Consider the following 57,671-nt stretch of genomic DNA (forward strand, 5'->3'; position numbering starts at 1 on the left):
TCCTCCCTCCGTTTCCCTCCGTCCTTCCGCGAATGTGCAGGAGCAGTGGCACGCTCGTCGTGTGCACGGGACCTCGTCGAGTGCACGGGGCCTGCACGCGAGCACGCCGTCCACTCGGCGACATCCCGTGCACACGACGAGCGTGCCACTGCTCCTGCACATTCGCGGAAGGACGGAGGGAAACGGAGGGAGGACGGGAAAGAAGGGGATCGAGGAGTGGGGAGAGGAACCATGGGGCATGCCGCACGCCTCGCCCGCCCTCGCCCAGCTCGTCCGGTCGCGGACAGACCTCCTCCAGCACGGGTGGACGGACCGGAGGATCACCGCTGCGGTGCGGGAGGGGGCGCTCTTCGCCTTCCGTCGCGGATGGTTCATTGCTTCGGCTGATCGGGAGAAACTGTGGCCGGAGCAGAGGCACCACGCGCATGTCATCGCGGTGGCGCGCGATGCACGGGGTCCGGCTGTCATGTCCCATGCCTCCGCCGCCGTGCTCTGGGGGCTGCCGCTCTACGCGATGCGGCTCGCCCGCGTGCACATGACCACGGCGACGCCGAGGCGCATCTCGAGTGCACCCGATGTGTTCCGTCATGTCGCTCCTCTTCCGAGCTCTGATGTCACGGTGCGCGGAGGCATCCGCTGCACGTCGTTGTCGCGAACGGTGTTCGATCTCATCCGTACGCTGCCGGTGCCCGCCGCCGTCGCGGCGACTGATGCGGCGGAACGGCAGATGGCGGATCGGCAGTGGGAGTGGGATCTGGATGCTGTCGTCGCGTGGCGTCGTGGACTCGGTGAGAGGCTGAGCGAGGCCGGAGGCGCCCGGGGAATCCGGCAGGCGCGGTGGGTGGCGGAGTTCGCCGATGGGCGCGCGCAGCTTCCCGGCGAGAGCGTGAGCCGACTGCAGTTGCGCAGACTCGGCTTTGCAGACCCCGAGCTGCAGGTGCCGGTCGACGGGCCGGACGGCAGGCAGTATTTCGTCGACTTCGGGCTCGCGGATGTCCGCAGCTTCGGCGAGTTCGACGGAAAGACGAAATACGTCGATGAGGCGCTGCGCTCCGAGCGCACACTCGAGCAGGTGCTGTTGGCGGAGAAGCAGCGGGAGGACTGGATCCGGGGTCGAACTCAATGGGGCTTCGCGCGGTGGGGGTCCGAGCACATCGCAACCCCCGCAACCTTGGCCACCCGCCTCGCGTCCTTCCACATCACCCCTCCCTGACCCTTCCCGCTCCCCGATCGCGCGTCCGGTGCACGGGATCTCGCCGAGTGCACGGCAACTTCGCGCCTGGAACCCGTGCACTCGTCGAGATCCCGTGCACTCGTCGGAGGGGGAGGGGAAGGGGAGAGGAGGGGAGCGGGAGAGGAGGGGCGAAGGATTTGGGGGACGGGTGTGGGTGAGGTAGAGTTACCTCGAACCGAAGACCGCTGGTCATCAGGCGTGCGCAAGCACGCAGGATCGAAGCTCTGCACAGCAGGGGCCCGCGCAGGACACGAACTTTCCAAAGCTCCGTGCGCTTGCGCCGGAGCTTTTCTCTTTGCAGGTGGTCCAGGTCGGCGCCCCACCACCGTGCGGCGCCTCGTACACACCAAGGAGTGACCATGGCGCAGAAGGATGCATCGGTCGCCGAGCTCACGAAGTCATTCGAGAACTCGACTGCCGTTCTGCTGACCGAGTACCGCGGTCTGACGGTTGCCCAGCTCAAGGAGCTGCGCAACAGCATCCGTCAGGACGCTGAGTACGCCGTGGTGAAGAACACGCTGACCAAGATCGCCGCCAACAAGGCTGGCATCTCCGCGCTGGACGACGACCTCAAGGGGCCGTCGGCTGTCGCGTTCGTGCACGGTGACTTCGTCGCCACCGCCAAGGCTCTGCGTGACTTCGCCAAGGCCAACCCGCTTCTCGTGATCAAGTCCGGCATCTTCGAGGGCAACGCCCTCACCGCGGACGAGGTCAACAAGTACGCCGCGCTGGAGAGCCGTGAGGTTCTGCTGGCGAAGGCTGCGGGCATGATGAAGGCGACGATGGGCAAGGCTGCCGCCACCATCGATGCTCTTCGCGAAAAGCTGGAGACCGCAGAGGCCGCGTAAGCGACCTGCGATCTCGTCTACAAACCCCATCTATCTAGGAGATACATCATGGCGAAGCTTTCCACCGAGGAACTGCTCGAGCAGTTCGCCGGCCTGACCCTCATCGAGCTCAACGAGTTCGTGAAGGCGTTCGAGGAGAAGTTCGAGGTCACCGCTGCTGCTCCCGTCGCCGTCGCCGGTGCTGCGGGTGGCGCAGGCGCTGCTGAGGCTGAGGAAGAGAAGGACTCCTTCGACGTCATCCTCGAGGCTGCTGGCGACAAGAAGATCCAGGTCATCAAGACCGTCCGCGAGCTCACCTCGCTGGGTCTCGGCGAGGCCAAGGCTGTCGTCGACGGTGCCCCGAAGGCCGTCCTTGAGGGCGCCAACAAGGAGACCGCCGAGAAGGCCAAGGCTGCTCTCGAAGAGGCAGGCGCAACGGTTACCCTCAAGTAATCGCGACGCTCACGCGTTTCACGACGAAGGCCCCGGGTTCGCCCGGGGCCTTCGTTCGTTCCCGGCACGTTCCAGGCAGCCCGTTCCCGGCCTTTTCCAGGCGTCGTGTTCCAGGCGTCGGGCTCCAGGCCTCCCGTTCCAGACCTCCTGTTCCAGGCGCCGTGTTCCAGGAAATCTGCCGGCTGTTCCTCGTCGCTGAGCATTCCGGCATGCTGCATGGTCAGCGTGGTGCGGCCGTCGAGCTGCGCACCACGAGGGCGGATGTCGCGGCGACGTGTTCGAGCGCAGCGTCGGGTTGTTCCATCCGCTGCGTCAGAAGGCGCACCGCTTCGTGCCCCTGCTCGCGGGGCGACTGCCCGATCGTCGTCAGGGCGAACATGTCGGCATGCTCGTGGTCGTCGATGCCCACGACGCTGAGTTCGGTCGGCACGGCGATGCCCAGGCGTCGAGCCGCGATGATCGCACCGATGGCGGCTTCGTCGCAGACACCCACGATGGCCGTCGGCCGGCGCCGTCGGTCGCCGAGCATGCCCGCCGCAGCCGCATAGCCGCCGGGCATCGTCGGGGTGGCGCCGGCGACACGGGCATGCGCGGCGAGGCCAGCGGCCCTCAGCGCGCCGTGATACCCGTCGAGGCGGCGGGCATCGCCGAAGCTCAGCTGTGTGGCATCCGTCGCCCCGCCGACGAAGGCGATCTCCCTGTGCCCGAGCTCGATCAGGTGCTCGGTGGCGATGCGTGCGGCTGCCGTGTCGTCGATCGACACCGAGCTCGAGCCCTCGCTGTAGGGTCCCACGCTCACGAGTGGGCGGCCTGTGCGCTGCAATCGTTCGAGCTCTTGCGCGCTCGGCTGGATGCCCACCGCGATGATCCCGTCGAAACGTCGCCCGGGGAGGACGTTCTCGAACAGCCGTTCTCTGGTCTGCGACCCCTCGGGGACGCCGTACAGCGACAGGTCGTAGTCGAGCGCGAACAGGGATTCCTGCACGCCGGCGAGCAGCTCTGCGAAGAACCAGCGGTCCACAGGGGGCATCACGACGCCGACGGTCTGGGTCCGTCCGGTCGCCAGACTCGTCGCCGACGAGTGCGCGACGTACGAGAGATCACGTGCGGCATCCGCGACGCGCTGCCGGGTCGCCTCCGACACGTATCCACGTCCACTCAGTGCCCGGCTCGCTGTGGCCTTCGATACACCGGCACGTGACGCGACGTCCGCGATCGTGCTCATCGGTCCTCCTCGACCTGATCACGCGGCTGCGTGGACCCGGCGCGGGGGGTGCGCGCCGGGTCACAGCGTAGTCGTTGCCGCAGAAAAAAGGAACCGGTTCCAGGTCGAGAGCGAGAGAGCGCTCCCACCTGGGGTGCACGGCGAGCGGGAAAGGTTGCGAGCTTGTGACCCTAACGTGTTGTGCGGGGATACCGATGGCCAGTAGGTTGGCCTGGAATCGGTTCCCTAACGATGCCCCGGGGTGGCGTCGCACGAGGCGGGAACCTGTACTCGAAGAGGAGAATTCACATGGCTCTGTCACAGCGTTCCCGGCGTTATGCGCCGATCGCCCTGCTGGGGGTCGCGGGTATCGCGCTCGCCGGATGCGGGGCCCCTGGCGGCGCACCGGAAGGCGGCGGTGGCGGTGGCGATGAGAACACCGTCACGATCTACGGCACGATCGTCGAGGGAGAAGCTGACCTCCTCGCGGAGTCCTGGGCGGATTTCGAGAAGGAGAACGACATCGAGATCAAGTACGAGGGCAGCCAGGACTTCGAGACGCAACTCGGCACCCGTGCACAGGGTGGCAATCCCCCGGACATCGCGATCTTCCCGCAGCCGGGTCTGTTCGCCGACTATGCGTCGCGTGATCTGCTGAAGCCGGCTCCGGAAGCGGTCAAGAAGAATGCCGAGGAGTACTGGACCCAGGGATGGGTCGACTTCGGCACGTACGACGGTACGTTCTACGGTGCGCCGCTGATGGCGAGCGTGAAGGGCTGGGTCTGGTACTCGCCGACGAAGTTCGACGAGTGGGGTGTCGAGGAGCCGACCAGTTGGGACGAGCTGCTGACGCTGACCCAGACCATCAAGGAGAAGAGCGGTGCGGCTCCGTGGTGTGCGGGCTTCGAGTCCGGCGTCGCGACCGGGTGGCCCGGGACCGACTGGATCGAGGACCTCGTGCTTCGCAACGCGGGTCCCGACGTCTACGACCAGTGGGTCAAGAACGAGATCCCGTTCACCGACCCGCAGATCAAGGCGGCGTTCGATGCGACCGGCGAGCTGCTTCTGAACCCGGAGTACGTCAACGCCGGCTTCGGCGACGTGCGCTCGATCAACTCCACCGCGTTCGGTGATGTGGCGCCTCAGGTGGCCAGCGGTGAGTGCGCGCTGACGCACCAGGCGTCGTTCCTCTCGGGATTCTTCCCCGACGACACGAACGTCGCTGAAGACGGTGACGTGTGGGCATTCCTGCTGCCGAGCAAGACCCCGGATGAGACTCTCATCACCGGTGGTGGCGAGATCGTCGGTGCGTTCAGCGACTCCGAGGCGACGCAGAAGGTGCTCGAGTACCTGTCCAGCCCCGAGTGGGCGAACAGCCGCCTCGCTCTCGGTGGCGTGACGTCGGCGAACAAGGGCGTCGACCTCGACGTGGTCGAAGACCCGATCCTGCAGGAGTCGATCAAGCTGCTCCAGGACGACTCGGTGACGTTCCGCTTCGACGGCTCCGACCAGATGCCCGGCGCTGTCGGCTCCGGCACCTTCTGGAAGGGCATGGTCGCATGGATCAACGGGACCTCCACCGATGATGTGCTGACGCAGATCCAGACCGGCTGGCCTTCGAGCTGATCAGAAGGAGGGCCGCCCCGGTGGGCGGCCCTCCTTCTCGCACCCGGTCGGCGCATCGGCGCGCCGATCGCTGATCAGCTCCGCATCATGAAGGGGATTCCATGAACGCGACTGTGTTCTTCACCTGGATCGGGTCACTTCCGCCGATCCTCCAGGCCGTCGCCGTGGTCATCGCATTCGCGGTGGTCGTGGCGGTGATCCTGTTTCTCGTCGATATCGCGCCCCGGAAGGGCGCCCTGTACACCGGCATCCGCCTTGCGATGTGCCTGCTCATCCCGCTCGCAGTGATGTGGTTCTTCAACTCGTACTACTGGGCGATGGGAGTCGCCGTCGTGGTCGGCGCGCTGTTCTTCTTCCTGGACTATCGGTCGCGCGACGGCGCAGGCTATCTCATCCAACTGGTCGCCTTCATGGCCCCGGCGATGCTACTGCTCCTGGCGGGCCTCATCCTCCCGTCGATCCAGACCGTGTACTCGTCATTCTGGAACTCGACGGGACGCGAGTTCGTCGGCCTTGCGAACTACCTCTGGATCTTCACCCAGTCGGACGGCGTCACGGCGGTGATCAACACGATCGTCTGGGTGCTGCTCGTCCCGACGCTCTCGACGATCATCGGTCTGGCCTACGCCGTGTTCATCGATCGGACCCGCGGCGAGAAGATCTACAAGCTGCTGGTCTTCATGCCGATGGCGATCTCGTTCGTGGGCGCAAGCATCATCTGGCGGTTCGTGTACGCCTATCGCGGCCCCGAGTTCGAGCAGATCGGTCTGCTCAACCAGATTCTCGTCTGGTTCGGGGGAGAGCCGCAGCAGTTCCTGTTGAACGAGCCGTGGAACAACTTCGCTCTCATCGTCGTGCTGATCTGGGTGCAGACCGGGTTCGCGATGGTCGTGCTTTCGGCATCGATCAAGGGCGTCCCGGCCGAGCTTCTCGAAGCCGCCGAGCTCGACGGAGCGAATGCCTGGGAGCGCTTCAAGTCGGTGACGATCCCGGCGATCCGTCCGGCCCTCATCGTCGTGCTGACGACGATCTCGATCGCTTCGCTGAAGGTCTTCGACATCGTCCGCACCATGACGGGTGGAAACTACGGAACGTCCGTGCTGGCGAACGAGATGTACACGCAGTTCTCGAAGTTCGAGGCCGGACGCAGTGCCGCGCTCTCGGTCATCCTGTTCATCCTGGTGCTGCCGATCGTCATCTACAACGCACGCCAGATCAAGAAGCAGCGGGAGATCCGATGACCGACACCGTGAAGTCAGACACCGGGGAAAGCACTCGCGCGATCACCACCGCGGGACGGTTCGAGGCCTCGGCGGGACGAGCGCGCAAGCGGCTCAGTCGGCCGTGGGCGTCCGTCGCCTCCATCGTCATCGCCGTCGTATGGACCATCCCGACACTCGGGCTATTCATCTCGTCGTTCCGGGAGAGGGACGCGATCGAGACGACCGGTTGGTGGACGGTCTTCACCGATCCCCAGCTGACGTTGGACAACTATGCAGCCGTGCTGCAGTCCGGCACCACCCAGCTGACGATCCTGGAGTCGTTCTTCAACTCGATCGTGATCACGATTCCGGCCACGATCATCCCCCTGATGATCGCGGCGATGGCGGCGTATGCGTTCTCGTGGATCGAGTTCAAGGGGCGCAACGCGCTGTTCATCTTCGTGTTCGCGCTGCAGATCGTTCCGATCCAGATGGCGCTGGTCCCGCTGCTGTCGTCGTTCTCACGAGGGATCAACCTGTTCGGCGTCCAGGTGACGCTGGGACTCGATGTCGCGGGCGGCTATGCCCAGGTGTGGATCGCGCACACGATGTTCGCGCTGCCGCTGGCGATCTACCTCCTGCACAACTTCATGTCGGAGATCCCGGGAGAGATCATCGAGGCTGCTCGCGTCGACGGAGCATCCCGCGGACAGATCTTCTTCCGCGTGGTGCTGCCTCTGACGATGCCGGCGATCGCGTCCGTCGCGATCTTCCAGTTCCTGTGGGTCTGGAACGACCTGCTCGTGGCGCTGGTGTTCGCCGACGGTGCTGCCTCGCCGATCACGAAGGTGCTCGCCGAGATCACCGGCCGTGGCGAAGGCTGGTACCTGCTGACCGCGGGCGCGTTCGTCTCGATCATCGTGCCGCTGATCGTGTTCTTCGCCCTGCAGCGCTACTTCGTGCGCGGACTGCTGGCCGGATCGACGAAGGGCTGAGCTTCGAGAGACACCGGGGGCCTTTCGAGAGGACGGATGCCGCGGTCGGGTGCAACACAGCCCCGGTCGCGGCATCCGCGCGTCTACCCTGAAGTCATGAAGTACGCAGACTCGATCGTCGACCTCGTCGGCGACACGCCCCTCGTGAAGCTCCAGCACGTCACCGAGGGCGTCGCGTGCACGGTGCTCGTGAAGCTCGAGTACCTGAACCCCGGTGGTTCGTCGAAGGACCGCATCGCCGCACGGATCATCGACGCCGCCGAGGCCTCGGGCGACCTGAAGCCGGGTGGCACGATCGTCGAACCCACCAGTGGTAACACCGGAGTGGGCCTGGCGCTGGTCGCCCAGCAGCGCGGCTACACCTGCGTATTCGTGCTGCCTGACAAGGTCGGCGAGGACAAGATCGACGTGCTGCGCGCCTACGGCGCCGAGGTCGTCGTGACCCCGACGTCGGTCGCGCCCGACAGCCCGGAGTCGTACTACAGCGTGAGCGATCGACTGGCCCGTGATATCCCCGGGGCGTTCAAGCCGAACCAGTACGAGAACCCGAACGGTCCGCGCAGCCACTACGAGACGACGGGCCCCGAGATCTGGCGCGACACCGACGGCGAGGTCACCCACTTCGTGGCCGGTGTCGGCACGGGCGGAACGATCACGGGCACGGGGCGGTATCTGCGCGAGATCTCCGCTGGCCGCGTACGCATCGTCGGCGTCGATCCCGAGGGCAGCGTCTACAGCGGGGGCACCGGGCGCCCGTACCTCGTCGAGGGCGTGGGGGAAGACATCTGGCCCGGTGCATACGACCCGACGGTGCCGCACGAGATCGTGGCGGTCGGCGACGCCGAATCTTTCGCGATGACCCGACGACTCGCTCGTGAGGAGGGCATCCTCGTGGGCGGATCGAGTGGCATGGCCGTCGTCGGCGCACTGCGGGTGGCTCGGGACCTGCCGGCGGATGCCGTGATGGTCGTGCTGCTTCCCGACGGCGGTCGCGGGTACCTCGGCAAGATCTTCAACGACGGATGGATGCGCTCGTACGGCTTCAGCGAAGTGGACGACGGCGAGACCGTCGCTGACGTGCTCGCGGCCCGTCCGTCCCGACAGGGGGCGGGAATCCCCGACCTCGTGCACGCTCACCCGACCGACACCGTGCTGGAGGCGATCGGCATGATGACCGAGTACGACGTCTCGCAACTGGTCGTGCTCAGCGCCGAGCCGCCCGTCATGATGGGCGAGGTCGTCGGCACGGTCGATGAGAAGGGCTTGCTCGACCTGTTGTTCCGCGGCGAGGCGAATGCGACCGATGCCGTGGGCGCGCACGTGGGGGAGAGGCTTCCGCTCGTCGGCATCCACACCTCCGTCGCCCAGGCCAAGGCGGCGCTCGCCGAGGCCGATGCGCTGCTGGTCACGGAGGACGGCAAACCGCACACGGTGCTGACCCGTCAGGATCTCCTGGCGTACCTGTCGCACTGAGGAGTGCCCTCGGGAAACCGGACCCCGGGCGTAACGGGAGGGCCGCTGCGTGAGTGGCGGACGTAGGCTGAGAGGCATGTCCGATCACGCTTTCGCCACCCGAGCCATCCACGCAGGGCAAGCGCCCGACCCGGTCACGGGGGCGATCATCCCGCCGATCTACCAGTCGTCGACGCACGTGCAGGACAGTGTCGGCGGCCTGCGTGCCGGATACGAGTACAACCGTGCCGGCAACCCGACGCGTTCCTCGCTCGAGACGCAGATCGCGGCCCTCGAAGGGGGAGCGGGCGCGCTCTCGTTCGCGTCGGGGCTCGCGGCGGAGGACGCGCTGCTGCGCGGCATCCTCAAGCCCGGGGACCACGTGCTGCTCGGCAACGACGTCTATGGCGGCACGTACCGGCTGCTCACCAAGGTGCTGGCGCCGTGGGGCATCGAAACGACGACCGTCGAACTCTCCGACGCCGACGTGCTCCGTGCGGCGATCCGTCCGGAGACGAAGATCGTGTGGTTGGAGACGCCGAGCAATCCGCTGCTGAAGATCGTCGACATCGCGCTGATCACCGAGATCGCGCACGCGGCCGGTGCGGTCGTGGTCGTGGACAACACCTTCGCCTCGCCCGCGCTGCAGCAGCCGCTCGCGCTCGGGGCCGACTTGGTCGTGCACTCCACGACCAAGTACCTGGGCGGGCACTCGGATGTGCTCGGCGGCGCGGTCGTGTTCGCAGACGACCGCTTCTTCGACCAGATCAAGTTCCAGCAGTTCGCGGTCGGCGCGGTCTCCGCGCCCCTCGACGCGTGGTTGACCACCCGCGGCATCAAGACCCTCGCCCTGCGGATGCGTCAGCACTCCGAGAACGCGCAGGCCATCGCCGAGTGGGCCTCCGCGCGCCCCGAATTCGCGCAGGTGTTCTTCCCCGGGCTCCCCTCGCACCCCGGACACGAGATCGCCGCGAAGCAGATGAGCGGCTTCGGAGGGATGCTGTCCTTCGGCCTCGCTGCGGGCGCCGATGCGGCACGGGCCTTCGTCGAGAGCACCTCGCTGTTCCAGCTCGCCGAGTCGCTGGGCGGAGTCGAGTCGCTCATCGGATACCCGCCGGACATGACGCATGCGTCGGTGCGCGGCACGGAGCTCGCCGTGCCGGAGAACATCGTGCGCCTCTCGGTCGGCATCGAGGACGTGAGCGACCTGATCGCCGACCTCGAACAGGGACTCGACCGCATCGCGGGCTGACCTCCACGACGCGGGATCCGACACGCACCTCCGGTCTGCTCCGGGGGTGCGTTTCCGGTCGCACGGCGGGACGGACGAGGGCAGGTCGGCGGTAGCATGGCCTCTTCCCCCGGCCGAATCGATTCGACCGCGCATCTCCCCGAACTCTGGAAGGACGTCGTGTCCGACGCTCCCCGCACTGACTCCATCCCCGTCGCGCCGCCGGAAGATCGTCCCATCGACGACGACGCCGCCGCGCCGCAGCCCGAACGCACCGCGACCGGCAGCATCCGCACCTCCACCGCGACCGGGGCGATCCGCACCCTCGGCGCGAACCCGGCGACCGCGCCGATCATGCTGCACCCGGGAGACGCCATCTCCCTCGGCCGCCGGACGCTCTACATCATCCTGCTCGGTGCGCTCACGGCCCTCGGCCCGTTCACGATCGACCTGTACCTCCCGGCCTTCCCGGTGCTGGAACAAGACTTCCAGACCACCGCCGCCGCGATCCAGTTGACCCTCACGGGCACGATGATCGGCTTCGCGCTCGGCCAGCTCGTGGTCGGACCGCTCAGTGACAAAGTCGGTCGTCGGGTGCCGCTGATCGTGGTCACGGCGCTGCACGTGCTCGCCAGCGTCGGCGCGGCCTTCGCGCCGGATCTCGCGCTGCTCAGCGTGGCTCGTGTCCTCATGGGTGTCGGGGCCGCAGCCGGTGGCGTCGTGGCCATGGCCATCGTGCGCGACCTGTTCGGCGGACGTCGGCTGGTCGTGATGCTCTCGCGGCTCGCGCTGGTGTCGGGTGTGGCTCCGGTGATCGCGCCCCTGATCGGCTCCTGGCTGCTGACGCTCATGCCCTGGCGCGGGATCTTCGGTGTCCTCGCGGCCTACGGCGTGGTGATGCTGCTGTCGACGGTCCTGTTCATCCCGGAGACGCTGCCTGTCGCCCGACGACAGGACCGCGGCGGAGCCACCATGCTGCAGCGCTACCGGTCGGTGCTGTCGGACCGCGTGTTCCTCGGCGTGCTCGTGATCGGCGGCATGACGTTCTCCGGGCTGTTCTCCTACCTCTCGGCGTCGCCCTTCCTGTTCCAGGTGACGCACGGACTGGACGCCCAGCAGTACGGCCTGCTGTTCGCGGTGAACTCGCTCGGCGTCGTCGTCGGCGTGCAGACCGCATCCCGGCTCGCCGCGCGCTTCGGGCCGCAGTGGGTCATGGCCTACTCGACTGCGGTCCTGCTGCTCGCCGGAGTGGCGATCATCGTCACCGACCAGCTCGGACTCGGGCTGTGGGGCACGGTCATCCCCCTGTTCGTCTTCATGACGGCGTGCGGGTTCACCTTCCCCAACGTGCAGGTGCTGGCGCTCGACCGCCACGGCAAGGCCGCCGGAACCGCGGCATCCATCATCGGCGCGACGAACTTCGGCGTCGCCGGACTCATCTCGCCGGTCGTCGGCTGGCTCTCCCATGACGCCGGCATCACGGCGACGACCATGGCGTCCGTCATGGTCGGCTGCGCTGCGATCGGCATCCTGTCGCTGTGGTTCGTGGTGCGCCCGCGCACGGTCGGGATGCTCACTCCCTGATCGTTCAGGACCGATCCGCCAGAATGGGACGATGAACAGGCGGATGCTGCTGTGGTGGGGGGTGGGCCTCCTCGCGCTCGCGACGGCGCTCGGTGCCGTGGTGGTGTTCGCCTCCCCGGAGACGCCCGGGTTCGACCACTGGTGGAATGAGACGATCGCCGGCGCTCGCGCCGACTGGATGGTCGACTTCGCCCTCGTGCTGAACTGGATCGGCGGCGGGTGGGTGGCCATCCTCGGAGTGCCGCTGCTGGCGATCCTCGCGCTCGTGATCGCGCGCCGGTGGCGTGGTGCGGTGTTCGCCGCACTCTGCTTCGCCGCCAGCGCGGGCGCTGTCCAGGTGCTCAAGCAGCTCTTCGGTCGCGCACGGCCGGACGACATGCTGGTGGTGAGCGACTACGGCTCCTTCCCCTCCGGGCACACCGCGAACGCGGCGACGATCGCCCTCGTGCTCTGGGTGCTCTTCCCGCGGGTGTGGGTCGCGATCGTCGGCGCCGCGTGGGTGCTCGCGATGGCGCTCTCGCGGACGTTCCTCTCGGTGCACTGGGCGAGCGATACGCTCGGGGGAGCACTCGTCGGCGCCGGTGTGGTCCTGGTGCTCGCGGCCTGGCTGCTCCCGTGGGTGCAGCGGACGACGTCCGCGGCTGACGCGCCGATAGGCTGACAAGACCTGTTCCCTCCCGAGGAGTCGTCGTGTCTCGCATCCGCCCGTACCGCCCCACCGACCGTGCCGCGCTGTACGACATCTGCGTGAAGACGGCGGATGCCGGAGCGGATGCGACGGGCATCCTCTCCGACGACTCGCTGTGGGGCGATCTGTTCGCGGTGCCCTACGCCGAGCGGCATCCGGATCTGGCGTGGGTCGTGGAGAGCGACGACGAGCGCACGATCGGCTACATCGTCGCGACCGATGACACCGACGCCTTCTACACGTGGTTCCGCGATGAGTGGTGGCCGACGCTCGAGGGGCGGTATCCGCGGCCGTCCGAGGTCATCAGCCGGGAGGACCGGATGATCGACTACGGCTACAGCCGCGCGCCCGGGATCGAGCCGAACACGGTCGGCCACCCCGCACATCTGCACATCGACCTGCTGGCGGAGACCCAGGGGCAGGGGCTCGGGCGTCAGCTCATGGGGACGCTGTTCGCCGAGCTGACCGGCCGCGGTGTGCGCGGACTGCACCTGGGCATCGACCCGGACAACGCGGGGGCCGCCGCCTTCTACGAGCGACTCGGCATGACGCGCCTCCCCGCCGCTCCCGGTGGACAGATCTACGGCGTGCGCTTCGACGGCTGACGTCGTCCTCGCCGCCCGATACGGCGATCGGTGTGGATGCTCCTCGTCGCGTGCTCGCCGCGGAATCCGGTCTGTGCGTCGCCGACATCATCTGGCAGACGCTGGATGCCGGTTCGTGGGGAGTGCTCCCGATCTGGCGGTGGCGGCGGGATTCCAGTGATCGCTGCGCTCGCTCCTCCCGGATCCCGTGCCCGACAACACGAGAAGAGCCTCCGCTGGTGCGGAGGCTCTTCTCGTGTTTGGCGGTGACGGCGGGATTCGAACCCGCGGTTGCTTGCACAACACACGCTTTCCAAGCGTGCTCCTTCGGCCGCTCGGACACGTCACCAAGGAACAACCTGTCCATCCTATCCGATCGACCGGGTGCGACGTGACAGGGGCTGTGAGAGGTGGGCATGCAAGGCATGTGTGGAATATTGCATGTCACATGTGACTCAGATAGCCTCATGTGAGGACGAAAAGCCTTCACTGGGGATGCGACGTCCTGAGGGGGAGCATGCGCGCGAACTCGGTCACGGCACCACGAAGCGACCACCGCACCACGACGGCATTCGAGCAGTACGTCAGCGGAAGACGCGCGATCCTCGAGGGCGCGGTGTTCTTCCTCGAGTCCGGGGAGCATGTCGCGGAGGTGCTGAGCCAGGCCGGACCCGGCGATGTCGTGTTCGCTCCGACGGGCTCGGCCCTGCATCGCGACCCGCGGGTCGTCGGATACGACGGGAGGTTTCGCGAGCCGGGTGACGAGATGATGCTCGGCGACAGACGCAGCTACGAATTGCAGGACTACGTCGCGGCGCCGTTCATCACGATCCTCGCGCCCACCGTCATCCGGCAGGGTCGCGCGGAGGGAGTGGCTGCGTTCCTCGGCGATGCCGACATGGCGAGGGACTCCGGTGTCTTCGTCGATCAGCTGCTGAGCAACGCCGTGCTCCTCGACTCGATCGCGTCGTTCCTCGGTGCCGACCCCGCGGGCGACTCGCTCGTACGCGTGCATATGACCCGGGACGGCGAGTACCGCGACGGGCCGGACGGCCTCCTCCTCGGCGTGACCGGCGATGAACGCGCGGATCTCGAAGCCCGTGCGCTCGAAGAGGCAGGGCGAGGGCGGGCGTTCGCGTGCATCGTCGACTGCGGGATGCTCGAGGCCGACCTCGACGACCGGCCGTGGCTCGCGAGGTACGTGGGTGCGCTCGATCTGCTGCGTCATTGGGACGGTGTCCCGAGCCGTCCCGCCATCTCGGGCTTCGGCGGGCACCTCGTTCGAGCACTCGAAGACCTTCCCGCGCTCGCGGGAGCCGTCTCCGCGGACGCGCCGTACCTCCTCACCGGTGACGGTGAGGAGTACGTCTTGATCGATGCGGCGCGCGGCAGACGCTTCCGGCTCGGAATCGACGCCGCACGCGCGGCCGAATGTCTCATCGCGACGGCGGACGAGGCTGCGGCATCGGCCCTGCTCGCTGCGGAGACCGGTCAGCGGGTCGGCAGCGTCGCCCCGGTGGTGCGCGAGCTCCAGGCGAGGTTCGCGGCGGCCGGCCTCCACCTCACCGCGAACCGACGGGATGGTGCCTGATGCAAGACGGGGGCGAGGGATCCGACCCGGAGGTCGTCGGCGCCCGGGCTCTCCGGGAATGGGTCACCGGAGAGCAGAACGAGTATTCGCGGGTGTTCCTCCTCGACAGCGGAGCCGCCGCCGACGGCATCACCGGCGCGGCCGGACCCGAAGACGCGGTTCTTCTGCCCGTGGGGAGCGGACCGTATGACGGCCCGGCTCGAGCCGTCCCCTACAGCGGCGGATTTCGTGAGATCGGAGACGAGCTCTTCTTCGGCGAACGCGGCGTCGAGCTCCAGGACTACATCGCCGCGTCGTTCGTGCAGATCGTCGGCCCCACAGCGGTGTGCCTCGTCGACGAGCCGAGCTGCCGGGCCTTCGTCGACGACGCGGAGCTCGCTCGCCGGACGGGCGTCTTTCCGTCGGCCCTGCTCGACCCCCGGGTCCTCCTCGCGAATCGCCGCGCTCTGGTGAATCCCGATGGTCTCGAGACCCCTCGCGCCATCAGGGTGGGTACGGACGGCGCGATCAGCCTCGGCGTGCAGGGGGAGGTCATCGGCGACGTCGACGACCTGCAGACGGTGCTCGCGGTCCCTCTCCCACGTGCCGCGGTGTGGGGATACCGAGCACCCGGAGATCTGCTCGCGGCCGACCACCGAGGTCGTGAGTGGATCGAGCGCTACCTCGACGCCACGGATCTGATGAAGATGCTCCGCCTTGCGAACGGTGCCGTCAAGATTTCCGGATTCGGCTGGTCCCTCACCGACGATGACCTCGCGGATGCCGAACCGGTCACCGCGGATCCGTTCCTGCTGGAGACCGCTGAAGGCTTCATGCTCGCCGACACGAGGACTCTGCGCCGCCAGTCGCTCTCGCCGGTGACCGCCGAAGTGGTCGCCGTGACACAGAGCTCCAGCACACCGGAGGTCGCTGCCGAGCGCCTGGCGCGGCGACTCGGCACGCGCAGGTCGGCAGCGGAGGCCCTGTGCCACGAAGCCGTCACCGTGCTCGACATCCACTTCGGCAGGCGGGTCTCAGCCTCGTGCCCGACGAATGGGGGCGGAAGGTGACCGTTCCACACGCGCTGTGGACCTCGATGCTCCCCGCGGACGCGACATTCCCGCCAGACCGAGTCGCCGTCGGCGCCACGGGAAACCGCATCGAGTTCGCCGATGGATCCACGCGTCTGTGTGCGACGAGCGGACTGTGGAACGTTCCTCTCGGCTTCGGCAATCCGGCGGTGACCGAGGCCGTGAACAGAGCGACGCACGATGCGTCCTACCTGACGCTCTTCCGAGCACCGCACCGGTATGCGGAGGTCGCGGCTGAAGCTCTCATCGAGCTCGCGAACCCGGCCACATACCGCAGAGTCATCTTCTCCACCTCGGGCGGGGCCGCGAACGACGCTGCGGTGAAGCTCGCCAGACAGTACTGGTCGCAGAAGGGAAGCGCGTCGCGTTCGCTCGCCGTCGGGCTGAGAGGCAGTTATCACGGCACCATGTACGGCAGCCATGCGCTGAGCGGAGACGACCTCCTGCAATCCGTCTACGGCGTCGACCGCAGGTCGGTGAGACATGTCGCTCACGACGATGACGGCGAAGAGCTGGAAACACTGCTGAAGCGGGAGGGGACCAGAGTGGCTTCGGTCGTCGTCGAACCCGTTCTCGGCAGTGGTGCGTACGCGCTGTCGGACGCGTTCATCTCTCGCCTCCTCGCCCTGCGCGAGGAGTACGGGTTCCTCGTCGTCGCCGATGAGGTGGCGACGGGCTTCGGCCGCACCGGAAAGATGTTCGCCACCGACGGATGGGCCTCTGCACCGGACATCCTCCTTCTCTCGAAAGCGCTGACGAATGGCGCGATGGGTGCCTCGGCACTCCTCGTCGGACCGCGTGTCGCCTCCGAGTTCGTGCGCGGCGGTTGGACCTTCGTCCATGGTGAGACGCAGGCGGGGACGCCGGCCTGCGCGGCGGCCATCGTCGCCGTCATCGAAGAACTGCGACGCATCGACGTGGAATCCACGACGCAGGCGCTGGCGATCGACCTGTCGCACCTGGTGAGGTCATGGGAGTCGGATGGTCTGATCACGGAGATCACGGGGAAGGGCTGCTTCCTGGGCCTGGGGCTTCGCAATCAGGACGGGAGTCCTCTCTCCGGTCCCGACGTGCTTCGAGTCGTCTCCGCCATCGCCGGCAACGGCGTCGTGGTGCAACCCGGCCCCAGCTCCATCGAACTGATTCCGGCATACGGTTTCACCCCGAGTGAGATTCTCGAGCTGGATACGGCTGTGCGCGCCGGTCTGGCTCAGGGACAGGCGGTGTCGGCGTGACCTCGGACTTCGCCGGGCGGGTCCCCACGCTCTGGCACGGCCAGGGCATCGCGCGACAGATGACGACGCGTCTCGCGGCGGGGCGCGAGACGCTCGTGATCGTGGATGCGGCGCTCACCGTCCCTGTCGTCGCCGGGTGCTCGGTGAAGACGATGAAGGTGCACGCGGCATCGGCCGATGTCTCGGTCGTGCGCACGATCGCGCGCGAGATCGTTCGTCGACCGCCGGAACTGATCGTGGCGGTCGGAGGAGGAAGTGTTCTCGACGCGAGCAAGATCGCCGCGCTCGCGCTGGTCCCCGGACGGGTGTTCGACTACGCCCTCGGACACGCCTCGAGGTCGGCGTTGACCCTCTTGCCCGATGCTCCGCCACCCGTGGACATCGTTGCCGTGCCGACGACACTCGGCACGTCATCGGAGACGAACAGCGTCGGAATCCTCAGGAACGAATGCGGCTACCGACTGATCGTCGGGCGTTCCCTGAGACCGCGCCATGCCCTCATCGATCCCTGCAACCTGGTCACTCTCTCGCGCGAGACCGCCCGGGAGGGAGCGCTGGAGGCGTTCCTCCGTCTCGCAGGCGCCTCGACGAGTTCTCGGAGGAGCGCCAGGAGCCGCCGGGATGCGATCGCCCTCGGCAAGGCTCTCCTGGAGGCCGGCACGCGCGATCACGGTTCGGCCGCGGGAAGGCTGCACCTCGCACGATTGAGCGCGGCCACCCAGCGGAGCGCGGCGCTCCGTGGCCCAGACCCCTACAGCGCCCGTCATTGGTATGTGGCGAACGAAGTCGCCTTCGTGCTGGGGATCCGCAAGATGAGTGCCACCGCGGCGGTCATCGCCGCGGTCTGGCGTCGGATCCGCTCCGGAGACACGCGATGGGGCGACGCAGCGAGCCTGGACGACTTCTGGGCGCGATCCACGGCCGGTTCGACATTGCCTCTCGATCCGCCCACCGGAGTCGCGGCGCTCATCGAACGCTGGGGGATTCCGTGTCCGCCGGCGCCGACCGCTCACGACATCGGCCTCATCGCCGCGGCGACGGAGAGCTCGTGGGGAAACCGCAAACCGATGCTCCCCGGTCTCGTCGCGGATGACTTCGGTGATGTGCTCCGCGATTCCTGCTGGAGCCCTCAGCCGGTCGGCGATGCGCGCCGACCTTCGATGATCGGCACGAAGGAGGTGAATTGAATGAACAACGCTGTGGAGACGCAGATCCACTTCCAGGAACTGGACGAGATGGAGGCCCCCAGTTGGGAGAGCTTCTACAGAGGTGTGGGAAGTGCTCTGGTCCTCATCGGGATCGGCGCGGCCGCTGCCACGTGATCGTCGGCGGGAAGAACCGAAATGAGAAGGGAGGGAAGCATGCAAGGCACGATGCCGAAGCTCGAGTTCACCGAACTCGAGGCCATGGAAGCGCTGAATGACGCCGATGACTACATGCGAGGATTCGCCGTTGGCGTGATCATCGGGATCCTCGCTCTGACGTAGGAATCGCATTCGCAGATTCGACCCAGGAGGTATGAATTGCAGACGAGAACGCTGGAGTTCCTCGAACTCGAACAGATCGACGCACCGCTCGAATGGTGGGAGCACGCGAGCTACATCATCGCCATCATCGGCGGTGCTGCCGCGATCGCGACCTGATCGAAGGGTGCGGGCGCGCCGGACGCGCCCGCACCCCCTTTGTCCCCTGCGGAGAGGCGATGTGTGAAATGCCTGACTTGATCACCGAAGCCCTTTCGGCGCGACTCGATGGTGTCGGCGCCGTGCCCCGGGAGCAGGACCTGTACGCGGGGACCGGCACCGACTTCTACGAGCGACTGGTCGGTCACGACCGTGCCGAGATCAGGGAGGTGCTGGCGCTCGCGAGACATGTCGAGGGTCCGATCCTCGATGTCGCCGCCGGGGGCGGGAGGTTGACGATTCCGTTGGTCCGGTCCGGCAGACGGGTGACCGCCATCGACCTCTCCGACGACATGCTCGCCCACCTGCGCCGTGCGGTGCCGGACCACTCGATGGTGGAGTGCGTCGTCGCGGACATGCGCGACTTCTCCCTGGGGCGGCGATACGAGCTCGTCATCGTCGGCGCGACGTCGATCACCCTGCTCGACCGCGCGGGGCGGTCGCGTCTCTACGCGAACGTGCATCGCCACCTCGCCGCGGGAGGCGTCTTCGCCTTCACGGTCGCGGCAGGTTCCTCGGCTGCGACCCTCACGGTGCCGAGAGAGGAGGAGATCGTGGTTCCCGGGCCCGACGGAGATGAGATCTACCTCTTCTCCCAGCAGATGGAAGAGGACGGCGCAGCACGTCTCGTGAATTGGGTGCGCGCCTCCGATCTGGTGGACGGCGGCGAAGTCACGGTGTTCACCAGCCGTCTGCGAGTGCTCACCCCCGAGGTCCTTTCGCGAGAGCTCGTCGATGCCGGTTTCGCCGAACCGGCGGTGTTCCCCGTTCGCACGGACAGCGGAGCGGAGATCCTCCTGCTGAAGACCTCGGCGGGACCCCGGAAAGCAGCGGATGACGATGCCGTGGAGTAGTTTCGCTCGTCGACGCGCCTCCCAAGCGACGCCTCCGCTCACGGCCGACATGTCCCCGCTCCTGGCTTCCGGCGTCACCTTCGAGGAAACGGCGGACGAAGCGGCATGGATCGCGATGCGGCACGGCGTGCCTTCATCGAGGGTCTCGACAACGGTCGTCGAACTGCTCACCGCGATGGACGGAGAAACCGCGCTTCGCGATCTGCACAGGCGGTTCGCGGCATCCGAATCCTCGGAGAGCTTCCTTCGACTCGTGCAGCGCTTCCGCGCCAGCGGACTCCTCGACGGCGACACGAAGCTCCCGCCGGGCCGGCTGACCTATCGGCCACCGTTCACCCTGCAGGTCGCGACGCTTCGTGCGCCGGGCATCTTCCGCCGACTGGACCGTCTGATCGTCCCGTTCTCACGTCGGGCGTCCCTGGTCTCGGGCGCTGTTCTGCTGTGCGCGGGGCTTCTGGCCGCCACGGTTCAGGCGAGGGATCTGCGCGACGTCCTCACCGTGCCCGTGCCCCTCGTGAGCCTCATCGGTCTCGTGGCAGCCCTCTCGCTCATCACGGTGCTCCACGAGAGCGCACACGGACTCACGCTCACGAGGTTCGGGGGCAGGCCTCGCCGCGCGGGCATCATGCTCTTCTACCTCACCCCCGCGTTCTTCGTCGACGTGACGGACGGTTGGCGTCTCCCGGACCGTCGGCAACGCGCGGCGGTCGCCTTGGCGGGACCCGCGGTGCACGCCGTCGTCGCTGCCCTCGCGCTCATCGTTGCGCTCGTCCTTCCGCTCCCGGAGATCCAGCACGCCCTGCTGCTCCTCGCCGTCTCCTGCGTCGCCATCGTGCTGATCAATCTGATTCCGTTCGTGCGGTTCGACGGGTACATCGCGCTGATGAGCGCGCTCGACGAGCCGAATCTCCGAGTGCGAACGATTCACGACGGCGGGACTTTTCTCACCCGATTCCTGTTCGGGGGACGGCGGATGAGCCGCAGCCTGGATGCTTGGTGGAGCGTGCCGTTCGGTCTGGCAAGCCTCATCGCTCCGGTGGTCTTGGTGTCGTTCGCCGTCGCCCGGGCGAATCGAGTGCTCGCCGGCGGCGGCCCGGTCCTCGGCCTCCTCGTGGTCGCGCTGGAATCCGTCGTCGTCCTCGTCGGCGTGGTGCTCCTCGCGAGGGCCCTGCACCGGGTGCTCCGATCGGGTGTCTCGCGGCTCCGATTCGTCGCCGTCAGCGCCGCAGTCGTCGCGAGCATCGCCGTGGCAGGAGCCGTCATCCCCGTACCGGTGACGGCGACGCTCGGCTTCGTCACGCGGGGTGACCGGGTTCTCCTCGTGCACGGGGGAGAGGGTGCCGAGGCCGACGTGCCAGGGGGAGCCCCCGTGGTCCTGCTGAGCAGCGGCATCCTCGCGAACGAGGAGGTCGGCGGAGGAACGGCCTGGCCTCAGCGACCGGAGCCGACGACGGTGCCTCTCGACGCGCTCTTCCCCGTGACGGCGGAGGGCGTGACCGTCCCCGCGGTGGCCGTCGCCGAGGTGGACGTCTCCCCGGAGAGCGGGAGTGTGCCGTCGACGGGGCAGGCGCGCATCGAGATCGGCGAGAGAAACCTGTGGCAGATGCTCTGGGCGACCGGAGTGACGCTGCCGTTGTCGACCCTTCAGAGCGAAGGGGAGGAAAGGGATGAGGATGAACGACCACGCCATTGAAGTCCGAGCACTCACGAAGAAGTACGGTCGTCGGACCGCGGTCGAGGAGCTGTCGTTCGTCGTGCCGCGTGGGTCGGTCGTCGGCCTCCTGGGCCCGAACGGCGCGGGGAAGTCGACGACGCTGCGAGCGCTCGTCGGCCTGCTCAAGCCGACGAGCGGCGAGTGCGTGATCGATGGCGAGCCGTTCTCCGCCTGGGATGACCCCGCATCGCATGTCGGCGTCCACATGGATGGATTCGGCTTCGAGGTGGGTATCTCGGCGAGGCGGCACCTGGAGATCTCTCGACTCGCGGCCGGCGCTCCCCGTGGGCGCGTCGACGAGGTGCTCGAGGAGGTGGGGCTCACGGCGGATGCCCGTCGCCGTGTGAAGACGTTCTCGACGGGGATGGCCCAGCGGCTCGGGTTGGCCGCAGCCCTCATCGGGTCACCGCGAACACTCATCCTGGACGAGCCGGCGAACGGGCTCGACCCCGATGGCATCCGCTGGCTTCGGACTTTCCTCCGCGGCTATGCCGAACGTGGTGGCACCGTGCTCGTCGCCAGCCATCAGCTCGCGGAGCTGGAACAGTTCGTGGACGAGGTCGTCGTGATCAAACGGCGTGTGCTCTTCGCCGGCCCGTTGAGCGACCTCGTCACGGGGGAAGCCGACTCGCTCGAGAGCAAGTACTTCGATCTCGTGGGAGGGGCGTCCGCATGAGGAACGCGATCCGCAGCGAGATGCTGCGTTCGGTGAGCGGGCTCTCGGTGCTGCCGGTATACCTCGTCGCCGTCCTCATGCCCGCCTTCGTGCTCTTCTCCGATGGCTCGCGCCTCGATCTCACCGGCGCCGACTCCGCCGCGGCCACCACCCGTCTTCTGGAGCCGCTCGCCTGGTCCGTCATCTCCGCGGCCTTCGTCGGCGCGTACGCCGTGACGCGCGAGTACTACTACGACTCGATGGAGAGGACGCTCACCGGAGTCGGCTTCCGTCGCGCGTTCTGGGGCAAGCTCGTCGCGGGAACAGCCATCTCCGTCGCGCTCACCGTCTGCGTCTCCGTGGTGTGGACGGCGGGCGTCTCCGTCTTCCTTCTCCAGGACGGCCTGGCGCTCGCTCTCACCGAGAGCGCGTGGAGCACCTATGCGGGCGCGCTCGCCGGCGCGGTTCTCGGCGCCCTCATCGGGGGAGCCATCGGCTGGATCACCCGAAACTACTACGCGACCGCGATCCTCGTTCTCGTCTTCCCGATGGTCGTGGAGTTCGGGTTGCTGCGCACAGCGCCGGAGGTGGCGAAGTTCTCGCCCGGATTGGCCATCGCGGCCCTGGGGGTTCCCGGATATCAGGATCGGCTGTTGGAGTTCCTACCTGCCGTCGGCGTCGGGTTGGCGTGGACCGTCGGGGTGGTTGCGATCGCGTGGGTCGGTGGGCATCGGAGGACCGGGTGATCCGTCGGGCCCTTCGCGCGCAGGCGCTGAGCTTCGTGGGCGACGTCGTCCTCCTCGGAGTGGCGGCGGCCGCGTTCGTGATGGCGCTCACTCTGGCGACGAGCATCCCGCCGCAGATCGCGGATGCGCCTGCCGGCATGCGAGACGAGCTGACCGCGCCGTTCGGTGCCGTGATCGCGACGTACGGCGCGGTCCTCGCGGCTGTCTACGGATCATTCCGCTATACGATCGACCGCCGGGATGGTGTCATCGCCCAGCGTCTGACGATGCAGCCTCGGCGGGCGGTCTTCCTCGCCAGGATCCCCGCGTCGGCCGTCGGCGGTGCGCTCGTCGCGCTCGCGGGAGTCGTCGGCGGGCACACGGCGCTGATGGTCACCCTGGGCGGTGTTCCGATGGAGTGGTCGGTGGTCGGATCCACGCTGGCGCTCGGCGCGGTTGCGGGCCTGTGGGGAATGGGGATCGGCGTCGTCGTCCAGGCTCATCTCGTGGCCCTGTTCGTCGCTTCGCTGTCCTTGGGAGCGGCGATGCTCGTGGCGCTGTTCTGGAAGGGCGGGGCCGTCTACCTCCCGCTCCTTGCGATGCTCGCGGCTCTCCGGTTCGACCTGACCGCCGTGGGGATCATGCCGAAAGACAGTCTGGACAGCACTCTGGCTGTGCTGGTGGCCGCCGGCTGGACGCTCGCCGCTCTTCTCACGGGAGGGGCCGTGTTCATGAATCGTGACGTGAAGTAGTGGCCTCGCGCCGCATCAGCGGGTGTTCAGGCGGGCGGGCGTGGACGACGTAGGATCCCTAGGTGGCAACACCCAAGATCGTCCTCTTCTATGCGTTCACGCCTCTCGCCGACCCCGAGGCCATCCGCGTCTGGCAACGCGACCTCGGCGAGGCGTTCGGTCTTCGTGGACGTCTGCTCATCTCGAAGGACGGCGTGAACGGCACGCTCGGCGGCGACATCGGGGTGCTGAAGAAGTGGCTGCGGTCCTTCCGCTCGTATGCCCCGTTCGCCGACGCCGACATCAAGTGGAGCGAGGGCACCGGGCTGGATGCCGACGGCCGGAGCGTCGACTTCCCGAAGCTGAGCGTCAAGGTGCGGGACGAGATCGTGTCGTTCGGCGCGCCGGGCGAGCTGCGCGTCGACGAGCACGGCGTCGTCGGTGGGGGCACGCGTCTGACCCCCGAAGCGCTGCACGGCCTGATCGACGAACGCGGCGACGAGGTGGTGTTCTTCGACGGCCGGAATGCCCTGGAGGCGCAGATCGGACGGTTCCGCGGCGCGGTCGTGCCCGACGCCGAGACGACCAGGGACTTCGTGCGGCTCCTCGACTCGGGTGCCTACGACGACCTCAAGGGCAAGCCCGTCGTCACCTACTGCACCGGGGGGATCCGCTGCGAGGTGCTATCGAGCCTGATGACGGCTCGCGGCTTCGGCGAGGTGTACCAGCTCGAGGGCGGCATCGTCCGCTACGGCGAGAAGTACGGCGACGACGGCCTGTGGGACGGCTCGCTGTACGTGTTCGACGGCCGTGGCTCCGTCGACTTCTCCGACCACGCCAGGGTCATCGGGGAATGCGTCGGATGCGGTGCGCCCACCAAGCGCACCGCGAACTGTCCTGATCTCTCCTGCCGATCGCAGTTCGTGGTGTGCGACGCCTGCGACGCCGTGCCCTGCACGGTGCACGCGACCTGAGACCGGACGGGGCCGCGCGGCCCCGGCGGGCCGCTCAGACCGTCACTCCGGGCTCGGCGGCCCGGGGCGCATACAGCGAACGCGGGAGCAGGGCCGCTCGCATCCTGGTCGGCCGATCGACGCTGTCGCGCAGCTGCGTGAGGACGGTGCGCAACGGCTCGGCGAGATCGGACGCGACCTCGCCCGATCGTGCATAGTTCGCCTGTTCGACGGCATCCGTCAGACGGCGCAGCGCCGCCGGATCCACGTTGTTCTCCCGCACCAGTCCCGACGCGCGCACACGGGGTGTGTCGGCATCGGTCACCGGCAACTGCAGATCGATGAGGGTGTCGCGGAGCTCGGCCCATGCGGCCGCCGGGTCCCCGCGCCGAGCTCGGCCCAGGCGGGTGCGGCGTTCGGCGAATCGGATGAGCGCGGGAAGCAGCAGCAGGAGCACGGCGCCGAGAGCAGTGAAGACGACGGGCGTGGGATCGAGGCGGCGCAGATCGTCCGCACCGGTCGGGCTGTTCGCGGCATCGCCGCGATCGACCTCGGGGCCGGACGTCTCCTCCGCCCGAGGGGCCGTCGTCGGGGCGGGCGTCGACGGGCTTCCCGGACCGCCGCTCTGCGTGACGCCGGCACGGAAGGCGGTGGGCACTCCCAGCGAGGCCGTGGGCTCGAACGGAACCCAGCCCACGCCGGGGAACAGCACCTCGGGCCACGAATGCAGCTGATCGCTGGTCACGGAGAAGACCGATTCGGTGCCACGCTTCTCGTCGGACAGCGAGCCGGGAAGGTAGCCGACGACGATGCGAACCTGCATGCCCAGGCTCTCGGCCATCAGCGCGAAGGCTCCGGCGAAGTGCACGCAGTATCCGGAGCGCGTCTCGAGGAACTGGGCCACGGCTTCGGCGCCGGTGCCGTCGAAGCCCTCTTCCACCGGGGTCTCCAACGAATACGCGAACTGCGCACGGAACCAGTTCTGCAGCGTCACGAGCCGGTCGTAGTCGGTGGTCTCGTCCGCGGTGACCTCGGCCGCGAGGTCGGCGATGATGGCGGGCAGCTCCACGGGCTCGGCATCGGGATCGACGGTCGGTTCCGCGGCATCGATGGCACGGATCTGCTCGAGCGTGGGGATGAGTCGCGTGGAGCTGACGGTGTAGTCGTTGCCGACCGCGTCGGCACTGCGGGAGAAGAGCGTGCGGTTGTCGGGAGAGACCCGCCACGATGCGCTCAGCCCCTGCACCGCCGTGGCGGGATAGGGGACCGGAAGCCATGAGCTCGACATCCGCAGGATGCGGATCGACGTGTTCTGCTCCTCCGTCGCGATGCCCTCGCCCCATTCCGGGGCGCCGAATCCGTCTTCCTGGGACTGCAGCTCACCGTCATCGGGCTGCCAGACACGGCCGTCGAAACGGCTGAGGGTGGTCAGACGCAGGTAGGGGGCGGTCTCCCCCTTCGCCGCGACCGTCAGAACCTCGACGGGGTTGGGCTGTCGCAGATCGTCGCCGAGTCGGAGTGACGCGTCGACCGTGACGCCGACTCCGGTGCCGGCGAGGTTGGTGGCGACGGGCAGGGCGGGGGCGATCGCCACCGTCGTGACCAGCGCCGCAGCTCCGACGGCGACGGCCAGCGAGGTCGAGGACCGGCGCGGAGACTCCGGATGCTGGAGTGCCGTGTACCGGAAGAGAACGAGGGCGAAGACTCCGAAGAGCACGAACCAGACGACGTTGGTATCACCCAGGGTGACGATCATCGGGACGGCTCCGACGACTCCGGTCACCACGATCGCGAGCACTGCCGATCGGTGCGCCACGAGGTGATCGAGGACGATCGCGACGACGGCGAAGCCGGCACCCATCGCGGCAGTCAGCCCGGGGGAGGCGTCGAGCGGCGCGGAGCCGAACACGATCGCCTCGACGGCGGCAGCGCCGAGCGCGCCGAACAGGGTCAGCGACGACGACGTCGGGATGATCCCGAAGAGAGCGGTGTCGCCGGCCACCAACAGCGTGAGGACGGCGATCGCCACGACGAGCTGCACGAGGAGGGCGGTGGCGTCCCGGAACCACCCGGCTCGCCGGCGAAGCAGATGACGCACGATCATCCCGGTGCCCACGACGGCGACGACGAGGGTGAGGACGGTGAGGGACCAGGCACCCGGAGCGAGGACCGACGTGAACGGCCACATCGCGACGAGGGCGGCCGTCGCGGCCAGTGCGCCCGGCGCGAGCACGCCGGTCCTCTCCTCGCGGTCGCGGTGCCAGCGCGGGGGTTTCCGTGCGGGGACGGCCGACGTCGCCGGCGCGTGCTCAGCGCGGAACATCGCCGACCCCGATCCGCGCCGAGACGGCATCCTCCCAGGCCTCGGCGATATCGGGGCCGAGCGCCACCACCGTCCATCCGTGCGGGATGGACGCCTCAGCGGCACCGGGGAGCAGGTCGGTGCCGAACAGCATCGGGGCCGCCGCCCCTGCCGGACGCAGCAGCGCGGCATCCTCTTCATCCAGGCGCCCGGTGATGTACACCAGCGGACCGGGAGGCGTCCCGCCGATGAGCGCTGTCAGATCCCGGCTCTCCCCTCGGGGCGTGACCATCGCGAGTGCCACCAGCAGGCCGTCGCGGTCGTCCTCATGGCCACGAAGGGCACCGAGCAGGGTGCCGGCGCTGTCGAGGACATCGACGCTGTACCCCTCCGAAGCGAGATGGACGGCCGAGGAGGCGCAGAGCGACACGGCGGCTTCGAACGCGGGATCGGCCTCGGCTCCGGGGGCATCCCAGCGGCGGCTGCTGCGGTCGAGCACGACCACCGCGTCGGGACTCGATTCCTCCTCTTCCTGCCGCACCATGAGCTGGCCGCGGTGGGCGGTCGCCCGCCAGTGGATACGGCGCATCGAGTCACCGGGGATGTACCCCCGCGGCGAGAGGTTGTCGCTGCCCTGCCCGAGGCGGGTCGACGAGGTGTGCGCCGTCCCGCCCGCCGCTCCGACCCGCACCGCCAGCGGGGCGAGAGCGAACACCTCGGGGACGACGGTGACGCTCCGGGTGTCTCCGAACGCCTGCTCGCGCTGCGCGAGGCCGAACGGGTCGACGGTGCGCAGCATCAACGGTCCCAGCGGCCACACGCCGCGTCGGACACCGGTGATCAGATAGCTGAGCTGGCCCGTCTCCGGCGGATACTCGCCGCCCGAGTCTCCGGACACCGCATCGGGCAGCACGTCGTGCCACAGTCCCCGCGGCACGCGCAGGGCCCGCAGGGAGAATCGCACGGTCACGCGTGACGTCTCCGACACCGTGAGCAGATCGGTGGAGATCTGCCGCGTCACCGTCCCCGAGCGGCGCGGAAGCCGCACGGCGAGGAGCGAGAAGAGAGTGAGCGCGGCCAGCAGGACCGCCATGTAGAGCAGGACGCGGGCACCGAGGACGTTCGCGGCGATCATGCAGCCGAGTGCGGCGATGAGCGCACCGGTACCGCGGCGGGTGAGGGATCGGCGTCGACGCATCAGCGACCAGCTCAGGTTCGGGTCGCGACGGGCACACGCACCCGTTCGACGATCTGGGTGAGCGCGGCCTCGACCGGTTGCGCTCCAGCGCGGTGGGCTCCCCGGGCGGGCAGCAGCCGGTGCGCGAGGACGGGGATGAGCAGGGCGGTGATGTCATCGGGGATCACATAGTCGCGTCCGTCGAGCGCGGCCCACACCTTCGCCGCCCTGACCAGCTGCAGTGTGGCACGGGGGCTCGCGCCGAGATGGAGGTTCGGGTCGGAGCGGGTCGCCTGCGCGAGGGCGACGGCGTACTCCTCCAGGGCCGGTGCCACGTGCACCGAACGCGCCCACGCGATGAGCTGGGCGATGGATGCCGCGTCGGCGACGGGGGACACCGCGGCGAGCGGGCTCACGATGTCGCGTTGACGGAGCATGAGCGCTTCGGCGGCGGCGTCCGGGTACCCCATCGAGATGCGCATCATGAAACGGTCGCGTTGTGCTTCGGGAAGGGCGTACGTCCCCTCCATCTCCAAGGGGTTCTGGGTCGCGACGACCAGGAACGGCTCCGGCAGCAGGTGGGTGGCGCCGTCGACCGTGACCTGCCCCTCCTCCATGGCCTCGAGCAGCGCGGACTGGGTCTTGGGGGAGGAGCGGTTGATCTCGTCGGCGATCACGATGTGCGCGAAGACCGCTCCGCGCTTGAACTCGAACTCCCGGTCGACGGGGTTGTACACCGAGACCCCCGTGACGTCGCCGGGGAGCAGATCCGGAGTGAACTGGATGCGGCGCACCGTCGCATCCACGCTCGCGGCGAGGGCCCTGGCGAGCATCGTCTTGCCGACACCGGGAACATCCTCGATGAGCAGGTGGCCCTCGGCCAGCAGGCACACGAGGGCGCTGCGCACGGCGTCCGGCTTGCCGTCGATGACCTGGCCGATCGACCCGAGGATCGCGGAGGTCTGGGCGGCGAACCGTTCGGCATCGATCATCACCGGGGTCAGGGGGGAGTTCTCTGACATGCGTTCCCTCTCGAGTCGGCGCTGCGGTGCGCGTTACTTGATCGTAACCCTGCGAAGGGGGCGCCGCTCTGGCAGATTCCCCTGAGGCTGCGGGGTGCGGACGCTCAGCCCCAGACCCTCCGTCGTGGCTCCGAGTGCTCCAGCAGACTCGGCGTGCTCCGGGCGATCCGGAGCAGGGCGAGGCCCTTGGTTCCCTGGAGCTCGTGCAGCTCGCAGTGGCCGACCGCCTCCCGCCATCGCGCGGCGAATCCCTCGGCATCGGCCCGGCGGCGGGAGAGAGCCCTCGGGACCGGAAGCAGTCGACGGCCGGGGACCGCCCGATCGACGAGTGAGCGGATGCGGTCGCGCACGGGGCCCGAACCGTCGAACACCCCCTGGTCGACGCGGAGCAGGAACCGGGGGCTCTCCGCGGAGGAGAAGAGCTCTTTCACGGCGTCCGCGATCAGACGCCGCTCGGGGGCTGTGCCCGCCACCTCGATCCAGAACTCCTCGTCCCCGTGACTGCGCACCTGGATGGCGGCGGAGTCGAGCGCGCGGATGCGTCCGGCGTCGTGCAGGCCCCGGGCGACGGCGACCGCGGCGCCCTCATACAGGGACGCGGGGTCACGGAGTCTGCGCAGAGCCCGCAGCACGCTCGAGCCGTACAGGACCGCTGTCGAGAGCGTGGCACCCAGCGCGGCGACCCCGATCCCGGCACCGACCGGAAGGGACAAGGCACCGACGGCGCCCAGCGCCACCATCCCCGCGGCGATACCGGCGGCGCTGAACCCGAAGGTCATGGGCACGGCAGCGCCGAGGACGGGTCCGGTCCGCAGCATCCGCGCCTCGGGGGCGGTGCGGATCGACACCACTTCGCGCTCCTGCGACCCCCACGGCTCACCGATACGCCAGTCGATCCTGGTCTGCGCCCTGGTGCGTGCATGGAGGAGTGTCTCGTCGTTGATCCGGGCGACCGTGGCGCCGTCGACCTTGTCGAGGACGGACTCGAGCGCGGTGAGTGCGGCGGAGGGCAGCGCATGCTCGAGTCCGGAGACGACCCGGGTGTCGTCATCGGCGCTGAGACCCCAGAGATGTCCGTGTCGGCGCCGCAGGCGCTTCGTCTCGACGTCGCTGTCGAGTTCGACGCCGGAGGGGATGAGGCAGGCGACCGACCAGTTGTGGGCGACCTTGCCGGGCCACGCCGGATCGAGGCGCAGCGTGCGTCCGCGCAGCTGCTGGGTGCCCGTGCTGGTCGCGACCGCCGTGAGGTCGATGAGGGTGTTCACCGAGGGGCAGTCCCACCCCTCGCCGAGCAGGCCTCTGGTGCCCACGAGCGCACGCACGACGCCCAGCCGGATCAGCTCGGAGACGGCCGCGACCAGCCCGCTGCGACCCGCTTCGGCCACCTGGAGGTCGCGGGTGGCGCCCGGAGCCTCGACGACCGTGACGTCTGTCGCGAGCAGGGACTGGAGGCGTGCGGCGAGGGCGGGGGCATCCTCGGCGCGCACCCGCAGGTGCCGAGCGGTGAGGAGGATCGGATGCAGCTCCCGGGTGACCTCGTCGGCGGCGAGGAGTTCGAAGACACGCAGGGCGCCGGCGGGCTCGCCTGCCAGGCCGCGGTGGTTGCCGTGCTCGATGAAGTCGGTGACGATCACGGCTCGCACCTGCGCGGCGGCGTCGCCTTCCAGCTCACGGTGCAGGATGGCGATCGCCGCCCGATCCTTCGATGCCGAGTACGTCAGGGTGGTCTCGACCGGGTTGCGCCCGCGCCGCAGGCCACGGTCGGTGAGGTGGTACCCGAAGTCCGCGAGCGCTCGCCGCACGTACTCCCACTGTCCCCGAGCGGCGGGGTCCGTGAACAGGCGTGTCTGCGCGAAGCGGGTGAGGACGGTGAGCAGGTCGTCGGTCGTGCAGCGCCCGAACAGCGTCGACGGCAGCAGGGAGGCGAGCGGATGCGCGGGCGCGACGGCCGTGAGCACCACACCGGCGGAGCGGGTCAGCGCGAAGTCGACGGACAGCGCACGTTCGAGTCGCGCCCGTCGCGCGAATTCCGGGTCGGGCTCCGGGTCGGGCTCCGGGCTGCGGGGAGGCGCGTCGGCCGCCGTCTCCTCGGGCTGCAGCTGCTCCTCCAGATACCTGAGGCCATCCGGCGAGGACAGCACCCGCAGCACGAGATCCTCCAACAGCGACTCGTGTCGCCGGATGAACGCCGCTTCCGCGGGATCGGGCTCCGAGAACCAGACCTGGTCGCGGTAGGGCGCGAGATGCCCCTCCTTCACGACCGCGGGCGCGGGCACCTCGTAGTCCACGTCGCCGAGCAGCTGCGAGTAGTTCTCGAACTCGGTCTCGTCTTCCGGAGGGCAGCGTCGCCGTGAGTCCGATCACGATCGGCGACTCTCCCGTGGCCCGGATGCGAGCCGACAGATACGCCACCACCAGGGCCCAGTGATCGAGCAGGTGGTGGCATTCGTCGAGGACGATCGTGCGGACCCCGGCGTCGACGATCGCATCGATGAGCGCGATCGCGTTCGGATGCAGGACCCCGGCGAGCTCCTCCGGGCGCTGCTGCGCGAACCGGCGGCGCACACGGCGCACGCGACGTCGGATCCCGGCCCGATACCGGCCGGGATTGTCGACCTCGAGCACGGCGAGCCAGGTCGCGGCATCCGCTTCCGAGCGCCCGGTTTCGGTGAGCTCCGCGACCCATCGGCGCCGGGCCAGCTCCTCGAAGGGCGCGCCGTCGCCGGTCACGCTGAGGAGCTGATAGGTGAGCACGGTGAGGTCTCCGAGGGCGTGCGGGTCCTCCGAGACCGCTGCCCCGTCGGGAGCCAGGCCCTCGGCAGCGCGCAGCCATTGCTGCCGGATGGTGACCGTCGGCGCCAGCACCAGGGTGCGATGGCCTTCGCGTGCGGCGAGCAGCAGCCCGAGCAGCGTCTTCCCGGAGCCTGGTGGCGCGACGATGTGCATCTTCTCGTCGGCGCCGGCACCGATGCGCTCCAGCACCTCGGCCTGATACGTGCGCAGGGTGCCTCGGAACCGCCACGACGAGAGCGGAAGGGTGGGGGCATCCATGACCTGCCCAGTCTGTCAAACCGGAGGGCGGTGTCTTCGCACCCGTCGACGTCGGGCTAGAATGGTTGACGGCTCTCCGCGTGGCGGCATCCAGGCCAATTCCCCCAGGGCGGAAACGCAGCAAGGGTAACCGGGCTCTGCTGGGTGCGCGGAGAGTCATTTTCTTTGCCCTCGCGGATTCCGCCCCGACGCACAGGCCCCTCGTGGCTGCACCTGCGACAATCGTCCGGTGACCGTCTCCCCGCCGCCGCAGGCGCAGCATCCGCTCGGCCGATTCGCCTCGCCGGTGCTGCTGCTCGTCGCGATGTGGGTCGTGCAGTTCGCCGATGCCGTCCTCCCCGGCTCCTTCACCGGTTTCGGGCTGCGGTCGTGGGACGTCTCGGGACTCGGCGGCATCGTGCTCGGTCCGCTCCTGCATGCGAACTGGCAGCACCTCATCGCGAACTCGGTGCCGTTCCTCGTGCTGGGCTGCCTCGTCGCCGTCGAGGGCACCCGAAGATTCTGGACAGTCACCGCTGTCGTCGCGATCGTCGGCGGCATCGGCACCTGGATCGTGAACGCCCCGGGAACCCTCACCGTCGGCGCCTCCGGGCTCGTCTTCGGCTACTTCGGCTACGTCGTGATGCGGGTCTTCGCACCGGGACGCGTCGCCCACCGCATCCTGTACGCCGTGATCGCGGTCGTCGTCATCGCGCTCTACGGGGGCTCGATGCTGGCCGGCGTCTTCGGTGCCGCCGAGGGCATCTCCTGGCAGGGACACCTGTTCGGCGCCATCGGCGGCGGCGCCGCCGCACTCCTCGGCCGGCGTCCTCGAGCGGATCGCGGGGCTCTGGCGCCATGAGAGCCGGGCGGGCGACTTCGCGGGCGAAGCGCAAGCCGGCGACCGCGCGCCCTGCTGCGAGGCGGAAGAGCACGCGGCGACGTCGGAAGCCCGGCGCGCGACGGCAGGCAGCGATCCGGCTGCGGCGCCGGAAGATCCTGCAGCGCATCCTCCTGTCCGCCGGCGCCGTCGCGGTCGCCACCTGCCTGTTCGTGCTCATCCCGCTGGGGCTCGCCCGCGATCCGGCGCCGATCTGCATCGACGATCCCCAGACGTTCCCTCCGGCGGGGATCGAGGGATGGAGCGGCGAGCAGCTCGAGAACGCCGCGACGATCGTCCGCACCGCCGGAGCGCTCGGCTTCGCCCGTGAGGGGCAGATCCTCGGTGTGATGACGGCGATGGGGGAGAGCAGCCTCCGCAACATCGACTACGGCGACTGGGAGACGAGCGGATTCACCAACCCCGATGGGTCGCGCACGACGAGCATCGGACTGTTCCAGCAACAGGAGTGGTGGGGGAGCGTCGAGCAGCGGATGGACCCGGCGACATCGACGACGCTGTTCTTCGAGCGGCTGGCACGCCTCCCCGACTGGCCGACGATGGAACCCTCGCACGCGATCCACCGTGTGCAGATCAACACCGATCGCGACTACTACTCACGGTTCCAGGCCGATGCCACGGCAGTCGTCGATGCGCTCTCCGGGCCGTGCGGATGATGCTCCGCATTTGTCCGGGACATCCTCGGTGGGTTCCCGGACGCCGCGCCTAAGCTGAAGACGTGGCGCAGAGCATCTACATCACCTCGGCCGAAGGCCATACCGGCAAGTCGACGATCGCCCTCGGGGCGCTCGACGCCCTGATGCGCGTGTCGCCGCGGGTGGGGGTGTTCCGTCCGATCGCCCGGTCGGTCACGGAGCGCGACGAGATCCTCGAGCTGATGCTCGCGCACGACGGCGTGCACCTCGACTACGAGGACTGCATCGGCGTCACCTACGACGACGTGCGCGCCGACCCCGAGGCCGCGCTGTCGACGATCGTCGCGCGGTTCAAGGCGGTCGAGGCGCAGTGCGACTCGGTCGTCATCATCGGCAGCGACTACACCGATGTCGCGAGCCCCGCTGAGCTCGGATACAACGCCAGGATCGCCGCCAACCTCGCCGCCCCTGTGCTGCTCGTGCTGAGCGGCCGCGACCAGCAGCGGCAGGTCGAGCAGCTGGGCACCACGACGGCGCGCCCCGCCGCCGCGATCGCGCAGATCGCGGCACTCGCCCTCTCCGAGCTGGCGCAGGAGCGGGCAGAGCTGTTCGCGGTCGCCGTGAACAGGGCCGACCCGGAGGCGCTCGACGCCATCATCGAGGCCGTGCACGGTGCACTCCCCGCGGAGACCACCCCGGTGTGGGCGATCCCGGAGGACCGCGCACTGGTCGCGCCGTCGATCCGCGGCATCCTCGCCGCCGTCGACGGCACACTCCTCAAGGGCGACGACGATCGCCTGACGAGGGAGGCGCTGACGATCGTCGTCGCCGGCATGTCGATGGTGAACGTGCTGCCGCGACTCACCGAGGAGGCGGTCGTGGTGATCCCCGCCGACCGCACCGAGGTGCTGCTGGCCGCGCTGCTGGCCGATTCGTCCGGAACCTTCCCGCGCATCGCGGGCATCATCCTGAACGGCCCGTTCCCGCTGCCGGAGCCGATCGTGCAGCTGCTCGACGGGTTCGCCTCGTCGGTGCCGATCATCACGACCGACCTCGGCACCTACGACACGGCTGTCCGCGTGATGAGCACCCGCGGCCGCATCTCTCCGGATTCCCGGACGCGGTACGACCGTGCGCTGGGACTCTTCCAAGCCCATGTCGACATCACCGAGCTCACCGAGCAGCTCGGGCTCGCCGAGGCGCACGTCGTGACCCCGCTCATGTTCCAGTATGGACTCATCGAGCGGGCGCGCGCCGACCGCCGCCGCATCGTCCTTCCGGAGAGCGACGACGATCGCATCCTCCGTGCCGCGAGCACTCTGCTCGCCCGCGAGGTGGCCGACCTGACGATCCTCGGTGACGAGGCGTCGATCCGGGCGCGCGCGGCCGAGATCGGCGTCGACATCACCGTCGCCCAGGTGCTCAGCCCGACCGATCCCGCGCTGGTGGAGCGCTTCGCCGCCGAGTATGCGCGGCTGCGGGCACACAAGGGCATCACGCTCGCGCAGGCCGCCGACACCGTGACCGACGTGTCGTACTTCGGCACGATGATGGTGCATCTCGGTCTCGCCGACGGCATGGTCTCCGGCGCCACGCACACGACCGCGCACACCATCCGCCCGTCGTTCGAGATCATCAAGACCAAGCCGGGCGTGAACGTGGTCTCCAGCGTGTTCCTGATGGCGCTCGCCGACCGCGTGCTCGTGTACGGCGACTGCGCGGTGATCCCCGATCCGACGAGCGAGCAGCTCGCCGACATCGCGATCTCCTCGGCGGAGACCGCCCGCCAGTTCGGCATCGACCCACGCGTGGCCATGCTCTCGTACTCGACGGGCGAGTCCGGAACCGGCGCCGACGTCGACAAGGTGCGTGCGGCGACCGCCCTCGTGCGCGAGCGGGCTCCGCAGCTCCCGGTCGAGGGACCGATCCAGTACGACGCGGCGGCGGATGCCGCCGTCGCCAAGGCCAAGCTGCCGGACTCGGCCGTGGCAGGGCGGGCGACCGTCTTCGTGTTCCCCGACCTCAACACGGGCAACAACACCTACAAGGCCGTGCAGCGCTCGGCAGGCGCCGTCGCCATCGGACCCGTGCTGCAGGGACTCAACAAGCCCATCAACGACCTGTCCCGCGGCGCTCTCGTCGACGACATCGTCAACACGGTCGCGATCACGGCGATCCAGGCCCAGGGAGAGCAGGCATGAGCGCCATCCTGGTCATCAACAGCGGGTCGTCATCGCTGAAGTACAGCCTGATCGACATCGAGCAGGAGCACCTGCTGGCGAGCGGGCTGATCGAGCGCATCGGACAGGACGTCAGCCCCGTCACGCACACCGTCCGCCCCGACATCGATGCGGACGCCGTGCCGACGATGCTCGACGCGACGTACCGCGGTGAACGTCCGATCGCCGATCACGCCGCCGCCTTCGAGGTGATGCGGGAGCAGTTCGCCGCGCATGGCCCCTCGCTCGAGGAGCACCCTCCGGCCGCCGTCGGCCATCGCGTGGTCCACGGCGGCGCGCGCTTCTACGCTCCGACCCTGATCGACGCCGACGTGGAGCGGCAGATCGACGAGCTCGCGGTGCTCGCTCCCCTCCACAACCCCGCGAACCTCGCCGGCATCCTCGCCGCGCGGGGCGTGTTCGACGATGTGCCGCACGTCGCGGTCTTCGACACCGCCTTCCACCAGACGCTCCCGCCAGCCGCGTACACCTATGCGATCGACGCCGCGCTCGCCGCGGAGCACCGGGTTCGCCGCTACGGCTTCCACGGCACGAGTCACCAGTACGTGAGTGAGGCGGCCGCGGCGTTCCTCGGCCGTGATCTCGGCGGGCTCAGGCAGCTCGTGTTCCACCTGGGCAACGGAGCCTCCGTGACCGCGATCGACGGCGGCCGCTCGGTGGAGACCTCGATGGGTCTCACACCGCTCGAAGGCCTGGTGATGGGCACACGCTCCGGTGACATCGACCCCGCGGCGCTCGTGCATCTGTCGCGCCGTGCAGGGCTCTCGATCGACGACCTCGACTCCCTGCTCAACACCCGCAGCGGACTGGCCGGGCTCGCCGGTCGCAGCGACATGCGCGACATCCTCGCGGGAGTCGACGCGGGCGAGGACGCCGCGATGCTCGCGTTCGACGTGTACGTGCACCGCCTGCGCGCCTATGCCGGTGCCTATATCGCGCAGCTCGGGGGAGTGGACGTCATCTCCTTCACGGCAGGCGTCGGCGAGAATGCGGCGCCGGTGCGCGCGGCCGCGATGGCGACGCTCGGCTTCGCGGGTGTGGAGATCGATCCGGCGCGCAACGAGGCTCGCGAGCGCGGTATCCGCCGCATCTCCACGGACGTCTCGCCGGTGACGGTGCTCGTCGTGCCGACCGACGAGGAGCTGCAGATCGCCAGGCAGACCGCCGAACTGCTCTGATCCTCTCGCGGGGGTTACCCCGTGGTGCGCCACCGCATTACGCTTGCACAGTGGCACGGAGAGGTGCCGGCCCGACGATCGCCCTTCTCCTGGAGGCTCTGTGCCAGAAGCACTGCCCGACCTGTTCCACGCCGACGGCGTGCTCTTCGACCTCGACGGCGTGCTCACACCCACCGCCGAGGTGCACATGCGCGCCTGGCAGGCCGTGTTCGACGACGTGTTCGCCCGATGGGGCATCACACCGCCCTACACCGACGCCGACTACTACGACTACGTCGACGGCAAGAAGCGCTATGACGGCGTCGCCAGCCTGCTGCACAGTCGCAACGTCGAGGTGCCCTGGGGCGAGGTCGACGACGACCCGTCGGCCGAGACGATCTGCGGCATCGGCAACCGCAAGAACGCCGCGTTCGCGGCCTCGCTGCGTGGCCAGGGGATCGCGCCGTACCCCGGCTCGCTCGCTCTCGTCGAGAGCCTGCATGCCAGCGGTATCCCGCTCGGCGTGGTGTCGAGCTCCAAGAACGCCGAGGAGGTCCTGGGGGCCGCCGGCATCCGCTCCTTCTTCCGGATCGTGGTCGACGGCGTCGTGGCCGAGCGTGACGGGCTCGCGTCCAAGCCGGCCGCCGACATGTTCGCCGCCGGTGCTGCAGCGCTCGGGGTCGACCCGGCACGTGCCGTCGCCGTCGAGGACGCCACCTCCGGCGCCGCATCCGCCGCCGCAGCCGGCTTCGCGACCGTGGTCGGCGTCGACCGCGGTGCGGGCGCCGATGCCCTGCGTGCCGCCGGCGCGACCGTCGTCGTCGACGACCTCGCCGTCTTCGTTCCCGCATCCCGCACCGACATCACGGAGTCCGCATGATCGACCGCGACCGCTATCCCGTCGACCCGTGGCGTCTGATCGACACCCATTACTCGGAGGAGGGCGTCGGCGAGACGCTGTTCTCCGTCGGCAACGGCTACCTCGGTCTGCGCGGCAACCACATCGAGGGCCGGGGTGCTCAGGAGCACGGCACCTTCATCAACGGGCTGCACGAGACCTGGCCGATCCGGCACGCCGAGCAGGCCTACGGCTTCGCGGAGGTGGGGCAGACCATCGTCAACGCCCCCGACGCCAAGGTGATGCGCGTCTACGTCGACGATGAGCCGATCTCGCTCGACGACGCCGACGTACGGGAGTACCGGCGCACGCTCGATCTGCGCACCGGCGTCCTCGAGCGCCACGTGGTGTGGGAGACGCCGTCCGGCAAGCGCGTGCGCATGCGCGACGAGCGCATCGTGAGCTTCGAGGAGCGACACCTCGCCGTCCTGCGGCTCGAGGTCGTCGTGGAGAACGCCGACGCCCCGGTCACGATCAGCTGCCAACTGCTCAACCGGCAGGACGGGGCGGGCGTCTACGCCGGCACCCCGATCGGGACGAAGGCCGCGGCGTTCGATCCACGCAAGGCCGAGAAGATCGCCGATCGCGTGCTGGAGCCCGCCGAGCACTGGCAGGACGGTCTGCGCTCGGCGCTGTCGTACCGCGTCGCGGACTCGGGGATGACGGTCGCGGTCGTCGCCGACCACGTGGTCGAGACCGAGAACGAGTACAACGCCCGCACGCTCGTCGAACCCGACATCGCGAAGAACGTGTTCCGGGTGCAGGCGAAGGCCGGCGTCCCGATCACGGTCACCAAGCTCGTGAGCTATCACACGTCCCGCGGCGTGCCCCCGCGCGAGCTCGTCGACCGCTGCCGGCGCTCGCTCGACCGCGCGGCCGATGAGGGCGTCGAGACCGTGTTCCGGCGTCAGCGTGCGTGGCTCGACGCGTTCTGGGAGCGCAGCGACGTGCAGATCGGCGGACGGGACGACCTGCAGCAGGCCACGCGCTGGTGCCTGTTCCAGCTCGCCCAGGCCTCGGCGCGTGCGGACGGCGCCGGAGTCCCCGCGAAGGGCGTCTCCGGATCGGGGTACAGCGGACACTACTTCTGGGACACCGAGATCTATGTGCTCCCGTTCCTCACCTACACGACGCCGCGGTGGGCCTATAACGCGCTGCGCGCGCGGGTCGGGATGCTTCCCGCCGCACGACGACGCGCCGCACAGCTCAACGAGGCGGGGGCGCTCTTCCCGTGGCGCACGATCAACGGCGAAGAGGCCTCCGCGTACTACGCCGCCGGAACGGCGCAGTACCACATCAACGCGGACATCAGCTTCGCCCTGGGTAAGTACGTACGCGCGACCGGTGACGAGGAGTTCCTGCGTCGTGAGGGCGCGGACATCGCGATCGAGACGGCGCGGCTGTGGGCGACCCTCGGATTCTGGCGCGCCTCGCGCCTCGTCGAGGAGAGCGGTGCGGGGGATGGGATCGAGACGTTCCACATCCACGGTGTGACCGGTCCGGACGAGTACACGACGGTCGTGAACGACAACCTGTACACGAACGTGATGGCCCGCTACAACCTCCGCTACGCGGCGAAGGTCGTGCGCGAGATCCGGGAGAGCTTCCCCGACGACTACGTGAAACTGGTCGACCGCACGGGCCTCGGCCCCGGCGAGGCCGAGGCATGGGAGCGCGCCGCCGAGGCCATGTACATCCCGTACAGCGACGGTCTCGGCATCCATCCGCAGGATTCCCTGTTCCTCGAGCGCGAGGTCTGGGATCTCGCCAACACGCCCGCCGAGCAGCGCCCGCTGCTGCTGCACTTCCACCCGCTGGTGATCTACCGGTTCCAGGTTCTCAAGCAGGCCGACGTGGTGCTCGCGCTCTTCCTGCAGGGCAATCACTTCACGCCGGAGGAGAAGAAGGCCGACTTCGACTACTACGACCCGCTGACCACGGGTGACTCCACGCTGTCGGCGGTCGTGCAGTCGATCCTCGCCGCCGAGGTGGGGTATCAGGATCTGGCGCAGAAGTACTTCGAGCAATCGTTGTTCGTCGACCTGCACGACCTGCACCACAACGCGGCCGACGGTGTGCACGTCGCCTCGGCGGGCGGCGTGTGGACGGCGCTCGTGTGCGGCTTCGGAGGCATGCGCGACTATGCGGGGGATCTGAGCTTCGATCCGCGGCTCCCGGCCGCGTGGCCGTCGCTCTCGTTCCCGCTGCAGTGGCAGGGATCGACGCTGCACGTGACGGTGACGAAGGACGAGCTGCGGGTGCAGGTGCGCAGCGGCCCTCCGGTGCCGTTCAGCGTGCGGGACACGGCGTACATCGCGACCGTGGAGGACGAGGTCGTGGTGCGGCTCGCCGACCAGGGACCGCTGATCCCCGGTCGCCCGACACTGCGTCAGTTCGCCGATGCGCGCCGCGAGGACGGCACGCGCATGTCGGCATCCGTTCCCGTGATCACGACGACGATCCCGGTGATCGAGACGATCGATTGAGCACACGGCTCCGACCCGCCGAACGTCCGTGGCACGCCGTAGGCTGTTGAGGTGACCACAGCCCTCTACCGCCGCTACCGACCCGAGACGTTCGGCGAGATGATCGGGCAGTCCCAGGTGACCGACCCGCTCATGACGGCGCTTCGCGGCGACCGGGTCGGCCACGCGTATCTGTTCTCCGGGCCTCGCGGCTGCGGCAAGACCACCTCCGCGCGCATCCTGGCGCGCTGTCTGAACTGCGCGGAGGGGCCGACCGACGTGCCCTGCGGCGTCTGCCCCAGCTGTGTCGAGCTCTCGCGCGCCGGCGGTGGTTCGCTCGACGTCGTCGAGATCGACGCGGCGAGCCACAACGGCGTGGATGACGCGCGCGACCTGCGCGAGCGCGCGACGTTCGCCCCCAGCCGCGACCGGTTCAAGATCTTCATCCTCGACGAGGCGCACATGGTCACCCCGCAGGGGTTCAACGCGCTGCTCAAGCTCGTCGAAGAGCCGCCGGAGCACGTCAAGTTCATCTTCGCGACCACCGAGCCCGAGAAGGTGCTCGGCACGATCCGCTCGCGCACGCATCACTACCCGTTCCGGCTCGTGCCGCCCGCGGCGATGCTCGAGTACGTCGCCAAGCTCTGCGCCGAAGAAGGCGTGATCGTCGAGCAGGGTGTGCTTCCGCTCGTCGTCCGCGCCGGTGGCGGCTCACCCCGAGACACGCTTTCGCTGCTCGACCAGCTGATCGCCGGATCCGATGCTCCTGCCGGCTCCGAGACGGTCACGGTCGGCTACGCGCGCGCCGTCTCTCTGCTCGGCTACACCCATGCCGCGCTGCTCGACGAGATCGTCGACGCGCTCGCCGCGGGAGATGCGGCAGCCGCCTTCCCCGCGATCGACCGCGTGGTGCAGACGGGGCAGGACCCTCGGCGCTTCGTCGACGACCTGCTCGAGCGGCTGCGCGACCTCATCGTGATCGCCGCAGTCGGCGCCGGTGCCTCCGCGGTGCTGCGCGGAATCGCCGAAGACGACCTGGAGCGCATGCGCGCCCAGGCCGATGCGTTCGGCTCCGCACGCCTCTCGCGCACGGCCGACGTGGTGAGCGCGGCGCTCGACGACATGTCGGGAGCGACCTCGCCGCGCCTGCATCTCGAGCTCATGGTGGCGCGCGTCCTCGCGGGTGCGACGGATGCTGCTCCGGCAGCTCCGGCGGCTCCGGCGGTCGAGCGTACGGCGTCTTCGGCTCGTCCGGCGGCGGCGACGCCCACCCCCGCCGCTCCGGTCGTGTCGGCACCCGCGCCCGCCGGCCCGGCGCAGCCGCACCCGACGACGGCGGGTGCGGAACCGACTCCTGCACCCGAGCCGACTTCTGCGCCCGAGCCTGCGCCTGCGTCGACTTCTGCGCCCGAGCCTGCTTCTGCGCCCGAGCCTGCTCCTGGCGAGCCGGACCCGGTCGTCGCGCAGGCCACGGGCGAGAGCGCCATCGCCGCACCCGGCGCCGTGTCCCCGGAGCAGGCGACTCCACAGGGGCCGGTCACCTTCGAGCGTGTCCGCGCCGCCTGGCCGGCCGTGCTCACGCGGCTCGAGGGCATCAGCCGCACCTCCTGGCTGCTGGCCACCGCCGTGCAGCCGCTGGCCTACGTGACCGACACCGAGGTGCTGACGCTCGGATTCACCAGTCAGCACGATGTCGCGAAGTTCAAGGGAACGACCCCGGGATCCGGCCCGTCCGACCACCTGCGGTCCGCGATCGAGCACGAGCTCGGCGTGCGCGTGAAATACCTTCCCGCGCCGATGCCCGCAGGAGGCGCCCCGCGTCAGCCGGCATCCGGCCCCTCGGCACCCGCCGATGCCGCTCCCGCATCGGAGCCTGCGTCAGCGAGCCCCCCTCGTCCGCAGGTCCGTGGCGCATCCGCATCCGCGGTGACCGAGTGGGCCGTCGCGCCGATCCCCACTGCGCACGAGGCGCCGAGCACTCCGCCGACACCCTCGTCGCCGCTCCCGGTCGACGACGAGCCCGAAGAGGTCGAGGCCGCGGCATCCGCACCGGTTCCGCCGTCCGACGGCGCCATCGACCGTGATGAGCCGCCGCTCCCCGGCGACGACGAGGCTCCGGCGTATGACGACGCGCCGCCCTACGATCCGTCGTACGAACCGCCGGTGTCGCGGCAGGCTCCGCCCGCACCAGCGGCACCGCAGGCGCCACAGGTCCAGCAGGCACCACAGGCGCCACAGGTGCAGCGTGCGGCAGCAGCTCCGCCGGTCGTCATCGAGCGCACCCCCGTCGCCGGGGGAGTGCAGCGCTACGGTGAGGCCGTGATCCGCCAGGTGCTCGGCGCGACGTTCCTGCGCGAAGAGCCCTACGAGCCCCCGACGAGGTTCTCCTGATGTATGACGGCATCGTTCAGGAGCTGATCGACGAGTTCGGTCGGCTCCCCGGCATCGGCCCGAAGTCCGCCCAGCGGATCGCTTTCCACATCCTGCAGACGCCGACGTTCGACGTCGCGCGTCTCGCCGAACTGCTCAGCGAGATCCGCATCCGCGTGCGCTTCTGCGAGATCTGCGGCAACGTCGCCGAGCAGGAGCGCTGTGCCATCTGCCGTGACCCGCGGCGCAGCCAGGCACTGATCTGCGTGGTCGAGGATGCGAAGGATGTCGCGGCTATCGAGCGCACCAGGGAGTTCCGCGGGCTCTACCACGTGCTCGGCGGCGCGATCAGCCCGATCGCGGGAATAGGGCCGGATGACCTGCGCATCGCCCAGCTCATGACGCGTCTCGCCGACGGGACGGTGCAGGAGGTCATCCTCGCGACCAACCCGAACCTCGAGGGCGAGGCGACGGCCAGCTACCTGAGCCGACTGCTGACGACGATGCAGATCACGGTGTCCCGACTCGCCTCGGGGCTGCCCGTCGGCGGCGACCTGGAGTACGCCGACGAGGTCACCCTCGGTCGTGCCTTCGAGGGTCGGCGCATCCTGTGACCCCGAACGCGGGCTTCTCGCGCCGCGGCTGGCTCCTCTTCGGAGCCATGGCGCTGCTGTGGGGAGTGCCTTACCTGTTCATCAGCGTCGCGGTGGAGTCGTTCTCGCCGCCGGCGATCGTGGCCGGACGTACGCTCATCGCCGCGCTGCTGCTGCTGCCGTTCGCGATTCGCAGCGGAGCCCTCCGCGCCGCGCTGAAGCACTGGCCATGGGTGCTGGCTTTCGGAGCGGTCGAGATGGCGGGGCCGTTCCTGCTGCTCGGGCACGCCGAGATGACGCTGCCGTCCGGCATGACCGGCCTGCTCGTGGCCACCGTTCCGCTGTTCGCCGCACTGATCGCGCTGGGCGGCGGCGACCGCGGAGTGCTCCGCCCCGCCAGGGGGATCGGCCTGCTCATCGGGTTCCTCGGCGTCGCGATCGTGGTTGCCGGGCCGGGGCTCTTCGGGGGCGAGGTCAGCCTTCTCGCGGCTGGAGAGGTGCTGCTGGTCGCGGTGCTGTATGCCATCGCCCCTTTCATCGTGGCGCGCAAGCTGAACGATGTCCCCTCCCTCGGCACGATCACCCTGTCGCTGTTGATGATCGGGATCTTCTACCTCCCGATCGGCCTGCTCACACAGCACGAGGTCCCCACGTTGCCGTCGATCGCCGCGCTCCTCGCTCTCGCCGTGATCTGCACGGCGGTCGCGTTCCTGGCGTTCTTCGCGCTCATCCGCGAGGTCGGCCCCGTGCGCGCACCGTTGTTCACCTACGTGAACCCGGTGGTCGCGATCATCCTGGGGGCGATCGTCCTCGCCGAGCCGCTGACTCCCGGTCTGCTCCTCGGCTTCCCGCTGATCATCGTCGGCTGCTGGTTCGCCGCCACCGGAGGCCGCCTCCGTCCGGTCTCGCCCACCGCGCTCCCGCCCGCTCTCTGACCCCTCTTCTTCACCGAGTGCACGGCTTCCCGTCGAGTGCACGGCTTTGTCGACGCGGACATCCTGTGCGCTCGGCAGCTCCCCGTGCACTCGGCGCGAGGGGAGTGGCGCGAGGGAAGTACGCGACGGAGAGTGGGGCGCGACACATGCGCAACGGGGCATACGCGCCGATCGTAGAATGAGCGTGGGCGGATCCGCCCGTCATCCCAGGGAGTGAACGTGGCCCTCATCGTGCAGAAGTACGGCGGCTCGTCCGTCGCCGACGCAGAGAGCATCAAGCGCGTCGCCAAGCGCATCGTCGACACGCGTCGTGCCGGTCACGACGTCGTCGTGGCGGTCAGTGCGATGGGCGACACCACCGACGAGCTGCTGGAGCTCGCGAACGAGGTCGCACCGATCCCTGCGCCGCGCGAGCTCGACATGCTCCTCTCCAGCGGAGAGCGCATCTCCATGGCGCTGCTGGCCATGGCCATCCATTCGATGGGTTTCGAGGCGCGGTCGTTCACCGGCAGCCAGGCGGGCATGATCACCGACTCGCAGCACGGTGCCGCCCGCATCGTCGATGTGACACCCGTGCGTCTGCGCGAAGCGCTCGATGAGGGGGCGATCGTGATCGTCGCCGGATTCCAGGGGTTCAACCGCGACACCCGCGACATCACCACGCTCGGACGCGGCGGCTCCGACACCACGGCCGTCGCTCTGGCCGCCGCTCTCGACGCCGACGTGTGCGAGATCTACAGCGACGTGGACGGCATCTTCACCGCCGATCCTCGCGTGATCCCGAAGGCCCAGAAGCTCGATCACGTCTCCAGCGAGGAGATGCTCGAGCTCGCAGCCAACGGCGCCAAGGTGCTCTACATCCGCGCCGTCGAGTACGCACGCCGTCACGGCGTCCTCATTCACGCCCGCTCGACGTTCTCGTCGGCCGAGGGCACATACGTTCTGGGCGAGGGCATGAAGAACCCTCGCGAAGCCGAGGGAGCAGCCATGGAAGAACCGATCGTCGCCGGTGTCGCCACCGACTTCAGCCAGGCCAAGATCACGGTCGCGGGTGTGCCCGACGTGCCGGGCAAGGCCGCCGAGATCTTCAAGATCGTCGCGAAATCCGGCGCGAACGTCGACATGATCGTGCAGAACGTGTCGGCCACCGGTCGTACCGACATCTCGTTCACGGTTCCCAAGGCGGATGCCGCCGCGGCGCTCAAGGCCCTCGCCGGCGACCAGACGGAGGTCGGGTTCCAGAACCTGATCCACGACGACCAGATCGGCAAGCTGTCGGTCGTGGGTGCGGGCATGCGCACGCATTCCGGTGTCTCCGCCACGCTGTTCGAGGCGCTGTCCGCCGGGGGCATCAACATCGAGATGATCTCGACGTCCGAGATCCGCATCTCGGTCGTGCTCCGCGACACCGATCTCACCGAGGCAGCACGCACCGTGCACACCGCGTACGGCCTCGACGGTGACGCCGAGGCCACGGTCCACGCCGGCACCGGGCGCTGATCGACGCCACGGATGCCGGCGGCCCGAGCCGGTATCCGAGCGCGGTAGACTCACCGAAACCCTGACACCGGCGCCAGGCGCAGCATCCGCATCCCGACGCCGCGCCCGAAGCCTCGTACGCTGTACCGCACGACGCCAAGGAACATCATGACCCGCATCTCCGAATCAGGACTCTCCGTCGCCATCGTCGGCGCCACCGGCCAGGTCGGCACCGTGATGCGCGAGATTCTCGCCGAGCGGTCGTTCCCGATCCGCGACCTGCGTCTGTTCTCCTCGGCGCGTTCCGCGGGCACGGCGATCGAGTTCGGTGGCACGACCGTCATCGTGGAAGACGTCGAGACCGCGGATGCCGCCGGCATCGACATCGCCCTGTTCTCGGCGGGTGCCACGGCGAGCCGCGCCTACGCGCCGCGTTTCGCCGCTGCCGGTGCCGTGGTGGTCGACAACTCCAGCGCCTGGCGTATGGACCCCGAAGTTCCGCTCGTGGTCAGCGAGGTCAATCCGCACGCGATCGACGAACGCCCCAAGGGCATCATCGCGAACCCGAACTGCACCACGATGGCCGCGATGCCCGTGCTGAAGGCGCTGCACGCCGAGGCGGGTCTCGAGCGTCTGATCGTGTCGACCTATCAGGCCGTCTCCGGCTCGGGTCTCGCCGGGGCGCAGGAGCTCCTCGGTCAGGTCGAGGGCGTGCTCGCGCAGGGCGACACCCTCCGCCTGGTGCACGACGGCTCCGCCGTGGACTTCCCCGAGCCCGAGAAATACATCGCCCCGATCGCGTTCGACGTGATCCCCTTCGCCGGCAACCTGGTCGACGACGGCGACAACGAGACCGACGAGGAGAAGAAGCTCCGCAACGAGAGCCGCAAGATCCTCGAGCTCCCCGGGCTCCGCGTCGCGGGCACCTGTGTGCGCGTTCCCGTCTTCACCGGTCATTCGCTCTCGATCAACGTCGAGTTCGCGCGTGAGATCACGCCCGAGCGTGCGCGCGAGGTCCTGAGCGCGGCTCCCGGCGTCGTGCTCGACGAGGTTCCCACCCCGCTGCAGGCCGCTGGCAAGGACCCGAGCTTCGTCGGTCGGATCCGGGCCGATCAGTCGGCCCCCGAGGGCAAGGGCCTCGTGCTCTTCCTCAGCAACGACAACCTGCGCAAGGGGGCGGCACTGAATGCTGTGCAGATCGCCGAGGTACTCGCGGAGCGCCTCACGCCCGTGAGCTGAACGCACCGCCTGCGCACCCTGCGTATGGTCTGCGGCGGCGCGCCCGCGAACTAGACTGGTTCGGTGACTGAAAACGTCGATGTCGTCCTGATCGGCGGTGGCATCATGAGCGCCACCCTGGGTACTCTCCTGCACGAGCTGCAGCCGGAGTGGAAGATCGTCGCCTTCGAGCGACTCTCCGAGGTGGCTCAGGAGAGCTCGAACCCGTGGAACAACGCCGGCACGGGGCACGCCGCACTGTGCGAGCTGAACTACATGCCGCAGCAGGGTGATGCTCCCCTCGACCCCGCCAAGGCGGTGTCGATCAACGAGCAGTTCCAGCAGAGCCGGCAGTTCTGGTCGTCGCTGGTGGAGAAGGGTGTGCTCGACGCGCCGTCGACCTTCATCAATGCGACCCCGCACATGACGTTCGTGCGCGGAGAGAAAGACGTCGCGTACCTCAAGAACCGCTACGAGGTGCTGAAGAAGCAGCCGCTGTTCGCCGGCATCGAGTACAGCGAAGACTCCCGCGTCATCAACACCTGGGCGCCCCTGCTCATGCAGCAGCGTCGCAAGGGTGAGCCCTTCGCCGCGACGCGGGTTCCCGCAGGCACCGACGTCGACTTCGGTGCTCTGACCCGCCAGCTCTTCGACCACCTCACCGACTCCGGCGTCACGCTGCGAACGAACCACGAGGTGCGCAGTCTGAAGAAGCAGAAGGACGGCACCTGGCTGGTCAAGTACCGCAACCGCATCGGGCACACGCCCAACGAGGTCAAGGCGCGCTTCGTGTTCGTCGGCGCGGGCGGCTGGGCGCTCAAGCTCTTGCAGAATTCCGGCATCCCCGAGATCAAGGGCTACGGCGTCTTCCCGATCGGCGGCCAGTTCCTCAAGACCACGAACCCGACGGTCGTCTCCCAGCACAAGGCGAAGGTGTACTCGCAGGCCTCGGTCGGCGCTCCGCCGATGTCGGTTCCCCACCTCGACACGCGTGTCGTCGACGGTGAGGCGTCGCTCATGTTCGGGCCGTTCGCGACGTTCAGCCCGAAGTTCCTGAAGAACGGGTCGATGCTCGACATCGTGTCGCAGGTGCGCACGCACAATCTGCTGCCGATGCTGCAGGTCGCGGTGAAGAACCCCGACCTCATCACATACCTCGTCAGCGAGCTGCTGAAGAACCACGCCAAGAAGGTCGACAGCCTGCGCACGTTCATGCCGACCGCGAAGGATGAGGACTGGACGCTCATCGACGCGGGGCAGCGTGCTCAGGTCATGAAGAAGGACCCGAAGAAGGGTGGCATCCTGCAGTTCGGCACCGAGGTCGTCGCGGCGGCCGACGGGTCGATCGCCGGTCTTCTCGGCGCCTCTCCGGGGGCATCCACTGCCGTCCCGATCATGCTCGATCTGCTCAAGAAGTGCTTCCCGACGGAGTACCCCGGGTGGGAATCCGAGCTGCGGGCACTGATCCCCACCTTCGGGAAGAAGCTGAACGACGACGCGGCGCTCGCGGAGCAGTCGACCGAGACCACCGCAGCCGCTCTCGGCATCAACGTCTGAGGTCCTACCGTGGCGAAGCTCTACTTCCGCTACGGCGCGATGAACTCCGGCAAGTCGACGTCCCTGCTGCAGGCCGCGTACAACTACGAGGAGCGCGGGCAGCACGTCCTGCTCGCGAAGCCCGAGATCGACACCAAGGGGGCGTCCGAGATCGAGAGTCGACTCGGCGTCACGCGACAGGTCGATTTCCTCGTCGGGGCCGAGGATGATGCGCGCGTGCTCTTCGCCGAGTATCGTGAACGCATGCAGCATTCCTCGGACGACGAGCTGCTCCCCGACGGTCCGAACGACGTCGCCTGCCTGCTCATCGACGAGGCGCAGTTCCTCACGCCGCGCCAGGTCGATGACCTCTTCCGCATCGCGGTGGAAGACGGCATCCCGGTGATCGCATACGGCATCCGCAACGACTTCCTCACGCACGCTTTCCCGGGATCCGCGCGCCTGCTCGCCATCGCGCATTCGCTGGAGGAGCTCAAGACGATCTGCCGGTGCGGACGGAAGGCCGTGTTCAACGGCCGCGTCGTCGGCGGACGCTTCGTCTTCGACGGCGATCAGGTCGCGATCGATGAGGGGGCGATCGGATCGGCGTCACCCGAGGTGACCACGTACGAGTCCCTCTGCGGCACCTGCTACCTCGAGGAGTCCGGCGGGCGTCTGGGCTAGGCCCGCATCCGCTCTCCTGGTGAGCCTCCGGCGCGCGGCCACCCCGGCGCCGTATCCGTTGCACGACTCCGCAGGAGTTTCTGCGGCGCGCGTCGAGGGCGGGCTCTCGAGGCTGACCTGACGCTGCCTGGGGCAACGCCGTCCGATGCAGGAGAACGCAGCTCGTTTGCGTGGTCTGACCACTCGCGCTAGCCTGTGGTCAGACCACAGGAGGATCGATGGCCGACCAGCCCGCGCGTGCATGGCGACTCGTGCTCGAACGCATCGAGCGCGACCTCCTCGACGGCCGCCTCGGCCCCGGCGACCGACTGCCGTCCGAGCGTGATCTGGCGACCGAACTCGGTGTCGGGCGCTCCAGCGTGCGCGAGGCGTTCCGCGTGCTCGAGGTGATGGGGCTCATCCGCACCGCGACCGGCTCCGGTCCCCAGTCGGGTGCCATCGTCATCGCCACTCCGACCGGCGGGATGTCGGCGCTGCTGCGACTGCAGGTGGCCGCTCAGGGCTTCCCGCTGGACGACGTCGTCCGCACCCGCCTGGTGCTCGAAGATGCGGTCGTCGCCGCGATCGCCGCCGCTGCGGACAGGGACACGACCAGGGCGCACCGCCTGCTCGGGGCGATGGACGCCGCAGACCTCGCACCCGCGGAGTTCCTCGCCCTCGATGCCGAGCTGCATCTCTCCCTCGCCGAAGCCAGCGGCAACACGGTGATCGCCGCGATGATGGCGGGCCTGCGTTCCTCGATCGAGTCCTATGTGCAGGCGGGGGTTTCCGCGATCACGGATTGGGAGGCGATGGCCGTCCGGCTCCGCGCCGAGCACCACGCCGTGGTCGCCGCTATCGACGCCGGCGACGTCGAGACAGCGCGAACCCTCGTCCACGCGCACATCACCGGCTACTACACGTCCGCGGGGCTCACCCGTGACATCCACCCCCAGAACTGAGAGGCACATCATGGTGCAGCGCCAGCTCCCCAACCCCGTCGAGCTCCTCGAGCTCATGAAGTTCAAGAAGCCCGAGCTCGACGGGCGCAAGCGCAGGCTGGAGGGCGCACTCACGATCGACGATCTGCGTCTCATCGCGAAGCGCCGCACGCCGAAGGCCGCCTTCGACTACACCGACGGCGCCGCGGAGGGCGAGCTCTCGCTCACGCGAGCGCGCCAGGCTTTCCAGGACGTGGAGTTCCACCCCGGCATCCTGCGGCCCGCTCCGACGGTCGACACGAGCGTCGAGATCCTGGGAGGACCGTCCGCGCTGCCCTTCGGAATCGCGCCCACCGGCTTCACGCGCCTCATGCAGACCGAAGGCGAGGTCGCCGGTGCCGGCGCGGCCGCAGCCGCCGGCATCCCGTTCACCCTGTCCACGCTCGGTACCACCTCGATCGAGGGCGTGAAGGCCGCCAACCCGCATGGGCGCAACTGGTTCCAGCTCTACGTCATGCGCGATCGCGAGATCTCCTACGAGCTCACCCGCCGGGCAGCGGTCGCAGGTTTCGACACCCTGCAGTTCACGGTCGACACCCCGGTCGCCGGTGCTCGCCTGCGGGACAAGCGCAACGGCTTCAGCATCCCGCCGCAGCTCACGCTCGGGACGATCATCAACGCGATTCCGCGGCCCTGGTGGTGGTTCGACTTCCTGACCACGCCCAAGCTCGAGTTCGCGTCGCTCAGCACCACCGGCGGCACCGTGGGCGAGCTCCTGGACGCGGCGATGGACCCGACCATCAGCTATGACGACCTCGCTGTCATCCGCGACATCTGGCCGGGGAAGATCGTCATCAAGGGTGTGCAGAACATCGAGGACTCCGTGCGTCTTCGCGACGCGGGGGTCGACGGCATCGTGCTCTCGAATCACGGGGGACGCCAGCTCGACCGCGCCCCGATCCCGTTCCACCTGCTGCCCGAGGTGCGCAAGGCCGTCGGCGACGACTTCACCGTGATGATCGACACGGGCATCATGAACGGCGCCGACATCGTCGCCGCCGTGGCGCTCGGAGCGGACTTCACGCTGATCGGTCGTGCGTACCTCTACGGTCTGATGGCCGGCGGGCGCCAGGGCGTCGACCGCACGATCGCGATCCTGCGCAGTGAGATCGAGCGCACCATGCGGCTGCTGGGCGTCTCGTCGCTCGCCGAGCTCGAGCCGGGGCACGTCACGCAGCTGACCCGCCTGGTGCCGGTGAACCGCGCCGCCGCAGAGGCGCACGCGCGCTGAGTCCGCCCGCGTGCGGTGGCTTCGCGGTCTCAGGACTGCGTGGCCACCGCACGCGTGCGCGGAGGCCACGGCACGAGCATCGAGGTCGTGCGGCGGTACACGGCGTACGCGGGGTACTTCGACGCCGTGATCGACTCGGTGAAGATGGTCGAGCCGATGAACAACACCGTCAGCAGCGCGGGCCCGACGATCGTCGGATTCAGCACGCCGCCCACGAACCCGGCGCCACCGGCCACGGCCGCAGTCGCGCCGATGGCGTAGAAGGCCCACCACTGTGCCTGCTCGAAGAAGAAGTTCGGATGGCGGCTGTACCGGAACAGGCCCGAGGTCGCGAAGCCGGGTGCGAGCGTGCCGCCCGCCTGCTCCTTACGTCGGTGGAAGACCCACTGCTGCTGGTCGGCGATCGTCTCGCCGACCAGGAAGCCGAGGAACGCGGCGATGAACAGCGCGTCCCACCCGGTGAGGGCCGACGGATTCTGCGCCGCGAGCGCTGCAGGCAGTGTGATGAGGACGAGCAGCGTCATCTGGTAGCCGATGATGAACAGCACGTTGAAGATCTGGAACTGCCATGGTCGCATTCGGGTGCGCAGGATCGCCCATCGGTAGTCCTCCATGCCCGTGTAACCGCCCTTGCGGGCGAAGTTGAAGGTCAGACGGGCGCCCCAGGCGGTCGCGAGCACACCCATCAGCACCACGCGGGCCGAGCCGTCGCCGTTCGCGAACGATCCGGCGACGAAGACCCACACGTAAGCCACGGGGACGATCGACCAGGCGCGGTCGACCCACGAGGTGTCGCGAGTGATCAGGGAGAGGATCCAGCAGGCGGCGCTGGCGACTGCGGCGACGATGATGACGATCTGCAGGGCATCCATGACGCCATGCTAGGACCGTCGCCGGGCCTCCTGCGGCGCGACACCGTGAAGATCAGAGCGTGAGCAGCAGGGCGTCGAGCTTGTCGGCGGTGTCTTCCCATCCGACGACCGCCACCGAGGGCACCCCGATCGCGAGGACCGGGTAGTCGTTCCCGCCCTCATCGAGCCGGTCGCCGTAGAAGAGCATGTCGGTGAGGGGGATGCCGGTGCGCGCGGCGAGCTGCCTCATGCCGAAGGCCTTGTCGATGCCGGCCTGCGTGATGTCGATCGAGGTGGAGCCGCCGGAGCGCACCTCGAGCCCGGGGAGACGCGCCGCCACCGCGTCGCGCAGCGCGGCGCGCTTGGTTCCGGTCGGATCCCAGTCGTGCTTCGCCTCGCGGGGGGCGCGCTGTCCGAGAGCCGAGAAGGTGATCTGCGAGCCGCGGTCTTCGAGGATCTCGCCCCACGGTTCCGCCTCCCAGAGGCCGAGACGCTCGGCCTCTTCGCGCAGCGCCGTCAGCGCCGACTGCTTCTCCTCGTCGCTGAGGTCGTGAGCGTAGACGGAGGCGAAGTCGGTGCCGTCGTGGCGGAGGTAGCGCGTGCCGCACGTGGGCAGCAGGTGCAGTCGCGCGAGGTCCGCGGCATCCGCGTCGCCGAGTCGGGCCACCACCTGCGAGCGGAACTGCGCCTCGTTGCCGCCGGAGATGATCGCGACGTCGACCGTGCGCAGGAGAGAGCGCAGCAGGGTCGCGATCCGCGGGTCGATTAGACCCTTGGACGGCGCGAGAGTGTCATCGAGATCGAAGGCGACGAGAGTGGGCGCGGTCATGATGCCTCCAGCCTAGGAGATGGGCGCTGGGAGGATCGCGAGGCGAGCGGTCGAAACAGAGAAGGCCGCCCCTGAGGGCGGCCTTCCGGTGTCACTGGTCGGGGTGACAGGATTTGAACCTGCGACCTCTTCGTCCCGAACGAAGCGCGCTACCAAGCTGCGCCACACCCCGTTTGCAACCCTCCGAGTCTACAGGGAAATGCTCCGTGCGCCGAATCGAGAGGGTGATCAGCGTCGTGCGGTCAGCGTGAGCAAGGTCGCTTCGGGGCGGCACGCGAAGCGCATCGGGGCGTAGATGGAGTGCCCGCAGCCCGCGCTGACGTTGAGCGGCACCGAGCGCCCGTCATGCGACCACGTGCTCAGCCCCTTGGCCTGCTTGAGGGGGATGTCGCAGTTGGCCACGAGGGCGCCGTACCCGGGGAGGCAGACCTGCCCGCCGTGGGTGTGACCACCGAGGATCGCGTCGGCGCCGAGATCGATGAACCCGTTGAGCACCCGCTGGTAGGGCGCATGGGTGACACCCAGCACGGGGGTCGCGGCATCGCGCGGTCCCAGACCGGCGATGGCTTCGGGGAGCACCTCGAGACGGTCCCAGTCCCGATGGGCGTCGTTCACACCGAAGAAGTCGACCTGGGTGCCGGCGACGGTGAGCCGCGCGGCCGCATTGTTCAGATCCGTCCAGCCGAGCTCGTCGCTGAAGTACCGGTCCATCGCATCGGTGTCGAGGCGTTCCGGCTTGTGGTTCTTCTTGGACGGTCCGAGGAAGTAGCGCAGCGGGTTGCGCGGTGACGGGGCGGCGACGTCGTTCGACCCGTGGACGAAGACGCCGGGGATGCCGGCAAGCGGGGCGAAGGCGCGACGGATGCCGTCCAGGCCGTTCTCGTGCCCGAGATTGTCGCCGGTGTTGACGATGAGGTCGGGCTTGAGCTCCGCGAGCGACGCCAGCCAGTCCTGCTTGCGGTGCTGCCACGGGGCCATGTGCGCGTCGGAGATGTGCAGGATGCGCAGGGGAGCCGAGCCGGAGGGGAGCGAGGGCGCGGTGGCCTCGCGCACCGTGAACAGGTACCGCTCGATGCCGATGCCCCAGACGGCGGCGGCAGCACCGACGGCCCCCACCGCGCCGAGCGCGATGAGGGCCGGGTGTGCCGTCTGGCGTGTGCCTACTGGCACGTCACGCTGACGGTCGTGGCCTTGCTGGTCGCCGTGCCCGGGGCAGGGTCGGTGCTGCCCACGACCGATGTCGGTGGATTGCAGGAGTTGTCGAAATCGATCGATGTGAACCCGGCGCCGCCCAGAGCAGCCGTCGCCTGGGCTCTCGTCATGCCGACCAGGTTGGCGGGCACGGTCGTTCCCTGCCCGTTGCTGGTCGTGAGGGTGACCGTCGCGCCTCCGGCGGCCTGACCGCTCGGATCCTGCGCCGCCACGAGCCCGGGCGCCAGCTCGCTGTCGACCGCTCCGCCGACCACGACCTCGAACCCTGCGCCCTCGAGCGTCGCCGTCGCCTCTTCCACGGTCTTGCCCACGACGCTCGGGACCGTCGAGAGCACCTGGCGGGAGAGGTTGTTGTCCGGCGGCGGGAAGGGATCTCCACCGTAGGCGGCGTTCGCCGCCGCCTGTGCGGCCCGGGCCAACGGGTATCGCATCTCGTTGAGGAGTCGACCTTCGAAGCTCTTCCGGTAGATGTTCTCCTGGCCCTCCCAACGACCCGCCCAGACCGCGGTCGCGATCTTGGTGCTGGACTCGATCATCATGGTCGACCACTCGTCGTGGGTACCGGTCTTGCCGATCAGCGGGGTGCCGTCGTTGGGGTTGGCCTGGCGGCCGGTGCCTCCCGGGCCCATCACGCTCTGCAGGGCGAAGGCGGCCGTCGCGGCGACCTCGGGGGAGATGACGCCCGGGGTGCACGAGGCCTCCGGGAGCTTCCGTTCGTTGCCGTCGGCGCCGACCACGCGCTCGATCGCGCGGGGGGTGCAGTAGGTGCCGCCGCTGGCCACCGTCGCGTAGGCGTTCGCCATCGCGAGCGGGGAGATGGCCTGCGAGCCGATCACGTTCGAGGGCACGTTCTCCTTCGTGATCTTCTCGCCGGTGCCGAGTGTCACGCCCATGCGGTCGGCGACCTTGTTGATGTCACAGAGGTCGAGCTTGGAGGCCATGGCGAAGTAGCCGCTGTTGAGCGAGTTCTTCGTGAAGTTCAACACCGTGTCGGTGGAACCCTGTCCGCCGCCGAAGTTGCCGATCTTCTTGGTGTCGGCGACCATCCGGCCGTCGCCGCAGGTGAACCTCATGTTGGTCTGGACCCGGCCGTTGACGACCTCGCGCACCGAGTGCCCCTTCTCGAGCCAGTCGATCAGCGTGAACAGCTTGTAGGTCGAGCCGACCTGGAAGCCGTCCGAGTTGCCGTGCTGTCTGTCGCCCGCGAACACCAGGCCGGTATAGGCCATGTCCTCGGTCGGCGTCTCTGTGAAGAGCGTGTTCTGCGTCATCGAGCGGATCTTGCCCGTTCCGACCTCGATCGAGACGCCCGCGGCGCCGAAGTGCATGTTGTCGTAGTTGGCCGGAACGATATCGGTCATCGTCGCCGCAGCGGGGTCCTGGATGCGGTAGTCCAGAGTGGTGTAGATCTTCAGGCCGCCGCGGCGAAGCAGGTCGACCCGGTCCTGCCTGCTGGTTCCGAAGGCCTCGTCGTTCAGCACGATCGACTTCACGTACTGGCAGAAGTAGGCGCTGGTCCCTGCCGCGGCGCAGCCCTGCGTCGGCGGGTTCAGCGTGGGGGTGATCTCCGACGCGTCGGCCTCGTCGTACTGGGCCTGCGTGATCTTCCCATCGGCGAGCATGCGGCCGAGCACGTAGTGTCGGCGGTCCTTGGTGAGCGAGTAGCCGCTCTCCGCGGTGTTCACCATCACCCCCTCGGCGTTCGGCACCGTGCCCCCGGGCTTGTCGATGCGATACGTGTTGGGGTTCTGGACGATGCCGGCCAGCGTCGCCGCCTGCGCGACCGTGAGGTTCGCCGCCGTCGTGTTGAAGTAGTAGTTCGCCGCGGCCTCGATGCCGTAAACGGTGCCACCGAAGTTGGCGATGTTGAGGTAGCCGACGAGGATGTCGTTCTTCGGCACCTCCTTCTCGATCTGGATCGCGTAGCGCATCTCCTGGAGCTTGCGCTCGATGCCCTTGCTGCCGGTCGCGTTGGTCGCGTCCTTCCAGCACTGCTGAAGGTCCTCGGCATGCGTCTCGGACTCGGTGTCGACTTCCTGCTCGCACTTCTGGATCAGCACGTTCTTGACGAACTGCTGGCTGATCGTCGAGGCGCCTCGGCTGGAGGTGCCGCGCACGTTGTCGACGAGGGCCTTCACCGTGGCGCCGACGTTGACACCGCCGTGGCTGTAGAAGTTCTTGTCCTCGCTCGAGAGGATCGCGTCGTACAGGACCGGCGAGACCTGCTCGTAGGTGACCGGGATGCGATTCTGTTCGTAGAACGACGCGAGTTCGACCGTCGAGCCGTCCGGGGCGGTCGCGTAGATCGACGACTGCTCCATCGGCGTACCCGGGTTGAGGCTCTCGGGGAGCCGATCGAAGAGGGTGAGGGCGCTGGTGCCTGCGAGGCCGGTCATCGCCAGGACGGGGGTGACGCTGGCAGTGACCAGGAGACCGGCGACGGCGCTGAGACCGACGAGCCCGACGAGACCGCCGAGCACGCCTCTCACCGTGCGATTCTTTTGGGGCATACGCTTGATCGTAGGGGAGTTCCCTGAATACCACCTTTGACGAGCCCGCCCCGGAATCCCGGTGTCGTGCCCCGATCGACAGGAGTGCCATGACCACCTGGGAGTACCTCACAACGCCGCTGCTGATCCACAACACCGCCGCGATCCTCAACAACTGGGGCAAGCAGGGGTGGGAGCTCGTGCAGGTCGTGCAGGGCCCCGAGGGTGGTCTCGTCGCCTACCTGAAGCGCCCCGTGACGTCGGAGGCCTCGGCGAACGTGGGCCTCGCCGCGGCGGAGCAGGCAGCCCGCCAGTTCGAGGGCGGCCAGGCATGAGCGTCGCCGCGCGCCTCGCCGAGCTCGGCATCGAGCTCCCGCCCGTCGCCGCCCCGGTCGCGGCGTACGTCCCCGCGGTCGTGCACGGCGGACTCGTCTACACGTCGGGTCAGCTTCCGTTCGTCGACGGCGCTCTTCCGGCTGTCGGCAAGGTCGGCACGCAGGTCTCCGCAGAGGACGCGAAGGCCTATGCGCGCACCTGCGCCCTGAACGCGCTCGCCGCGGCCGCGGATGCCGCCGGTGGCGTCGACCGTATCGCCGGAGTGCTCCGCGTTGGGGGTTTCGTCGCCTCTGCCGCCGCCTTCACCGGTCAGCCCGGCGTGATCAACGGGTCGAGCGAGGTGCTCGGCGAGATCTTCGGTGACGCCGGCCGCCACGCCCGCGCGGCCGTCGGCGTCGCGGAGCTCCCGCTCGGCAGCCCCGTCGAGGTCGAGGTCACCTTCATCCTCGCCTGAGCCCGCGTCGCGGCATCCGATGCCGTGCACGAAAGAGAAACGCGCCTCCCGATGTCGGGAGGCGCGTTCTGCTTTCCTGCCTCGTGCTTACTTCACCTGCGCCGAGATGATGCTCATCACCGCGGTGTCGGCGAGCGTCGTGGTGTCGCCGACCTCGCGTCCCTCCGCCACGTCGCGCAGGAGGCGCCGCATGATCTTGCCCGAGCGGGTCTTCGGCAGCTCCCCGACGATGTAGACGTCACGAGGGCGGGCGATGGCGCCGATCTGCTCACCGACCCACAGCCGCAGCTGCTGAGCGAGGCCCGCGGGCTCGTGCTCGGCGAGGTAGCTCTCCTTGATGATGACGAAGGCGACGAC

51 protein-coding genes, 2 tRNA genes, 1 other RNA gene and 1 pseudogene (1 of these 55 running past the window's edge) are annotated in these 57,671 nt (G+C 68.8%); 42 read left to right on the forward strand and 13 right to left on the reverse strand.

The features are described 5' to 3' along the window. Positions 1-238: 238 nt before the first annotated feature. The 3 genes from CQ042_RS16070 (at position 239) to rplL (ending at position 2,514) form a co-directional block, all read left to right on the forward strand. The gene (locus CQ042_RS16070; protein ID WP_105671465.1) at positions 239-1,213 is read left to right on the forward strand and encodes a hypothetical protein; all 975 of its coding nucleotides are present in this window, start codon (positions 239-241) and stop codon (positions 1,211-1,213) included. Between the two features lie 380 nt (positions 1,214-1,593). Then, entirely contained in the window at positions 1,594-2,082 is a 489-nt protein-coding gene (gene rplJ / locus CQ042_RS16075) for a 50S ribosomal protein L10 (protein WP_017829129.1), read from the forward strand. Positions 2,083-2,130: 48 nt separating this feature from the next. Further along, complete coding sequence (rplL, locus tag CQ042_RS16080; RefSeq protein WP_017829128.1) at positions 2,131-2,514, forward strand: 50S ribosomal protein L7/L12; 384 nt, start codon at positions 2,131-2,133, stop codon at positions 2,512-2,514. Positions 2,515-2,734: 220 nt separating this feature from the next. Here rplL and CQ042_RS16085 read toward each other — a convergent pair whose 3' ends face one another. Next, entirely contained in the window at positions 2,735-3,739 is a 1,005-nt protein-coding gene (locus CQ042_RS16085; protein ID WP_105671466.1) for a LacI family DNA-binding transcriptional regulator, read from the reverse strand. A 288-nt stretch (positions 3,740-4,027) separates the two neighbouring features. On the opposite strand from CQ042_RS16085, the gene CQ042_RS16090 reads away from it, so the two are divergent. The 8 genes from CQ042_RS16090 (at position 4,028) to CQ042_RS16125 (ending at position 13,101) form a co-directional block, all read left to right on the forward strand. After that, positions 4,028-5,344: an ABC transporter substrate-binding protein gene (locus tag CQ042_RS16090; protein ID WP_105671467.1), complete on the forward strand. Its 1,317-nt coding sequence runs from the start codon at positions 4,028-4,030 to the stop codon at positions 5,342-5,344. A gap of 101 nt (positions 5,345-5,445) precedes the next feature. Further along, positions 5,446-6,585, forward strand: a complete 1,140-nt coding sequence (locus CQ042_RS16095) for a carbohydrate ABC transporter permease (RefSeq protein WP_105671468.1) — start codon at positions 5,446-5,448, stop codon at positions 6,583-6,585. Then, on the forward strand, positions 6,582-7,541 hold the full coding sequence (locus tag CQ042_RS16100; protein ID WP_105671469.1) for a carbohydrate ABC transporter permease: 960 nt from the start codon (positions 6,582-6,584) through the stop codon (positions 7,539-7,541). The genes CQ042_RS16095 and CQ042_RS16100 overlap by 4 nt, the downstream gene beginning before the upstream one ends. 96 nt (positions 7,542-7,637) lie before the next feature. Next, positions 7,638-9,014: a cystathionine beta-synthase gene (locus tag CQ042_RS16105; RefSeq protein ID WP_105671470.1), complete on the forward strand. Its 1,377-nt coding sequence runs from the start codon at positions 7,638-7,640 to the stop codon at positions 9,012-9,014. 76 nt (positions 9,015-9,090) lie between these two features. Further along, positions 9,091-10,245, forward strand: a complete 1,155-nt coding sequence (locus tag CQ042_RS16110) for a cystathionine gamma-synthase (protein ID WP_105671471.1) — start codon at positions 9,091-9,093, stop codon at positions 10,243-10,245. 159 nt (positions 10,246-10,404) lie between these two features. Further along, positions 10,405-11,808: a multidrug effflux MFS transporter gene (locus CQ042_RS16115; protein ID WP_181157600.1), complete on the forward strand. Its 1,404-nt coding sequence runs from the start codon at positions 10,405-10,407 to the stop codon at positions 11,806-11,808. Between the two features lie 31 nt (positions 11,809-11,839). Beyond that, a complete protein-coding gene (locus CQ042_RS16120) occupies positions 11,840-12,469 on the forward strand; it encodes a phosphatase PAP2 family protein (RefSeq protein WP_258132282.1) in 630 nt (209 codons plus the stop codon). A gap of 29 nt (positions 12,470-12,498) precedes the next feature. Continuing rightward, positions 12,499-13,101, forward strand: a complete 603-nt coding sequence (locus tag CQ042_RS16125; RefSeq protein ID WP_105671473.1) for a GNAT family N-acetyltransferase — start codon at positions 12,499-12,501, stop codon at positions 13,099-13,101. 240 nt (positions 13,102-13,341) lie between these two features. Here CQ042_RS16125 and CQ042_RS16130 read toward each other — a convergent pair. Continuing rightward, positions 13,342-13,429, reverse strand: a tRNA-Ser gene (locus tag CQ042_RS16130). A gap of 168 nt (positions 13,430-13,597) precedes the next feature. On the opposite strand from CQ042_RS16130, the gene mpaB (CQ042_RS16135) reads away from it, so the two are divergent. From mpaB (CQ042_RS16135) to CQ042_RS16180, 13 genes are all read left to right on the forward strand, one after another. Beyond that, positions 13,598-14,671: a daptide biosynthesis RiPP recognition protein gene (gene mpaB / locus CQ042_RS16135; protein ID WP_105671474.1), complete on the forward strand. Its 1,074-nt coding sequence runs from the start codon at positions 13,598-13,600 to the stop codon at positions 14,669-14,671. After that, positions 14,671-15,720: a daptide biosynthesis RiPP recognition protein gene (gene mpaB, locus CQ042_RS16140; RefSeq protein ID WP_105671475.1), complete on the forward strand. Its 1,050-nt coding sequence runs from the start codon at positions 14,671-14,673 to the stop codon at positions 15,718-15,720. The genes mpaB (CQ042_RS16135) and mpaB (CQ042_RS16140) overlap by 1 nt, the downstream gene beginning before the upstream one ends. Then, positions 15,717-16,976 carry a daptide-type RiPP biosynthesis aminotransferase gene (gene mpaD, locus CQ042_RS16145; RefSeq protein ID WP_105671476.1) on the forward strand — a complete coding sequence of 420 codons (1,260 nt, stop codon included), beginning with the start codon at positions 15,717-15,719 and terminating at the stop codon, positions 16,974-16,976. The genes mpaB (CQ042_RS16140) and mpaD overlap by 4 nt, the downstream gene beginning before the upstream one ends. After that, positions 16,973-18,163, forward strand: a complete 1,191-nt coding sequence (mpaC, locus tag CQ042_RS16150; protein ID WP_105671477.1) for a daptide-type RiPP biosynthesis dehydogenase — start codon at positions 16,973-16,975, stop codon at positions 18,161-18,163. The genes mpaD and mpaC overlap by 4 nt, the downstream gene beginning before the upstream one ends. Then, entirely contained in the window at positions 18,164-18,298 is a 135-nt protein-coding gene (gene mpaA1, locus CQ042_RS20740) for an MpaA1 family daptide-type RiPP (protein ID WP_258132283.1), read from the forward strand. A gap of 39 nt (positions 18,299-18,337) precedes the next feature. After that, the gene (mpaA2, locus tag CQ042_RS20745) at positions 18,338-18,463 is read left to right on the forward strand and encodes an MpaA2 family daptide-type RiPP (protein ID WP_258132284.1); all 126 of its coding nucleotides are present in this window, start codon (positions 18,338-18,340) and stop codon (positions 18,461-18,463) included. 36 nt (positions 18,464-18,499) lie between these two features. Beyond that, complete coding sequence (gene mpaA3, locus CQ042_RS20800; RefSeq protein WP_308736986.1) at positions 18,500-18,619, forward strand: MpaA3 family daptide-type RiPP; 120 nt, start codon at positions 18,500-18,502, stop codon at positions 18,617-18,619. A gap of 68 nt (positions 18,620-18,687) precedes the next feature. Further along, positions 18,688-19,512 carry a daptide-type RiPP biosynthesis methyltransferase gene (gene mpaM, locus CQ042_RS16155; RefSeq protein ID WP_105671478.1) on the forward strand — a complete coding sequence of 275 codons (825 nt, stop codon included), beginning with the start codon at positions 18,688-18,690 and terminating at the stop codon, positions 19,510-19,512. A 49-nt stretch (positions 19,513-19,561) separates the two neighbouring features. Continuing rightward, positions 19,562-21,205, forward strand: coding sequence for a daptide biosynthesis intramembrane metalloprotease (gene mpaP / locus CQ042_RS16160; protein WP_105671479.1), 1,644 nt, complete (start codon positions 19,562-19,564; stop codon positions 21,203-21,205). Beyond that, positions 21,186-21,902, forward strand: coding sequence for an ABC transporter ATP-binding protein (locus CQ042_RS16165; protein WP_105671480.1), 717 nt, complete (start codon positions 21,186-21,188; stop codon positions 21,900-21,902). The genes mpaP and CQ042_RS16165 overlap by 20 nt, the downstream gene beginning before the upstream one ends. Then, a complete protein-coding gene (locus CQ042_RS16170; RefSeq protein WP_105671481.1) occupies positions 21,899-22,627 on the forward strand; it encodes an ABC transporter permease in 729 nt (242 codons plus the stop codon). The genes CQ042_RS16165 and CQ042_RS16170 overlap by 4 nt, the downstream gene beginning before the upstream one ends. Further along, positions 22,624-23,358 (forward strand): hypothetical protein, encoded by a 735-nt coding sequence (locus CQ042_RS16175; protein ID WP_105671482.1) that lies wholly within the window; start codon positions 22,624-22,626, stop codon positions 23,356-23,358. Before CQ042_RS16170 ends, CQ042_RS16175 begins: the two co-directional genes overlap by 4 nt. Before the next feature lie 62 nt (positions 23,359-23,420). Beyond that, on the forward strand, positions 23,421-24,311 hold the full coding sequence (locus tag CQ042_RS16180) for a rhodanese-related sulfurtransferase (protein ID WP_105671483.1): 891 nt from the start codon (positions 23,421-23,423) through the stop codon (positions 24,309-24,311). A 34-nt stretch (positions 24,312-24,345) separates the two neighbouring features. Here CQ042_RS16180 and CQ042_RS16185 read toward each other — a convergent pair whose 3' ends face one another. The 5 genes and pseudogenes from CQ042_RS16185 to CQ042_RS20835 all read right to left on the reverse strand — a co-directional run. Next, positions 24,346-26,613 carry a DUF3488 and transglutaminase-like domain-containing protein gene (locus tag CQ042_RS16185; RefSeq protein ID WP_105671484.1) on the reverse strand — a complete coding sequence of 756 codons (2,268 nt, stop codon included), beginning with the start codon at positions 26,611-26,613 and terminating at the stop codon, positions 24,346-24,348. Further along, a complete protein-coding gene (locus tag CQ042_RS16190; RefSeq protein WP_105671485.1) occupies positions 26,600-27,790 on the reverse strand; it encodes a DUF58 domain-containing protein in 1,191 nt (396 codons plus the stop codon). The genes CQ042_RS16185 and CQ042_RS16190 overlap by 14 nt, the downstream gene beginning before the upstream one ends. Before the next feature lie 11 nt (positions 27,791-27,801). Next, positions 27,802-28,791 (reverse strand): MoxR family ATPase, encoded by a 990-nt coding sequence (locus tag CQ042_RS16195; RefSeq protein WP_105671486.1) that lies wholly within the window; start codon positions 28,789-28,791, stop codon positions 27,802-27,804. A 104-nt stretch (positions 28,792-28,895) separates the two neighbouring features. After that, positions 28,896-31,067, reverse strand: a complete 2,172-nt coding sequence (locus CQ042_RS20750; protein WP_258132285.1) for a hypothetical protein — start codon at positions 31,065-31,067, stop codon at positions 28,896-28,898. A 580-nt stretch (positions 31,068-31,647) separates the two neighbouring features. Further along, positions 31,648-31,842: pseudogene (locus CQ042_RS20835) on the reverse strand (hypothetical protein); the annotation flags it as partial. A 67-nt stretch (positions 31,843-31,909) separates the two neighbouring features. Between CQ042_RS20835 and ffs the strand changes: the two are divergent. From ffs to CQ042_RS16280, 16 genes are all read left to right on the forward strand, one after another. Next, positions 31,910-32,006, forward strand: an RNA gene (gene ffs / locus CQ042_RS16205) — signal recognition particle sRNA small type. A 65-nt stretch (positions 32,007-32,071) separates the two neighbouring features. Next, positions 32,072-32,683 carry a rhomboid family intramembrane serine protease gene (locus tag CQ042_RS16210; RefSeq protein ID WP_105671488.1) on the forward strand — a complete coding sequence of 204 codons (612 nt, stop codon included), beginning with the start codon at positions 32,072-32,074 and terminating at the stop codon, positions 32,681-32,683. Further along, positions 32,680-33,378 carry a hypothetical protein gene (locus CQ042_RS16215; RefSeq protein ID WP_105671489.1) on the forward strand — a complete coding sequence of 233 codons (699 nt, stop codon included), beginning with the start codon at positions 32,680-32,682 and terminating at the stop codon, positions 33,376-33,378. Before CQ042_RS16210 ends, CQ042_RS16215 begins: the two co-directional genes overlap by 4 nt. Positions 33,379-33,440: 62 nt before the next feature. Further along, complete coding sequence (gene pta, locus CQ042_RS16220) at positions 33,441-35,558, forward strand: phosphate acetyltransferase (RefSeq protein WP_105671490.1); 2,118 nt, start codon at positions 33,441-33,443, stop codon at positions 35,556-35,558. Next, complete coding sequence (locus CQ042_RS16225; protein ID WP_105671491.1) at positions 35,555-36,775, forward strand: acetate/propionate family kinase; 1,221 nt, start codon at positions 35,555-35,557, stop codon at positions 36,773-36,775. Before pta ends, CQ042_RS16225 begins: the two co-directional genes overlap by 4 nt. Before the next feature lie 100 nt (positions 36,776-36,875). After that, positions 36,876-37,634, forward strand: a complete 759-nt coding sequence (locus CQ042_RS16230; RefSeq protein WP_105671492.1) for an HAD-IA family hydrolase — start codon at positions 36,876-36,878, stop codon at positions 37,632-37,634. Then, positions 37,631-40,138: a glycoside hydrolase family 65 protein gene (locus tag CQ042_RS16235; RefSeq protein ID WP_105671493.1), complete on the forward strand. Its 2,508-nt coding sequence runs from the start codon at positions 37,631-37,633 to the stop codon at positions 40,136-40,138. The genes CQ042_RS16230 and CQ042_RS16235 overlap by 4 nt, the downstream gene beginning before the upstream one ends. Before the next feature lie 51 nt (positions 40,139-40,189). Beyond that, entirely contained in the window at positions 40,190-42,508 is a 2,319-nt protein-coding gene (locus tag CQ042_RS16240; RefSeq protein WP_105671494.1) for a DNA polymerase III subunit gamma and tau, read from the forward strand. Next, the gene (gene recR / locus CQ042_RS16245; RefSeq protein WP_017829084.1) at positions 42,508-43,101 is read left to right on the forward strand and encodes a recombination mediator RecR; all 594 of its coding nucleotides are present in this window, start codon (positions 42,508-42,510) and stop codon (positions 43,099-43,101) included. Before CQ042_RS16240 ends, recR begins: the two co-directional genes overlap by 1 nt. Next, positions 43,098-44,015 carry a DMT family transporter gene (locus CQ042_RS16250; protein WP_105671495.1) on the forward strand — a complete coding sequence of 306 codons (918 nt, stop codon included), beginning with the start codon at positions 43,098-43,100 and terminating at the stop codon, positions 44,013-44,015. Before recR ends, CQ042_RS16250 begins: the two co-directional genes overlap by 4 nt. 219 nt (positions 44,016-44,234) lie before the next feature. Beyond that, positions 44,235-45,515, forward strand: coding sequence for an aspartate kinase (locus CQ042_RS16255; protein ID WP_105671519.1), 1,281 nt, complete (start codon positions 44,235-44,237; stop codon positions 45,513-45,515). A 147-nt stretch (positions 45,516-45,662) separates the two neighbouring features. After that, the gene (locus CQ042_RS16260) at positions 45,663-46,733 is read left to right on the forward strand and encodes an aspartate-semialdehyde dehydrogenase (protein WP_105671496.1); all 1,071 of its coding nucleotides are present in this window, start codon (positions 45,663-45,665) and stop codon (positions 46,731-46,733) included. A gap of 63 nt (positions 46,734-46,796) precedes the next feature. Then, positions 46,797-48,269 carry a malate:quinone oxidoreductase gene (locus tag CQ042_RS16265; protein ID WP_105671497.1) on the forward strand — a complete coding sequence of 491 codons (1,473 nt, stop codon included), beginning with the start codon at positions 46,797-46,799 and terminating at the stop codon, positions 48,267-48,269. 9 nt (positions 48,270-48,278) lie between these two features. Further along, positions 48,279-48,932 (forward strand): thymidine kinase, encoded by a 654-nt coding sequence (locus tag CQ042_RS16270; RefSeq protein WP_105671498.1) that lies wholly within the window; start codon positions 48,279-48,281, stop codon positions 48,930-48,932. A gap of 218 nt (positions 48,933-49,150) precedes the next feature. After that, positions 49,151-49,873, forward strand: a complete 723-nt coding sequence (locus tag CQ042_RS16275; protein WP_105671499.1) for a FadR/GntR family transcriptional regulator — start codon at positions 49,151-49,153, stop codon at positions 49,871-49,873. A 10-nt stretch (positions 49,874-49,883) separates the two neighbouring features. After that, positions 49,884-51,143, forward strand: a complete 1,260-nt coding sequence (locus tag CQ042_RS16280) for an alpha-hydroxy acid oxidase (protein WP_105671500.1) — start codon at positions 49,884-49,886, stop codon at positions 51,141-51,143. 29 nt (positions 51,144-51,172) lie between these two features. Here CQ042_RS16280 and CQ042_RS16285 read toward each other — a convergent pair whose 3' ends face one another. The 5 genes from CQ042_RS16285 to CQ042_RS16305 all read right to left on the reverse strand — a co-directional run bounded on the left by CQ042_RS16285 (position 51,173) and on the right by CQ042_RS16305 (position 56,545). Further along, positions 51,173-52,015, reverse strand: coding sequence for a DUF1295 domain-containing protein (locus tag CQ042_RS16285; RefSeq protein WP_105671501.1), 843 nt, complete (start codon positions 52,013-52,015; stop codon positions 51,173-51,175). Between the two features lie 52 nt (positions 52,016-52,067). Next, positions 52,068-52,823, reverse strand: a complete 756-nt coding sequence (locus CQ042_RS16290; RefSeq protein WP_105671502.1) for an HAD-IIB family hydrolase — start codon at positions 52,821-52,823, stop codon at positions 52,068-52,070. A gap of 95 nt (positions 52,824-52,918) precedes the next feature. Beyond that, a tRNA-Pro gene (locus CQ042_RS16295) sits at positions 52,919-52,995 on the reverse strand. 56 nt (positions 52,996-53,051) lie between these two features. Beyond that, a complete protein-coding gene (locus CQ042_RS16300; protein WP_258132287.1) occupies positions 53,052-53,993 on the reverse strand; it encodes a metallophosphoesterase in 942 nt (313 codons plus the stop codon). Then, a complete protein-coding gene (locus CQ042_RS16305; RefSeq protein WP_258132288.1) occupies positions 53,984-56,545 on the reverse strand; it encodes a penicillin-binding protein in 2,562 nt (853 codons plus the stop codon). Before CQ042_RS16305 ends, CQ042_RS16300 begins: the two co-directional genes overlap by 10 nt. An 89-nt stretch (positions 56,546-56,634) precedes the next feature. Here CQ042_RS16305 and CQ042_RS16310 point away from each other — a divergent pair, with 89 nt between their 5' ends. Both CQ042_RS16310 and CQ042_RS16315 read left to right on the forward strand, forming a co-directional pair. Continuing rightward, the gene (locus CQ042_RS16310; RefSeq protein WP_105671504.1) at positions 56,635-56,859 is read left to right on the forward strand and encodes a hypothetical protein; all 225 of its coding nucleotides are present in this window, start codon (positions 56,635-56,637) and stop codon (positions 56,857-56,859) included. Then, on the forward strand, positions 56,856-57,314 hold the full coding sequence (locus CQ042_RS16315; RefSeq protein WP_105671505.1) for a RidA family protein: 459 nt from the start codon (positions 56,856-56,858) through the stop codon (positions 57,312-57,314). The genes CQ042_RS16310 and CQ042_RS16315 overlap by 4 nt, the downstream gene beginning before the upstream one ends. An 87-nt stretch (positions 57,315-57,401) precedes the next feature. On the opposite strand, the gene acs is transcribed toward CQ042_RS16315, so the two are convergent. Beyond that, on the reverse strand, positions 57,402-57,671 hold the 3' portion of the coding sequence (gene acs, locus CQ042_RS16320; RefSeq protein ID WP_105671506.1) for an acetate--CoA ligase. 1,698 nt of this gene lie beyond the right edge of the window; 270 of the gene's 1,968 nt are visible here — the last part of the coding sequence; its start codon lies off the right edge, out of view; its stop codon occupies positions 57,402-57,404.

Source organism: Microbacterium sp. MYb62 (assembly GCF_002979475.1).
GTDB lineage: Bacteria > Actinomycetota > Actinomycetes > Actinomycetales > Microbacteriaceae > Microbacterium.

Bases quoted from the DNA above. Each gene is read 5' to 3' on its own strand.
- CQ042_RS16070 (WP_105671465.1), top strand. From the start codon at position 239: ATGCCGCACGCCTCGCCCGCCCTCGCCCAGCTCGTCCGGTCGCGGACA.
- rplJ (WP_017829129.1), top strand. From the start codon at position 1,594: ATGGCGCAGAAGGATGCATCGGTCGCCGAGCTCACGAAGTCATTCGAG.
- rplL (WP_017829128.1), top strand. From the start codon at position 2,131: ATGGCGAAGCTTTCCACCGAGGAACTGCTCGAGCAGTTCGCCGGCCTG.
- CQ042_RS16085 (WP_105671466.1), bottom strand. From the start codon at position 3,739: ATGAGCACGATCGCGGACGTCGCGTCACGTGCCGGTGTATCGAAGGCC.
- CQ042_RS16090 (WP_105671467.1), top strand. From the start codon at position 4,028: ATGGCTCTGTCACAGCGTTCCCGGCGTTATGCGCCGATCGCCCTGCTG.
- CQ042_RS16095 (WP_105671468.1), top strand. From the start codon at position 5,446: ATGAACGCGACTGTGTTCTTCACCTGGATCGGGTCACTTCCGCCGATC.
- CQ042_RS16100 (WP_105671469.1), top strand. From the start codon at position 6,582: ATGACCGACACCGTGAAGTCAGACACCGGGGAAAGCACTCGCGCGATC.
- CQ042_RS16105 (WP_105671470.1), top strand. From the start codon at position 7,638: ATGAAGTACGCAGACTCGATCGTCGACCTCGTCGGCGACACGCCCCTC.
- CQ042_RS16110 (WP_105671471.1), top strand. From the start codon at position 9,091: ATGTCCGATCACGCTTTCGCCACCCGAGCCATCCACGCAGGGCAAGCG.
- CQ042_RS16120 (WP_258132282.1), top strand. From the start codon at position 11,840: ATGAACAGGCGGATGCTGCTGTGGTGGGGGGTGGGCCTCCTCGCGCTC.
- mpaB (WP_105671474.1), top strand. From the start codon at position 13,598: ATGCGCGCGAACTCGGTCACGGCACCACGAAGCGACCACCGCACCACG.
- mpaB (WP_105671475.1), top strand. From the start codon at position 14,671: ATGCAAGACGGGGGCGAGGGATCCGACCCGGAGGTCGTCGGCGCCCGG.
- mpaA1 (WP_258132283.1), top strand. From the start codon at position 18,164: ATGAACAACGCTGTGGAGACGCAGATCCACTTCCAGGAACTGGACGAG.
- mpaA2 (WP_258132284.1), top strand. From the start codon at position 18,338: ATGCAAGGCACGATGCCGAAGCTCGAGTTCACCGAACTCGAGGCCATG.
- mpaM (WP_105671478.1), top strand. From the start codon at position 18,688: ATGCCTGACTTGATCACCGAAGCCCTTTCGGCGCGACTCGATGGTGTC.
- mpaP (WP_105671479.1), top strand. From the start codon at position 19,562: ATGTCCCCGCTCCTGGCTTCCGGCGTCACCTTCGAGGAAACGGCGGAC.
- CQ042_RS16165 (WP_105671480.1), top strand. From the start codon at position 21,186: ATGAACGACCACGCCATTGAAGTCCGAGCACTCACGAAGAAGTACGGT.
- CQ042_RS16170 (WP_105671481.1), top strand. From the start codon at position 21,899: ATGAGGAACGCGATCCGCAGCGAGATGCTGCGTTCGGTGAGCGGGCTC.
- CQ042_RS16185 (WP_105671484.1), bottom strand. From the start codon at position 26,613: ATGTTCCGCGCTGAGCACGCGCCGGCGACGTCGGCCGTCCCCGCACGG.
- CQ042_RS16190 (WP_105671485.1), bottom strand. From the start codon at position 27,790: ATGCGTCGACGCCGATCCCTCACCCGCCGCGGTACCGGTGCGCTCATC.
- CQ042_RS16195 (WP_105671486.1), bottom strand. From the start codon at position 28,791: ATGTCAGAGAACTCCCCCCTGACCCCGGTGATGATCGATGCCGAACGG.
- CQ042_RS16215 (WP_105671489.1), top strand. From the start codon at position 32,680: ATGAGAGCCGGGCGGGCGACTTCGCGGGCGAAGCGCAAGCCGGCGACC.
- CQ042_RS16225 (WP_105671491.1), top strand. From the start codon at position 35,555: ATGAGCGCCATCCTGGTCATCAACAGCGGGTCGTCATCGCTGAAGTAC.
- CQ042_RS16235 (WP_105671493.1), top strand. From the start codon at position 37,631: ATGATCGACCGCGACCGCTATCCCGTCGACCCGTGGCGTCTGATCGAC.
- recR (WP_017829084.1), top strand. From the start codon at position 42,508: ATGTATGACGGCATCGTTCAGGAGCTGATCGACGAGTTCGGTCGGCTC.
- CQ042_RS16260 (WP_105671496.1), top strand. From the start codon at position 45,663: ATGACCCGCATCTCCGAATCAGGACTCTCCGTCGCCATCGTCGGCGCC.
- CQ042_RS16275 (WP_105671499.1), top strand. From the start codon at position 49,151: ATGGCCGACCAGCCCGCGCGTGCATGGCGACTCGTGCTCGAACGCATC.
- CQ042_RS16280 (WP_105671500.1), top strand. From the start codon at position 49,884: ATGGTGCAGCGCCAGCTCCCCAACCCCGTCGAGCTCCTCGAGCTCATG.
- CQ042_RS16285 (WP_105671501.1), bottom strand. From the start codon at position 52,015: ATGGATGCCCTGCAGATCGTCATCATCGTCGCCGCAGTCGCCAGCGCC.
- CQ042_RS16290 (WP_105671502.1), bottom strand. From the start codon at position 52,823: ATGACCGCGCCCACTCTCGTCGCCTTCGATCTCGATGACACTCTCGCG.
- CQ042_RS16305 (WP_258132288.1), bottom strand. From the start codon at position 56,545: ATGCCCCAAAAGAATCGCACGGTGAGAGGCGTGCTCGGCGGTCTCGTC.
- CQ042_RS16310 (WP_105671504.1), top strand. From the start codon at position 56,635: ATGACCACCTGGGAGTACCTCACAACGCCGCTGCTGATCCACAACACC.
- CQ042_RS16315 (WP_105671505.1), top strand. From the start codon at position 56,856: ATGAGCGTCGCCGCGCGCCTCGCCGAGCTCGGCATCGAGCTCCCGCCC.